At 49.9% G+C, this 57,671-nt stretch carries 50 protein-coding genes and 1 pseudogene (2 of these 51 running past the window's edge); 25 read left to right on the forward strand and 26 right to left on the reverse strand.

What is annotated here, in order from left to right:
* From elbB to mnmL, 3 genes are all read right to left on the reverse strand, one after another.
* Window positions 1-376 carry the 5' portion of an isoprenoid biosynthesis glyoxalase ElbB gene (elbB, locus tag GBAG_RS18130; protein ID WP_034498874.1) on the reverse strand. The gene continues 278 nt to the left of window position 1, outside the view, so only the first 376 of its 654 coding nucleotides appear in the window; it begins with the start codon at window positions 374-376; its stop codon lies off the left edge, out of view.
* Between the two features lie 235 nt (window positions 377-611).
* Window positions 612-2,960, reverse strand: coding sequence for an aerobic respiration two-component sensor histidine kinase ArcB (gene arcB, locus GBAG_RS18135; RefSeq protein ID WP_034498875.1), 2,349 nt, complete (start codon window positions 2,958-2,960; stop codon window positions 612-614).
* Window positions 2,961-3,021: 61 nt separating this feature from the next.
* Complete coding sequence (gene mnmL / locus GBAG_RS18140; RefSeq protein WP_034498876.1) at window positions 3,022-3,954, reverse strand: tRNA modification radical SAM protein MnmL/YtqA; 933 nt, start codon at window positions 3,952-3,954, stop codon at window positions 3,022-3,024.
* A 680-nt stretch (window positions 3,955-4,634) separates the two neighbouring features.
* Between mnmL and gltB the strand changes: the two genes are divergently transcribed.
* Window positions 4,635-9,092 carry a glutamate synthase large subunit gene (gene gltB / locus GBAG_RS18145; protein ID WP_072011213.1) on the forward strand — a complete coding sequence of 1,486 codons (4,458 nt, stop codon included), beginning with the start codon at window positions 4,635-4,637 and terminating at the stop codon, window positions 9,090-9,092.
* A 9-nt stretch (window positions 9,093-9,101) separates the two neighbouring features.
* Window positions 9,102-10,520, forward strand: a complete 1,419-nt coding sequence (locus tag GBAG_RS18150; RefSeq protein WP_034498877.1) for a glutamate synthase small subunit — start codon at window positions 9,102-9,104, stop codon at window positions 10,518-10,520.
* A gap of 59 nt (window positions 10,521-10,579) precedes the next feature.
* Here GBAG_RS18150 and GBAG_RS18155 read toward each other — a convergent pair whose 3' ends face one another.
* The 8 genes from GBAG_RS18155 to zapE all read right to left on the reverse strand — a co-directional run bounded on the left by GBAG_RS18155 (window position 10,580) and on the right by zapE (window position 17,880).
* Window positions 10,580-12,073: an MFS transporter gene (locus GBAG_RS18155; RefSeq protein ID WP_034498878.1), complete on the reverse strand. Its 1,494-nt coding sequence runs from the start codon at window positions 12,071-12,073 to the stop codon at window positions 10,580-10,582.
* 90 nt (window positions 12,074-12,163) lie between these two features.
* Window positions 12,164-13,063, reverse strand: a complete 900-nt coding sequence (gene nanA, locus GBAG_RS18160; protein ID WP_034498879.1) for an N-acetylneuraminate lyase — start codon at window positions 13,061-13,063, stop codon at window positions 12,164-12,166.
* A 180-nt stretch (window positions 13,064-13,243) separates the two neighbouring features.
* On the reverse strand, window positions 13,244-14,026 hold the full coding sequence (locus GBAG_RS18165; RefSeq protein WP_034498880.1) for a transcriptional regulator NanR: 783 nt from the start codon (window positions 14,024-14,026) through the stop codon (window positions 13,244-13,246).
* Window positions 14,027-14,211: 185 nt separating this feature from the next.
* Complete coding sequence (gene sspB, locus GBAG_RS18170; RefSeq protein WP_034498881.1) at window positions 14,212-14,709, reverse strand: ClpXP protease specificity-enhancing factor; 498 nt, start codon at window positions 14,707-14,709, stop codon at window positions 14,212-14,214.
* A 3-nt stretch (window positions 14,710-14,712) separates the two neighbouring features.
* Window positions 14,713-15,354 (reverse strand): stringent starvation protein SspA, encoded by a 642-nt coding sequence (sspA, locus tag GBAG_RS18175; RefSeq protein ID WP_034498882.1) that lies wholly within the window; start codon window positions 15,352-15,354, stop codon window positions 14,713-14,715.
* A 323-nt stretch (window positions 15,355-15,677) separates the two neighbouring features.
* The gene (rpsI, locus tag GBAG_RS18180) at window positions 15,678-16,070 is read right to left on the reverse strand and encodes a 30S ribosomal protein S9 (RefSeq protein ID WP_034459799.1); all 393 of its coding nucleotides are present in this window, start codon (window positions 16,068-16,070) and stop codon (window positions 15,678-15,680) included.
* A gap of 14 nt (window positions 16,071-16,084) precedes the next feature.
* Window positions 16,085-16,513, reverse strand: coding sequence for a 50S ribosomal protein L13 (gene rplM / locus GBAG_RS18185; RefSeq protein WP_034459800.1), 429 nt, complete (start codon window positions 16,511-16,513; stop codon window positions 16,085-16,087).
* A 248-nt stretch (window positions 16,514-16,761) separates the two neighbouring features.
* On the reverse strand, window positions 16,762-17,880 hold the full coding sequence (gene zapE / locus GBAG_RS18190; protein ID WP_034498883.1) for a cell division protein ZapE: 1,119 nt from the start codon (window positions 17,878-17,880) through the stop codon (window positions 16,762-16,764).
* A 179-nt stretch (window positions 17,881-18,059) separates the two neighbouring features.
* On the opposite strand from zapE, the gene zapG reads away from it, so the two are divergent.
* The 3 genes from zapG (at window position 18,060) to degS (ending at window position 21,169) form a co-directional block, all read left to right on the forward strand.
* On the forward strand, window positions 18,060-18,461 hold the full coding sequence (gene zapG / locus GBAG_RS18195) for a Z-ring associated protein ZapG (RefSeq protein ID WP_034498884.1): 402 nt from the start codon (window positions 18,060-18,062) through the stop codon (window positions 18,459-18,461).
* Between the two features lie 183 nt (window positions 18,462-18,644).
* Window positions 18,645-20,015, forward strand: a complete 1,371-nt coding sequence (degQ, locus tag GBAG_RS18200) for a serine endoprotease DegQ (protein WP_034498885.1) — start codon at window positions 18,645-18,647, stop codon at window positions 20,013-20,015.
* A gap of 86 nt (window positions 20,016-20,101) precedes the next feature.
* Window positions 20,102-21,169 (forward strand): outer membrane-stress sensor serine endopeptidase DegS, encoded by a 1,068-nt coding sequence (gene degS, locus GBAG_RS18205; RefSeq protein WP_034498886.1) that lies wholly within the window; start codon window positions 20,102-20,104, stop codon window positions 21,167-21,169.
* Between the two features lie 69 nt (window positions 21,170-21,238).
* Here the strand turns inward: degS and mdh are convergent, their stop codons facing one another.
* A complete protein-coding gene (gene mdh / locus GBAG_RS18210; protein WP_034498887.1) occupies window positions 21,239-22,177 on the reverse strand; it encodes a malate dehydrogenase in 939 nt (312 codons plus the stop codon).
* A gap of 433 nt (window positions 22,178-22,610) precedes the next feature.
* On the opposite strand from mdh, the gene argR reads away from it, so the two are divergent.
* From argR to yhcN (GBAG_RS18225), 3 genes are all read left to right on the forward strand, one after another.
* Window positions 22,611-23,081, forward strand: a complete 471-nt coding sequence (gene argR, locus GBAG_RS18215; protein ID WP_034498888.1) for a transcriptional regulator ArgR — start codon at window positions 22,611-22,613, stop codon at window positions 23,079-23,081.
* Between the two features lie 384 nt (window positions 23,082-23,465).
* Window positions 23,466-23,729: a peroxide/acid stress response protein YhcN gene (gene yhcN, locus GBAG_RS18220; RefSeq protein WP_034498968.1), complete on the forward strand. Its 264-nt coding sequence runs from the start codon at window positions 23,466-23,468 to the stop codon at window positions 23,727-23,729.
* A gap of 130 nt (window positions 23,730-23,859) precedes the next feature.
* The gene (gene yhcN / locus GBAG_RS18225) at window positions 23,860-24,126 is read left to right on the forward strand and encodes a peroxide/acid stress response protein YhcN (protein WP_034498889.1); all 267 of its coding nucleotides are present in this window, start codon (window positions 23,860-23,862) and stop codon (window positions 24,124-24,126) included.
* Window positions 24,127-24,194: 68 nt separating this feature from the next.
* Here yhcN (GBAG_RS18225) and GBAG_RS18230 read toward each other — a convergent pair whose 3' ends face one another.
* The 5 genes and pseudogenes from GBAG_RS18230 to aaeX all read right to left on the reverse strand — a co-directional run bounded on the left by GBAG_RS18230 (window position 24,195) and on the right by aaeX (window position 29,146).
* Window positions 24,195-24,467, reverse strand: a complete 273-nt coding sequence (locus tag GBAG_RS18230) for a barstar family protein (protein WP_034498890.1) — start codon at window positions 24,465-24,467, stop codon at window positions 24,195-24,197.
* Between the two features lie 33 nt (window positions 24,468-24,500).
* Window positions 24,501-25,954 (reverse strand): annotated as a pseudogene (locus tag GBAG_RS18235) (NAD-dependent succinate-semialdehyde dehydrogenase).
* A gap of 74 nt (window positions 25,955-26,028) precedes the next feature.
* A complete protein-coding gene (gene aaeB / locus GBAG_RS18240) occupies window positions 26,029-27,990 on the reverse strand; it encodes a p-hydroxybenzoic acid efflux pump subunit AaeB (protein WP_034498891.1) in 1,962 nt (653 codons plus the stop codon).
* 12 nt (window positions 27,991-28,002) lie between these two features.
* Window positions 28,003-28,914, reverse strand: coding sequence for a p-hydroxybenzoic acid efflux pump subunit AaeA (aaeA, locus tag GBAG_RS18245; protein ID WP_410374053.1), 912 nt, complete (start codon window positions 28,912-28,914; stop codon window positions 28,003-28,005).
* Between the two features lie 28 nt (window positions 28,915-28,942).
* Complete coding sequence (gene aaeX / locus GBAG_RS18250; RefSeq protein ID WP_034498893.1) at window positions 28,943-29,146, reverse strand: p-hydroxybenzoic acid efflux pump operon protein AaeX; 204 nt, start codon at window positions 29,144-29,146, stop codon at window positions 28,943-28,945.
* Window positions 29,147-29,305: 159 nt separating this feature from the next.
* Between aaeX and aaeR the strand changes: the two genes are divergently transcribed.
* Window positions 29,306-30,247, forward strand: a complete 942-nt coding sequence (gene aaeR, locus GBAG_RS18255) for an HTH-type transcriptional activator AaeR (protein ID WP_034498894.1) — start codon at window positions 29,306-29,308, stop codon at window positions 30,245-30,247.
* Window positions 30,248-30,315: 68 nt separating this feature from the next.
* Here aaeR and tldD read toward each other — a convergent pair whose 3' ends face one another.
* From tldD to csrD, 8 genes are all read right to left on the reverse strand, one after another.
* Window positions 30,316-31,761 carry a metalloprotease TldD gene (tldD, locus tag GBAG_RS18260; RefSeq protein ID WP_034498895.1) on the reverse strand — a complete coding sequence of 482 codons (1,446 nt, stop codon included), beginning with the start codon at window positions 31,759-31,761 and terminating at the stop codon, window positions 30,316-30,318.
* Window positions 31,762-31,835: 74 nt separating this feature from the next.
* Window positions 31,836-35,636, reverse strand: a complete 3,801-nt coding sequence (gene yhdP / locus GBAG_RS18265) for an AsmA2 domain-containing protein YhdP (RefSeq protein WP_034498896.1) — start codon at window positions 35,634-35,636, stop codon at window positions 31,836-31,838.
* Between the two features lie 59 nt (window positions 35,637-35,695).
* Entirely contained in the window at window positions 35,696-37,165 is a 1,470-nt protein-coding gene (rng, locus tag GBAG_RS18270) for a ribonuclease G (RefSeq protein ID WP_034498898.1), read from the reverse strand.
* The gene (locus GBAG_RS18275; protein ID WP_034498901.1) at window positions 37,155-37,748 is read right to left on the reverse strand and encodes a Maf family protein; all 594 of its coding nucleotides are present in this window, start codon (window positions 37,746-37,748) and stop codon (window positions 37,155-37,157) included. The genes rng and GBAG_RS18275 overlap by 11 nt, the downstream gene beginning before the upstream one ends.
* A gap of 8 nt (window positions 37,749-37,756) precedes the next feature.
* Window positions 37,757-38,245, reverse strand: a complete 489-nt coding sequence (mreD, locus tag GBAG_RS18280; protein ID WP_034498903.1) for a rod shape-determining protein MreD — start codon at window positions 38,243-38,245, stop codon at window positions 37,757-37,759.
* Window positions 38,245-39,270 (reverse strand): rod shape-determining protein MreC, encoded by a 1,026-nt coding sequence (mreC, locus tag GBAG_RS18285; RefSeq protein ID WP_034498904.1) that lies wholly within the window; start codon window positions 39,268-39,270, stop codon window positions 38,245-38,247. Before mreC ends, mreD begins: the two co-directional genes overlap by 1 nt.
* A gap of 67 nt (window positions 39,271-39,337) precedes the next feature.
* The gene (mreB, locus tag GBAG_RS18290; protein ID WP_034498906.1) at window positions 39,338-40,381 is read right to left on the reverse strand and encodes a rod shape-determining protein MreB; all 1,044 of its coding nucleotides are present in this window, start codon (window positions 40,379-40,381) and stop codon (window positions 39,338-39,340) included.
* Between the two features lie 308 nt (window positions 40,382-40,689).
* Window positions 40,690-42,630 (reverse strand): RNase E specificity factor CsrD, encoded by a 1,941-nt coding sequence (gene csrD, locus GBAG_RS18295; protein WP_034498908.1) that lies wholly within the window; start codon window positions 42,628-42,630, stop codon window positions 40,690-40,692.
* A 298-nt stretch (window positions 42,631-42,928) separates the two neighbouring features.
* Here csrD and msrP point away from each other — a divergent pair, with 298 nt between their 5' ends.
* From msrP to fis, 11 genes are all read left to right on the forward strand, one after another.
* Entirely contained in the window at window positions 42,929-43,933 is a 1,005-nt protein-coding gene (gene msrP, locus GBAG_RS18300) for a protein-methionine-sulfoxide reductase catalytic subunit MsrP (protein WP_034498910.1), read from the forward strand.
* A 1-nt stretch (window position 43,934) separates the two neighbouring features.
* Window positions 43,935-44,534 carry a protein-methionine-sulfoxide reductase heme-binding subunit MsrQ gene (gene msrQ / locus GBAG_RS18305; RefSeq protein WP_034498912.1) on the forward strand — a complete coding sequence of 200 codons (600 nt, stop codon included), beginning with the start codon at window positions 43,935-43,937 and terminating at the stop codon, window positions 44,532-44,534.
* Between the two features lie 232 nt (window positions 44,535-44,766).
* Window positions 44,767-45,219, forward strand: coding sequence for a type II 3-dehydroquinate dehydratase (aroQ, locus tag GBAG_RS18310; RefSeq protein ID WP_034498914.1), 453 nt, complete (start codon window positions 44,767-44,769; stop codon window positions 45,217-45,219).
* A gap of 21 nt (window positions 45,220-45,240) precedes the next feature.
* Window positions 45,241-45,714 carry an acetyl-CoA carboxylase biotin carboxyl carrier protein gene (accB, locus tag GBAG_RS18315; protein WP_034498916.1) on the forward strand — a complete coding sequence of 158 codons (474 nt, stop codon included), beginning with the start codon at window positions 45,241-45,243 and terminating at the stop codon, window positions 45,712-45,714.
* 10 nt (window positions 45,715-45,724) lie between these two features.
* Window positions 45,725-47,071 (forward strand): acetyl-CoA carboxylase biotin carboxylase subunit, encoded by a 1,347-nt coding sequence (accC, locus tag GBAG_RS18320; RefSeq protein ID WP_034498918.1) that lies wholly within the window; start codon window positions 45,725-45,727, stop codon window positions 47,069-47,071.
* 116 nt (window positions 47,072-47,187) lie between these two features.
* The gene (locus GBAG_RS18325) at window positions 47,188-47,430 is read left to right on the forward strand and encodes a YhdT family protein (protein WP_034498920.1); all 243 of its coding nucleotides are present in this window, start codon (window positions 47,188-47,190) and stop codon (window positions 47,428-47,430) included.
* Window positions 47,420-48,874: a sodium/pantothenate symporter gene (gene panF, locus GBAG_RS18330; RefSeq protein WP_034498922.1), complete on the forward strand. Its 1,455-nt coding sequence runs from the start codon at window positions 47,420-47,422 to the stop codon at window positions 48,872-48,874. The genes GBAG_RS18325 and panF overlap by 11 nt, the downstream gene beginning before the upstream one ends.
* An 11-nt stretch (window positions 48,875-48,885) precedes the next feature.
* A complete protein-coding gene (prmA, locus tag GBAG_RS18335) occupies window positions 48,886-49,767 on the forward strand; it encodes a 50S ribosomal protein L11 methyltransferase (protein WP_034498923.1) in 882 nt (293 codons plus the stop codon).
* Window positions 49,768-49,935: 168 nt separating this feature from the next.
* Window positions 49,936-50,676, forward strand: coding sequence for a carbonic anhydrase (locus GBAG_RS18340; protein WP_034498924.1), 741 nt, complete (start codon window positions 49,936-49,938; stop codon window positions 50,674-50,676).
* Window positions 50,677-51,050: 374 nt separating this feature from the next.
* Window positions 51,051-52,016 (forward strand): tRNA dihydrouridine synthase DusB, encoded by a 966-nt coding sequence (gene dusB, locus GBAG_RS18345; protein ID WP_034498926.1) that lies wholly within the window; start codon window positions 51,051-51,053, stop codon window positions 52,014-52,016.
* Window positions 52,017-52,041: 25 nt separating this feature from the next.
* Window positions 52,042-52,338 (forward strand): DNA-binding transcriptional regulator Fis, encoded by a 297-nt coding sequence (fis, locus tag GBAG_RS18350; protein ID WP_003855228.1) that lies wholly within the window; start codon window positions 52,042-52,044, stop codon window positions 52,336-52,338.
* 89 nt (window positions 52,339-52,427) lie between these two features.
* Here the strand turns inward: fis and GBAG_RS18355 are convergent, their stop codons facing one another.
* Window positions 52,428-52,751 carry a DUF1889 family protein gene (locus tag GBAG_RS18355; RefSeq protein WP_072011214.1) on the reverse strand — a complete coding sequence of 108 codons (324 nt, stop codon included), beginning with the start codon at window positions 52,749-52,751 and terminating at the stop codon, window positions 52,428-52,430.
* Window positions 52,752-53,232: 481 nt separating this feature from the next.
* Here GBAG_RS18355 and GBAG_RS18360 point away from each other — a divergent pair, with 481 nt between their 5' ends.
* The 5 genes from GBAG_RS18360 to GBAG_RS18380 all read left to right on the forward strand — a co-directional run.
* Window positions 53,233-53,454: a hypothetical protein gene (locus GBAG_RS18360; RefSeq protein ID WP_034498932.1), complete on the forward strand. Its 222-nt coding sequence runs from the start codon at window positions 53,233-53,235 to the stop codon at window positions 53,452-53,454.
* Window positions 53,455-53,958: 504 nt separating this feature from the next.
* Complete coding sequence (locus GBAG_RS18365; RefSeq protein WP_034498933.1) at window positions 53,959-54,984, forward strand: amino acid ABC transporter substrate-binding protein; 1,026 nt, start codon at window positions 53,959-53,961, stop codon at window positions 54,982-54,984.
* A gap of 69 nt (window positions 54,985-55,053) precedes the next feature.
* Window positions 55,054-56,235, forward strand: coding sequence for an amino acid ABC transporter permease (locus GBAG_RS18370; RefSeq protein ID WP_034498935.1), 1,182 nt, complete (start codon window positions 55,054-55,056; stop codon window positions 56,233-56,235).
* 9 nt (window positions 56,236-56,244) lie between these two features.
* Window positions 56,245-57,345, forward strand: a complete 1,101-nt coding sequence (locus GBAG_RS18375) for an amino acid ABC transporter permease (protein WP_034498937.1) — start codon at window positions 56,245-56,247, stop codon at window positions 57,343-57,345.
* Window positions 57,346-57,355: 10 nt separating this feature from the next.
* On the forward strand, window positions 57,356-57,671 hold the 5' portion of the coding sequence (locus GBAG_RS18380) for an amino acid ABC transporter ATP-binding protein (protein ID WP_034498941.1). The gene runs 443 nt beyond the window's last position; 316 of the gene's 759 nt are visible here — the first part of the coding sequence; it begins with the start codon at window positions 57,356-57,358; its stop codon lies beyond the right edge, outside the window.

The following is a 57,671-nucleotide window of genomic DNA, read 5'->3' on the forward strand; positions in this document are numbered from 1 at the left end:
CATGGCAATCGCGAGCCAGACGACGTAAATCAATATCCACCACGCACTCGCTGCCGAGACTTGCAAAATTGCACAGGTTTTTCGCTGCCCCAAAACCACCAGGAACGATCAGCGCATCCAATTCGCTGGCATCGGCCTGAACCAATGGCGTCACCACTCCACGGGTGATTCGAGCCGCCTCAACAAGCACATTTCGATGCTCTAAAGACTCATTATTAGCGAGGTGATTAATAACATCTGCTTGAGGTTTGTCGGGTGCAAAGCAAACAGCTTCAGCGCCAGAGCGAGCGATTGCTAACAGGGTAATAACAGCTTCCTGAATTTCGCTTCCGTCGTAGACCCCGCAACCACTGAGCACCACACCAATCTTCTTCATTCAGCTATTCCTTTTCATCACGCGACTTCCATCATTAGTTATGACGATTTGATCGCTATGCTTCACACATTTTACTGTTTCATGTAACAAACTATTTAAGATTTGCTATCTTAATGCCTGAGCAGCACACGAGATTATCGGCTGCGCCATTTGGATAAAGACTTATAACTCAACGGCGCAGCCTACTTTTTCCCTGGTGTTGGCGCAGAATTCGCGCACCCCGGTTTATCCGGGGTCATTTTTTGGGAGCGTTTGCAACCCAAGCTTTCAGAACGTCAACATCGTGCTGCCATTCTTGTTTCAACTCTTCAATCCATTCACCCACGTTTTCCGACCAGGCAGGTAAATCCGGTGACTGAATTTGCTGGGCAACTTGCTGCAAATGGCGCAACCCTACAGAACCCGCAGCGCCTTTAATCTTATGCCCCTCTTCCACAACCCCTTTCTGGTCGCGAGCCGTCATGTTGGAGTCCAGCACACTCAGGTAGCCCGGCATCATTTTTTCAAACATCGCCAGCCCATCAGTAATCAGTTTTGGCCCGACAAGCTCCATATACTGCTCAAGCATCGGGATATCGAGCAATGCTTGCTGTTTTTCGCTATTAACTTGAGGCACTTGAGACTCCTTCTTAGACTCTGACTGTTGGTTGTCCCAGAATTTTTGGATCATCGCCATTAACGCCGGAACCGAGAGGGGTTTGCTCAGCACATCGTCCATGCCGGCATCCAGATACTCTTTTTTATCTTTCAATACGTTAGCAGTCAATGCCACCAGCGGTGGTAAATCTTCACGCGCATAACGCGTGGTCAGTTGCCGGGAAATATCCAGCCCAGTCATATCAGGTAACTGAATGTCTAAAAGCACCAGGTCATACTCACCTGGGGTGAATTTTTCCAGCGCCTCTTTACCTGTCATCGCAACATCTACGCTGTTGCCAAGTTTCTCGAGCACCGAACGCGCAACAATCACGTTGAGTTCAATATCTTCCACCAGCAGAACGTGCAATGCAGGCAGAGGCATTTCGTCATCGTCGAGCGTGTCTTCGATTTCATCCGCCACGCGAGGAGCCTGGATGGTCAAAGTAAATAGCGAGCCTTCACCCGGCTTACTGCTGACGGTAATATCACCGCCCATACTCTTCGCCAGGCGGCGCGACACCGCCAAACCAATCCCGGTACCCGTTGCCGGTTTACCACCGTGGCTATCTTTCACCTGATAGTACATGGCGAAGATTTTGTCCTGCTCATCCTGCGGGATGCCAATGCCAGAATCCTGGACTTCAAAGCGTAAGGTATTTTCTTCTTCATAACGCACGCGCACCGAAACCAGGCCGCCTTTTGGCGTAAATTTCACGGCGTTGCTGATGAGATTCCAGAGGATCTGGCGCAGGCGCGTACCGTCCGTCACCACTTTATGTGGCAGCGGCAATGTCGGGTTCATTTCCAGCTTCAGTCCTTTTTGCTGCGCCTGCAAACCAGAAAGGTTTTCCAGGTCAGCAAGGAAACTGGTGAAATCGATTGGCTGGTTATCAAGCTGAACCTTGCGGCGTTCAAGCTTATCCATATCAATGATATCGTTGAAAATATTACCCAGAGTTATCGCTGAAATATGAATCGTTTTGAGGTAATTGGTCTGTTCCGGGTTAAGCTCAGTATCAAGCAATATGCGGCTTAAGCCGACGATACCGTTTAGCGGTGTACGCAGTTCATGGCTGATCGTCGAAATGAATGTGGTTTTATCACGGCTGGCGCGTTCAAGCGCATCCTGGTAACGCTTACGCTCGGTAATGTCGCGGCCAAAGCCCATTAAACCATGGCGTTTGCCGACCCGGTCGTAGTAGGGAACTTTACGGATTTCAAAACACGCCTTACGGCCATCCGGATAATCCAGCCATTGTTCGTAGGTTAGCGACACATTATGACGGAACACTTTCTCGTCGGTTTCGATAACCTTCTGCGCCGCTTCTGGCGAATAGACATCTTCCGGTTTCAGGCTTATCAGCTGCTTCTCACTCTTACCGGTCAACAGTTCCATCGCACGGTTACAGCCTGAGAACTCTTTGTCTTCGTTACGATAGAAAACCAAATCTGGAGAGGCATCGAGGAATGAACGTAAAAATGAAGATTGTTGCTCAAGCTGGATTTGCGTCTCTTCGCGTTCCTGCATCTCAACTTTGAGCTGCTCAAGCATCGTCTGACGTTCGTCTTCCGCTTTCACACGGTCAGCAATTTCCTGGTTCAATTGCGCGATATTGTCTTTGAGCTGCACATTGAGTTTCAGATCTCGCTCGCGCATCTCTTCGAGTTTTTGCACCAGTTTTGACAGCCGCTGCCTCGACTCTTCAAGTTGTTCAACGACCACAGAAAGGAAATAGACGGCCCATGGCGTAATTAACAGGCCAAAAAAGATGGAGCGCACAACATCAATGCTTTCAACCTGGCCGCGCAACAGCATCGTCACGGCCATTTGCACCACAATAGCCAGCACCACCAGGGCGGAGGCCAGCAACAAAGAGAAGCGCACTAATCCGAGCTTCACCATCAAATCAACGTAATATTGTGCCAGTAACCGGATTTGCTTCATGGAACGTTTCCCTCGCCTTCAATCTGCTAAATATACCGCAAAAAGATCTCACGCTCAGGATTTACAACAGAATTGTCGGGTTCCACGGGGTACCGAGTGCCGAGCCTTGCGTACCGTGCTCATTCAGATAGCTGTCAATCGCCCCCATTCCGCTCCAGCGGTTCTCACACCACAGCGGTGCCAGCAACGTGGGTCGGCGGGCATTAGCCGAAATACGATGGAAGACGACATCAAGCGGAGTATGGCGAATCATCTCACCGGCAGTTGTCGCATACTCTTCTAATTCAATCGCCTGTAAGCGCCCTACCTGCCAGCTTTTAGCCATCGTGCTGCCACTCACTATGTGCAGAGGGTGGAGCTTGATGCCATCAACGCCGGTTTCGACCACTTTCTCCAGCGTCTCCATGCAGTGCTCCTGCCCTTCACCCGGCAGGCCGACAATCAGATGGCTACAGACTTTCAGGCCACGTGCACGAGCACGGCGAGTGGTTTCCTGGTAACAGGCAAAATCATGCCCGCGATTGATACGATGCAGCGTTTTATCATGTGCCGTTTGCAGTCCCAGTTCTAACCAAACCTCATAGCCTTTTTCATGATATTCACTGAGCAAATCCAGCACGCTATCCGGTACGCAATCCGGGCGCGTCCCGACGCATAACCCCACAATGCTCGCCTGGCTGACAGCCTGTTGATACATCGAGCGCAGCACCTGCACTTCGGCCCATGTGCTGGTGTATGCCTGGAAATAGGCAAGGTAGTGTTGAGCGCGATTGACGAGTTGCGACTGGCGCTCGAGTTGGTCGGCGATAGAGTGGTTTTGTTGGGCTTCATCGGCAAATGACGCAACATTGCAGAACGTACAACCGCCACGACCAATTGTGCCATCACGATTTGGGCAGCTAAAACCGCCGTGCAGCGTGAGTTTATGGACTTTATGACCATACCGACGCTGAAGATCGCCACCAAACATATTGACTAATTTTTGTAACTGCATAATCTGATGGGCCGCCCTGTAAAAGGGACGTAGCCTGCCATTATCTGCCCAATTTAGCGATGACCTGGATCAATCGCTCTGGCGCAGCTTTATCCATTGAATATAAATTCACAATTAGTGCAATTTTACGCATCTAAAAGATGATTACTTTTCCTTATGTTGACCCGCTATTTTTAAAGAATATGTGCCCTTGTGAAAAACAGTGTCATACAACACGCGAAACCGCGTTGTTAGCATAAGATCCTGCCAATAACATCATTGCCAGCATGGTCTGGAATTTTGCAGCCTCTCATACAGTGAGAGAGATCACATAACCCAAGCGATTCCCTTGCCGTTTAAATACGATAAAAATGATAATAAAATGTTTAATTTCATAACGTTAAATGTCATTTAGCACATATTTGTATAAATAAGAATGCCATTTGACCTGTGTGCGCTTTCCCGATAACTTGGAAATCCGCTGGAAGCTTTCTGGATGGGTTCTGTGCCCATCATATTTATGCAGTAATTAAGATTCCCTCTAAAGCAAGTCCTCAATACTTGTGCAACCGGATGCGTTAGACATAAAGAGGGCGACACGCGAGGTAAGCGTAGATGCGCAAACCCCGTCGCCATGCCCTTGCTGCGTCTGGACGCAAACGGTATCGGGAATCACGTAGAGCCTGGGGAGGTTCACTGATATGTTGTACGATAAATCCCTTGAGAAGGATAACTGTGGTTTCGGCCTGATCGCCCACATAGAAGGCGAACCTAGCCACAAGGTAGTGCGTACTGCTATTCACGCACTGGCCCGAATGCAACACCGTGGAGCAATCCTCGCCGATGGTAAAACCGGTGATGGTTGTGGCCTGCTGTTGCAAAAGCCTGACCGTTTCTTCCGAATCGTTGCGGAAGAGCGTGGCTGGCGTTTGGCAAAAAATTATGCCGTCGGCATGATTTTCTTAAATAAAGACGACGCTCTGGCGAGCGCAAGCCGCCGCATCGTTGAAGAAGAGTTGCAAAACGAAACCCTGTCGATTGTTGGCTGGCGCGAAGTGCCAACCAATGAAGACGTACTCGGTGAAATCGCCCTCTCCTCAAAGCCTCGCATCGAACAAATTTTTGTTAATGCCCCGGCTGGCTGGCGTCCACGTGATATGGAACGTCGCCTGTTCATTGCTCGCCGTCGCATTGAGAAACGTATTCAGGACAAAGACTTCTACGTATGTAGTCTTTCAAACCTGGTCAATATCTATAAAGGTCTGTGTATGCCGGCAGATTTGCCGCGCTTTTACCTGGACCTGGCGGACTTACGTCTGGAATCAGCAATTTGCCTGTTCCACCAGCGTTTCTCCACCAACACCGTGCCACGCTGGCCGCTGGCTCAACCGTTCCGCTATCTGGCACACAACGGTGAAATTAACACCATCACCGGTAACCGCCAGTGGGCGCGTGCGCGTACCTATAAATTCCAGACTCCACTGATCCCGGATTTGCATGACGCAGCGCCATTCGTGAACGAAACGGGTTCCGACTCAAGCTCCATGGACAACATGCTGGAACTGCTGCTAGCAGGCGGTATGGATATCGTTCGTGCGATGCGTTTGCTGGTGCCGCCAGCCTGGCAGAACAACCCGAACATGGACCCAGAACTGCGTGCGTTCTTTGACTTTAACTCCATGCACATGGAGCCATGGGATGGTCCGGCCGGTATCGTTATGTCCGATGGGCGCTACGCCGCCTGTAACCTGGACCGTAACGGCCTGCGTCCGGCGCGCTACGTCATCACTAAAGACAAGCTGATTACTTGTGCTTCTGAAGTTGGGATCTGGGATTACCAGCCTGATGAAGTGGTGGAAAAAGGCCGCGTCGGCCCTGGCGAGTTGATGGTTATCGACACGCGTATTGGTCGCATCCTGCATTCAGCTGAAACCGATGCCGATTTAAAAAGCCGCCACCCGTATAAAGAGTGGATGGAGAACAACGTTCGCCGCCTGGTGCCGTTTGAAGATTTGCCAGACGAAGAAGTTGGCTCGCGCGAAATGGATGACGATACACTCGCAAGCTACCAAAAACAGTTTAACTACAGCAGCGAAGAGCTGGATTCTGTCATTCGCGTGTTGGGTGAAAATGGCCAGGAAGCGGTCGGTTCAATGGGTGATGATACCCCATTTGCCGTGCTCTCCAGCCAGCCACGTATTATTTACGACTACTTCCGCCAGCAGTTTGCGCAGGTGACAAACCCGCCAATCGATCCGCTGCGTGAAGCACACGTAATGTCTCTGGCGACAAGCATTGGCCGTGAAATGAACGTCTTCTGTGAAGCAGAAGGCCAGGCCCACCGCCTGAGCTTCAAATCGCCAATTCTGCTGTGGTCTGATTTCCAACAGCTGACCTCCCTTGAAGAACAGCACTATCGCGCAGACACGCTGGACATCACTTACGATGCTTCTGCTCAATCACTGCACGAAACAGTTTCCGCACTGTGCGATGAAGCTGAGCGTATGGTACGCAACGGCACGGTTCTGTTGGTGCTGTCTGACCGTAATATCGCGAAAGATCGCCTGCCGGTTCCAGCGCCAATGGCGGTAGGTGCGATTCAGACTCGCCTGGTCGAGAAGAATCTGCGTTGCGATGCCAACATCATCGTTGAAACCGCAAGTGCACGTGACCCGCACCACTTCGCTGTTCTGCTTGGCTTTGGCGCGACGGCAATCTACCCGTACCTCGCCTACGAAACGCTGGCGAAACTGGTTGATAACGGCGCGATTGAAAAATCTTACCGCGCAGTGATGCAGAACTACCGCAACGGCATCAACAAAGGGCTGTACAAGATCATGTCCAAAATGGGCATCTCGACTATCGCCTCTTATCGTTGCTCGAAGCTGTTTGAAGCGGTTGGCCTGCATAAAGAAGTTTCTGAGCTGTGCTTCCAGGGCGTTGTTAGCCGTATTGGTGGTGCAGGCTTCAACGACTTCCAACAAGATTTGCTGAACCTGTCTAAACGCGCATGGCTCGCACGCAAGCCGTTGGATCAGGGTGGTCAGCTGAAATACGTTCACGGTGGCGAATATCACGCTTACAACCCTGACGTGGTTCAGACGCTGCAAAAAGCAGTGAACAGCGGCGAGTACAAAGATTATCAGGAGTACGCGAAGCTGGTGAACGAGCGCCCGGTGGCAACACTGCGCGATATGCTCGCACTCGATCCGCAAGGTGAAACAGTCAGAATCGAAGACGTGGAGCCAGCCACTGAGCTGTACAAGCGCTTTGACACTGCGGCGATGTCTATCGGCGCATTAAGCCCGGAAGCACACGAATCCCTGGCAGAAGCAATGAACAGCATTGGCGGGAATTCTAACTCCGGCGAAGGCGGTGAAGATCCTGCGCGTTACGGCACCAATAAGGTGTCCCGTATCAAACAGGTCGCGTCTGGTCGTTTCGGCGTCACCCCGGCTTACCTGGTGAATGCTGATGTCATCCAGATTAAAGTCGCGCAAGGTGCAAAACCAGGCGAAGGCGGCCAGCTACCGGGTGATAAAGTCACGCCGTATATCGCGAAACTGCGTTATTCCGTGCCTGGCGTTACGCTGATTTCACCACCGCCGCATCACGATATTTACTCTATCGAGGATTTGGCGCAGCTGATTTTCGACCTTAAGCAGGTCAACCCGAAAGCGATGATTTCCGTCAAACTGGTTTCCGAACCAGGCGTTGGCACCATCGCGACCGGCGTGGCTAAAGCTTATGCCGACCTGATTACTATCGCCGGGTACGACGGTGGTACAGGTGCAAGCCCGCTGTCATCCGTGAAATATGCCGGCTGCCCGTGGGAACTGGGTCTGGTGGAAACACAGCAGGCACTGGTGGCGAATGGCCTGCGTCACAAGATTCGTCTGCAAGTTGATGGCGGTCTGAAAACGGGCTTAGACATCATCAAAGCCGCGATTCTTGGTGCAGAAAGCTTCGGTTTTGGTACCGGACCAATGGTCGCATTAGGTTGTAAATATCTGCGTATTTGCCACCTGAACAACTGCGCAACCGGTGTTGCAACTCAGGATGAAAAACTGCGTAAGAACCACTATCACGGCCTGCCGTTCAAAGTGACTAACTACTTTGAATTCATTGCTCGTGAAACCCGTGAGTTGATGGCGCAGTTAGGCGTGAAGCGCCTGGTCGACCTGATTGGCCGTACCGATCTGCTCAAAGAGTTGGATGGTTTCACTGCGAAACAGCAAAACCTTGATCTGTCGAACCTGTTAAAAACAGCCGAACCTATGCCGGGCAAAGCGGTGTTCTGCACCGAGAATAACCCGCCATTTGATAAAGGCGACCTGAACGCGCAACTGCTCGCTCAAGCGAAACAGTATGTCGACGACAAACAGAGCAAAACGTTCTGGTTTGATATCCGCAACACTGACCGTTCAGTGGGTGCCACGCTGTCAGGTTATATCGCGACGCATAATGGCGATCAGGGTCTGGCAGCCGATCCGATTAAAGCGCATTTCAGCGGCACCGCCGGGCAAAGCTTCGGTGTGTGGAACGCAGGTGGTGTTGAATTGCATCTGACTGGCGATGCTAACGACTATGTTGGCAAAGGTATGGCAGGCGGTCTGATTTCCTTGCGTCCTCCGGTTGGCTCGGCCTTCCGTAGCCATGAAGCGACCATCATCGGTAACACCTGTTTGTACGGTGCAACCGGCGGCAAACTTTATGCTGCTGGCCGCGCGGGTGAGCGTTTCGCCGTGCGTAACTCCGGAGCCATTACCGTGGTTGAAGGCATTGGCGATAACGGTTGTGAATACATGACTGGCGGTATTGTCTGCATCATCGGCAAAACAGGCGTGAACTTCGGTGCAGGTATGACCGGTGGTTTCGCTTATGTGCTCGATGAGGACGGCGATTTCCGTAAGCGTGTTAACCCTGAGCTGGTTGAGCTTATCAATGTTGAAGAACTGGCCATCCACGAAGAACATCTGCGCGGTATGATTACCGAGCATGTGCAACTGACGGGTTCCCAGCGCGGTGAAGAAATTCTGGCAAACTGGCCGGCATTTGCCTCTAAATTCACGTTGGTTAAACCGAAGTCCAGTGATGTCAAAGCATTGTTGGGTCACCGTAGTCGTTCCGCAGCTGAGCTGCGGGTGCAGGCGCAGTAAGGGGATAAGATGAGTCAAAACGTTTATCAATTTATCGACTTACAGCGAGTTGATCCGCCAAAGAAGCCGCTTAAGATCCGTAAAATTGAATTTGTAGAAATTTACGAGCCGTTCTCAGAAGGCCAGGCTAAAGCGCAGGCAGATCGCTGTCTGTCCTGCGGCAACCCGTACTGCGAATGGAAATGCCCGGTACATAACTACATTCCCAACTGGCTGAAACTGGCCAATGAAGGGCGCATTATCGAAGCGGCTGAACTGTCTCACCAGACAAACAGCCTGCCGGAAGTATGTGGTCGCGTTTGCCCGCAAGACCGTCTGTGCGAAGGTTCTTGTACGCTCAATGATGAGTTTGGAGCCGTGACCATCGGTAACATCGAGCGCTATATCAACGATAAAGCGATTGAGATGGGCTGGAAACCAGATCTGACCGGCGTGAAACAAACCGGTAAACGTGTCGCTATCATCGGTGCTGGTCCTGCTGGCCTGGCATGTGCCGACGTGTTAGCGCGTAATGGTGTGAAAGCGGTAGTTTATGACCGCCACCCGGAAATTGGTGGCCTGCTGACCTTCGGTATTCCAGCATTCAAACTGGAAAAAGAAGTGATGACTAAACGCCGTGAGATCTTCAGCGGCATGGGTATCGAATTCAAACTGAATACTGAAGTTGGCCGCGATGTTCACATTGACGACCTGCTGAAAGAGTTTGATTCAGTATTCCTGGGCGTGGGGACTTACCAGTCAATGCGCGGTGGTTTAGAAAATGAAGATGCGACAGGCGTATTTGATGCCCTGCCGTTCCTCATCGCTAACACCAAGAAAATTATGGGCTTCGGTGATTCACCAGAAGAGCCATATGTGGATATGTCAGGCAAACGTGTTGTGGTACTTGGCGGTGGTGATACCGCGATGGACTGCGTGCGTAGTTCGGTTCGCCAGGGCGCAACGCATGTTATCTGTGCTTATCGCCGTGATGAAGAGAACATGCCAGGTTCTAAACGCGAAGTGAAAAATGCGCGTGAAGAGGGTGTTGAGTTCCAGTTCAACGTGCAGCCGCTTGGTGTGGAAGTGAATGCCAATGGGCGCGTATCAGGCGTGAAAGTTGCGCGTACTGAGCTGGGCGCGCCGGATGCCAATGGCCGCCGTCGTCCGGAAATCGTTGCCGGTTCTGAGCATGTTGTCCCTGCCGATGCCGTCATTATGGCGTTTGGTTTCCGTCCTCACGCCATGCAGTGGTTAGAAAAACACAGCGTTGAGTTGGATAGCCAGGGACGTATTCTGGCACCGGAAGGCAGCGATAATCCATTCCAGACCAGCAACCCGAAAATCTTTGCCGGTGGTGACGCCGTTCGTGGTTCTGACCTGGTGGTTACAGCTATCGCCGAAGGCCGTAAAGCCGCTGATGGGATCCTGAACTTCCTCGAAGTCTAACGAAGTGAAATGCAAAAAAGCCCGGCGATAGTAAAGTCACCGGGCTTTTTTATGCTCTGTTATTTGACCGCTTTTTGCATGACCCGACTTTTAGCCGCGCCCATCTTTACGGCCCCACTAAATGGTTTACCATCAATGGCATCGTGCGTTCGCACCGCATTTGGATGAATCCAGCGCTGAACGCGCGATGGCATATCCAGACCAATCAACAAAATAACCACAAATGTCAGGCTAAACGAAAGCGATGCCAGTGCAGTCCCTAAATCAAGACGTTGCGCAATAGTGGCCCCAATAATCGGAGCGAGTGCCCCGCCTAATGCACCAACGTTATAGGTAAAACCAAGTCCCGCAGCACGCTGTTCAGTATCAAAGTAACCGCCAATCAACTTAGGCAAAATCCCTGAAATTCCCTGGCCTAACATCTGTTGGAAGAACAGCAGTAAACCCAGAACCCAGATATTTCCGCCGCCGATGGCGAAGACAGGAATGATCAGTAGTTGAGACACCAGCAGGCTACAGACATAGGCTTTACGTGTGCCTAACCAATCCCCCAGGAATCCTCCCACGCAACAGCCGACAGCGGCACCAAATCCGCTAAAGAACAGAACATGCGCCACGGTTGTTGGGTTGTAGGCCAGTTCCGTTTTCAGATAGGTGGGTAGCAACGCCTGAATCGGCCAGGAGTAGAGGAAGGCAAAGAAAACGACGACCATTAAGGTCACACCGGTCGGCCAGCGTTTGCCGCTGCTTTGCACCATGAAGCTAATGAATATGGCGGCGCAGATTAAACCCAATACTGCGACAAGTACCGCATTGCCCAGATTACCGGCAAAGCAGAAATACAGCGCTGTTGCGACGACAATCGTCAGGCCAATGTTAATAAACCGATGTTCGCCACGGTACAAAATGTCCACCATGGTTTTGGTCGGTTTTGTATCAGCAAACTTCTCTTTCCAGTCCTCAGCCTCAGGGATGTTTTTACGCAGCCATAACGCGAAAATAATGGGCAAAATACCGATGAAAAACAGCGCGCGCCAACCCCATGCTGGAACCACAACGCTATAGACCTGAGCGGCAATCACTGCGCCGACAGAAAAGCCAGATATCAAAAAGCCACTCGCTTTATTACGCAGATGTTTCGGCCAGCTTTCAATCACATAGGTCGCGCTGGAACCGTATTCACCCGCCATCCCCATGCCAATCAGTAGCCGGGCCAGGAACATAGTGGTAAAACCAGGTGCAAAACCACACGCTAACGTCCCGAAAGAAAACAACACGATACTGGTTATCATGGCGAGTTTGCGGCCATAACGATCGCCCATCGCGCCTAATACCAGCCCACCAAACCAGCGCGAAATAAACGCCGCTGAGATAAGACTCGCCGCCTGAACAGTCGTCAGGCCAAATTCACTTTGAATTTCAGTCAGTACTAACGCTATCAAGACAAAATCAAAACCATCCAATAAGTAGCCAATCCATGCTGCTGAAAATGCTTTCCATTGCGGCTTAGTTAAATGGCGGTACCACGGGATCTGTTGGGCAGTGTTATTCATAAAGCACTCCCGGTGCGAGTTCGCAAAAACCCGCCCTCTGGTTAGGTCTGATTAGGTATGGTCTACGGCACCACGGTTTGCATATGCCATTCAGAGCGCGGCGCGTTCTTTCTGAAGCTGCGCCGCGAGTGCTTTAAGTTCAGGCAGATATTGCTCCTCAACCGATGCAAAAGGTTTGCGACAAAGCGGCACTGCCAGCACATCCATATAATGCAGAATTGTTTTCAGCCCGCGGAAAACACCGACTTTAATCAGCAAATCAATGACCTTGTTGCATTCACTTTGAAGCTGTCTGGCTCGTTGAACATCTCCTTCCTGTACGGCATTTTTAATTGCCATATATCGCCAGCCCATTACGTTGTAAGTGCTGCCAATACCGCCGTCAGCCCCTGCCAACAGACCAGAAGCGAAGATCTCGTCATAACCGTTATAGAGCACAAGATCCGGATGAGCACGACGGATCTGCTCCATCTGATAGAGATCACCCGAGGTTTGCTTTAACGCCCCGACGCCCGGCAAGCTGATTAAGGTATCAATCTGTTCAAGCGAGAGCTTCACACCGCTAAGAGCCGGAATGTTGTAAACCACCATCGGCAACCCACCAGACGAATCAATAACTGCGCGATAGTGGTCACAGTGTTCGTTGAAGCTGAACGGATAGTAAAACGGCGTGACCGCTGAAACGGCATCGAATCCATAACGGTGTGCTGCACTCGCCAGAGTCTGACTCTCATGGGTGCTGATACCACCCACATGTGCAATTAATGTCACCTTGCCTTTCGCTTCTTCGGCGACAATTTCCAGCACTTGCTCACGTTCTTGCGTGGTCTGCAAAAATGCTTCGCCAGTGGAACCACCGACATAAAGGCCATCAATGCCCTGCTCAATATTGAAACGAACCAGACGGCGCAAACTGTCGGTGTCGATCTGTTGTTGCGGGTTAAACGGAGTAAGCAATGCGGGCATCACACCGCGAAGATTCTGTGCCATAAACGCCTCTTTGTTGTCTGATATTCAAATGATAAGGGATACCTTTATACCTGTTATACCAGATCAAAAAGTAAACACCACATATCGAAGAGGTCAGGATGAGATCTGGCTCATATGAAATAATGATGGGTGATCAGAAATTACTTACGTAGAAGTGGGGAGGATCTCAAATTAGCGCAGCTATTTTTTTGCGGTGCGTTTACGGGGCGTGGGGTAATAGGAGGCGAAAACGCTTTTCAGATGAGCCTTTAATGCGCTGTCAGCAGCATCGGGATCGCGTGCAAGGATCGCATTATAAATTTCAATATGCTGCTGATAACTCACATTATTGTGGGCATGCAAAATATCCTGAGCAACCGTTGGCCGCGCGGCAATCAACCAGTCGAGCAAGGCAACGTGCACGGCCATGAAGATCGGATTATCAGGGATCTCTGCCAGTTCACGGTGGAATTCGATGTCGGATCGAATAAAGAGTTCGTTATCATCCAGAGCCTGATTATTCAGCTCAAGCGCTTTTGCAAGGCGGGCTATTTGTTCATCTGTCGCGAATTCAGCGGCATAGCGGACCAGGCTGGATTCAAAGAACATACGTAGCTGTTCGAAATGAGCAATGCCACCTGGCCGCGAAAGGAAATCTTTTGCCACGCCAGATAACTCACCAATAATGGTATCTGCTGAAGGGCGAGATACGCGAGCGCGCTCGCCATTACTGATTTGCACCAAACCTTTTCGTTTTAGTGCTGCCAGGGCTTCACGCACTGAAGGGCGTCCAACATTAAAAAATGCCATCAGCTCACGTTCAGACGGTAATTGCTCACCCTCTGCAAACTCACGTCTGCGAATCATCTGCTCAAGTTCTTCTTCCACCATTTCCGAGAGTTTTTTACGCGCAAGAGGACGACGGCGCATCGTATGCCCGATGGTTTCTGTCATCTCAGATGGTTGCTCGTCAAATGTGCTCATAGCGTCGGGATTTGGCCGTTTTAGGGAAGAAGCATGGCAAATAGTATTGTCGAATCATAACACAGCAAATCTTGGCTTACGTAAAGATGCAGTTGCCAGGTTTATTTAAGGCAATAAAAAGCCAGTCCTGAGACTGGCTTCGATTTGCATTTTTACTGGCAAGCTACGCGGATAATATCTTTGAATTACTTCACTACGCGCAACGCCGGACGACCACCACGCGGAGGTGGCTCGTTATCCGGGTCGTTGTCATCTTCATCGTGATCGGGGCGTGAGCCATCAATCACTTGCATGACCATTTCTGAATCAGACGACAACTGCTCGTTATCATTATGACTTTCAACATCTTCGTCATAACTGGCTTCTGGTTCGAACATTGTACCAGCGCCGTTTTCACGAGCATAAATAGCCAGAACCGCGGCCATAGGAACAAATACCTGGCGTGGCACACCACCGAAGCGCGCGTTAAAACGCACATCACCGTTGGCCAATTCCAGGTTTCCTACTGCACGTGGTGCAATATTCAGGACAATTTGCCCGTCGCGAGCATATTCCATAGGAACATGTACGCCAGGCAATGTCACATCCACCACCAGATGCGGTGTGAGCTGGTTATCCAGCAGCCACTCGTAAAAAGCACGAAGTAGATACGGACGACGTGGTGACAATTGTGACATATCCATCAATTAGCCCCGGGTTTGCAGACGCATTTCGCGCTCAGGCTCGGTCAGAGAAGCGAGGAATGAATCACGCTCAAATACGCGAGTCATATAACCTTTCATCTCTTTAGAACCTGCGCCTGTCAGCTCAATACCCATCTGCGGCAAACGCCACAGCAGTGGTGCCAGGTAGCAATCTACCAGACTGAACTCATCACTCAGGAAGAAAGGTTTCTGAGTAAATACAGGTGCGATTGCCAGCAATTCTTCACGTAATTGCTTGCGTGCAGCATCAGCTTCTTGAGCAGAACCGTTCATCACGATGTGCATCAGGGAATACCAGTCTTTCTGGATACGATGCATGTACAGGCGACTTTCACCACGTGCAACCGGGTAAACCGGCATTAATGGTGGGTGCGGGAAACGCTCATCAAGATATTCCATGATGATGCGGGATTCCCACAGAGTAAGTTCGCGGTCAACCAGGGTCGGTACGCTGTGATTTGGGTTGAGGTCAATCAGATCCTGAGGCAGGTTATCCGTTTCCACATGCTCAATTTCAACGCTAACACCTTTTTCAGCCAGGACGATACGTACCTGGTGGCTATAGATGTCAGTAGGACCGGAAAACAGCGTCATCACCGAACGTTTGTTGGCAGCGACAGCCATGAAAACCTCCAAGTTTATTCAGAAAATTACTGCTAATGGCCGCAGTAAGCGGCAACTAACCTGACCGTTTGATACCCAGATACGCCGGAAAACCACCAGTCGCCAGAAAACAAGGCGAAAACAACCGGATGCCGACCTTTGGGCAGAAAATTGGTTGATAGTTTACCAGATTTTACGGGTTTTGTGGGGAATGGATCTGGAATTCGTCTGAAACACATTCAACATCAAATAGTTAGCAACGCTAAATATAATTTTCAGGCATAAAAAAACCCGGTACAAGACCGGGCTTTTCGCGAATTGTATTCTGCAAAAGCAGAGGACAATTAACGTTTGGAGAACTGAGGACGACGACGTGCTTTACGCAGACCGACTTTCTTACGTTCAACTTCACGAGCATCACGAGTAACGAAACCAGCTTTACGCAGTTCGCCACGCAGAGACTCGTCGTACTCCATCAGAGCGCGGGTGATACCGTGACGGATCGCACCAGCCTGACCAGAAGTACCACCACCTTTAACAGTGATGTACAGATCGAATTTCTCAACCATATCAACCAATTCCAGCGGCTGACGAACTACCATGCGGGCAGTTTCACGACCGAAGTACTGTTCCAGAGAACGTTGGTTGATGATGATTTTGCCGCTGCCCGGTTTGATAAACACGCGAGCTGCGGAACTTTTGCGGCGACCAGTGCCGTAGTATTGATTTTCAGCCATTGCCATAATCCCGATTAAATGTCCAGAACTTGCGGTTGCTGTGCCGCGTGGTTGTGCTCGGTGCCCGCGTAAACTTTCAGTTTACGGAACATAGCACGGCCCAGCGGGCCCTTTGGCAGCATGCCTTTAACCGCGATTTCAATCACACGCTCAGGACGGCGGGCAATCATCTCTTCAAAGGTCGCTTGTTTGATACCACCGATGTGGCCGGTGTGATGGTAATACACTTTGTCAGTACGCTTGTTGCCGGTTACAGCAACTTTTTCTGCGTTCAGAACGATGATGTAATCACCAGTATCAACGTGCGGAGTGTATTCCGCTTTGTGCTTACCGCGCAGACGGCGAGCCAATTCAGTAGCCAGGCGACCTAAGGTCTTACCGTCAGCGTCAACAACGAACCAGTCGCGCTGTACGGTTTCTGGTTTAGCTGTAAAAGTTTTCATTAAAAGCTTACCCAATATATAGTTACACGTAGGTGTTCACCCAAACGTTTAAAATCAGTTCAAGGTTCACACGACAAAGTCCGGCAAACCTACCCCTTCGAATAGCCAATGCCAGCACGACCAAGTTTTGGGAAAAAAACTTTGGTTGTAACGTGGGGTCGCAAGATTATAGGGAAGTCGCCCCTAAAGGTCGAACCTTTTTGTAGTTTTTGTCACACTTTATGGTCACTCTGCGTTCAAACTGCGGTTCACGGCATGTGCGACAAGCGTAAATACTCTTCACTTTGCATTTCTTGCAGACGCGACAGACAGCGCTGGAATTCAAAGCGCAATCTCTCCCCCTGGTAAATCTCGAACAGCGGAACCTGCGCTGAAACCACCAATTTGACGTGACGTTCGTAAAACTCGTCCACCAACGCAATGAACCGCCGCGCTTCATTTTCGTTACGGGTGTTCATCACGGGCACATTAAATAGCATCACAGTGTGGAAGAGACGTGAGAGCGCGATGTAGTCATGCTGACTCCGGGCGTCAACGCATAGCGTATTGAAATCTACCGCCAGTGTCTGATTCGCCAAACCTAACGTGGCTAACGGACGGTGGTTGATTTCGAGCACCGGTTCCCCTTCCCTCGCCGTACCTGCTAACGCGGCATAGAGTTTTTCCATCTGCTGCGCGGTTTCGTCGTTCAACGGGGAAAGCCAGAGATGGGCCTGAGTCAGCGTTCGCAGTCGGTAATCAATACCGGCATCGACATTCATCACTTCACAGTGCCGTTTAATCGCATCAATCGCAGGGATGAAGCGCGGGCGCTGCAAGCCGTTACGGTACAATTCATCAGGTGGAATATTAGATGTAGCCACCAGCGTGATCCCACGCGCGAACAAAGCTTGCATCAGCGTGCCAAGCAGCATGGCATCTGTAATGTCAGAGACAAAAAATTCATCGAAGCATAGAACGTCTGTTTCTGCTTTAAAGCGGTCAGCAATCACTTCCAGGGGATCGGTTTGCCCCTGAAGCGCCGCCAACTCTTCATGGACACGCAGCATAAAACGGTGGAAATGCAGCCGTAACTTGCGTTCGCCAGGTAGACTCTGAAAAAACATATCCATGAGCCAGGTTTTCCCACGCCCTACTCCGCCCCACATATACAGCCCGCGAACCGATTCCTGACTCACCGCGACATTACGTTTGCCAAAGAGTTTGCCAAAGAAACCACCATTCACAGGCTCAGTCGGCTTTTGCTCGCTCAAAGCCTGCCAGATAGCGTCCAACCGGGTTACGGCCTCACGCTGAACATCATCAGGTTGGTAGCTGCCCTCATTCAGGGCTTGTTGGTAGCGCGATGCTGGGGAGAGATTTTGCATGGTATTATGGTATTTCCTTAAAAATCGGATTGCCGTTTACTTAATGCTCAAAAAGGGACGGTTGTCGAAAAAAGGCCGTTCTACCCTAAGCGATGCTGCGTCAGGATTCCACTTCTCTTAGGTTAACGGTTATAGTGGCTACATTACCCTACGGAAACACAAGACAACGGGAGAAGTTCATGACCTGGGAATATGCGCTAATTGGGTTAGTTGTTGGCATCATCGTTGGTGCAGTTGCTATGCGTTTTGGCAACCGCAAGCTGCGTCAGCAGCAGGCAATGCAGTACGAGATTGAGAAAAACAAAGCAGAACTTGAAGAGTATCGCGAAGAGTTAGTCAGCCACTTTGCCCGCAGCGCCGAGTTGCTGGACAACATGGCACATGATTATCGCCAGCTTTATCAACACATGGCAAAAAGCTCCAGCAGCCTGCTGCCTGAAATGTCAGCCGAAGAGAATCCATTCCGCAATCGCCTTGCTGAGTCTGAAGCCAGCAACGATCAGGCACCGGTGCAGATGCCGCGTGACTACTCTGATGGCGCATCCGGTTTGCTGCGTACCGAACGCGCAAAACGCGATTAATCACAAATCCAGAATATTTTCTTGGGGTACCGCTTTCGTACCCCAATCTCTCTCCAGCACAGCTATCATTTACTTGTGTTACTTCACTCTATAACAGCATTGTTACCCGGCTGATATTTCAATAACATCGGAGTGTTATCGGGTTTTCCTTTTCCAGGTTCAGGTCACGAGAGCAAGCCATCAATGAAGAAACAAACACTGTTGTTGAGTGCCTTAGCGTTAAGCGTCGGACTGACGTTCGGTGTGACATCTCAGGTGAATGCGGCGTTGCCAGCACAAATTCCGGGTCAACCGGCTTTGCCAAGCCTTGCACCAATGCTGGAAAAAGTTTTACCTGCCGTGGTGAGTGTTCAGGTAGAAGGGACAGCGGCAGCGCCTGCCCAGAAAGTCCCGGAAGAGTTTAAGAAATTCTTTGGCGATGATATGCCTCCTTCGGAAGCCCAGCCTTTTGAGGGTTTGGGTTCAGGCGTGATTATTAATGCCGAAAAAGGTTATGTGCTGACTAACAATCACGTCATCAATCATGCCGAAAAAATCAGCGTGCAGCTCAATGATGGGCGTGAATTTGATGCCAAACTGATTGGTGGCGATGACCAAAGTGATATCGCGCTGATTCAAATTCAGAACGCAAGTGGCCTGACTCAAATCGCCGTTGCCGACTCCGATAAGCTGCGCGTCGGTGATTTTGCCGTTGCGGTCGGCAACCCATTCGGTCTGGGGCAAACGGCAACATCAGGGATTGTTTCGGCTTTAGGTCGTAGCGGTCTGAACCTGGAAGGGCTGGAAAACTTTATCCAGACCGATGCCTCTATTAACCGTGGTAATTCCGGCGGCGCATTGCTGAATTTGAACGGCGAACTTATTGGTATTAACACCGCTATCCTCGCACCAAGCGGTGGCAGCGTCGGTATCGGCTTTGCTATCCCAAGCAATATGGCGCAGACCCTGGCCAAACAGTTGATGCAATTTGGCGAGATCAAGCGTGGCTTGCTTGGTATTAAAGGCACCGAGATGAGTGCTGATATTGCCAAAGCATTCAACCTGACCACCCAACGTGGCGCATTTGTCAGCGAAGTCTTACCGCAATCGGGTTCGGCAAAAGCGGGTGTGAAAGCGGGTGATGTGATTACCAGCCTGAATGGTAAAACCATCAGCAGTTTTGCCGAATTGCGCGCAAAAATTGCCACTACTGAGCCTGGAACCGTAGTGAAACTAGGCTTGCTGCGCGACGGCAAACCGCTGGAAGTGAGCGTTACGCTTGATAAGAGCACCGCCTCATCTGCGAACGCCGAGCTAATTATGCCAGCCTTGCAGGGCGCGACATTAAGCGATGGTCAGCTCAAAGATGGTACTAAAGGCGTCAAACTCGACAGCGTTGAGAAAGGCACGCCAGCGGCACAAGCGGGCCTGCACAAAGACGATTTCATCATTGGTGTAAACCGCGAACGAGTTTCAAGCATTGCGGAGATGCGTAAGGTTCTGGAAACTAAACCCGACGTTATTGCTTTGCATGTGGCTCGCGGCGAAGAAAGTATCTATCTCTTAGTACGCTAATCTGCTCAGTAATCGGACATCTCTATACGATGTCCGATTAACTCATGCTATTCTGCTCCCGGCTTATTATTAACTAATACAAATCCATGTTTCTGAAGATATTACGCTCGGTGGTGATTGGCCTGATTGTGGCTGGCATATTGTTGGTATCGTTACCTTCACTGCGCCAAAAAATCATCCCCTTAGCACCCTCGAAGTTTGACAGTGCCGATGAAACTCCGCTGAGCTACAACACTGCGGTGCGACGCGCTGCGCCTGCTGTGGTCAACGTTTACAACCGCAGTGTCGGCAACAACTCACAAAATCAGTTAGAAATTAAAACCCTCGGCTCTGGCGTCATCATGGATGAACGCGGCTACATCATTACTAACAAACACGTCATTAATGATGCCGAGCAAATCATCGTTGCTCTGCAAGATGGCCGAGTGTTTGAAGCTTTATTGGTTGGCTCAGATAGCCTGACTGATTTAGCGGTGCTGAAAATTAACGCCACCAATCTCCCTGTCATCCCTATCAATAATAAGCGCATGCCGCATATTGGCGATGTTGTGATGGCGATTGGTAACCCGTATAACCTCGGGCAAACCATTACGCAGGGGATTATTAGTGCAACCGGCCGTATTGGCCTTAGCCCTTCTGGCCGCCAGTCTTTCCTGCAAACGGACGCTTCAATTAACCATGGTAACTCCGGTGGTGCGCTGGTCAATTCCCTCGGCGAGCTGATGGGCATCAATACATTATCGTTTGATAAAAGTAACGATGGCGAAACCCCTGAAGGTATCGGCTTTGCGATCCCGACTCAGCTTTCGACAAAAATCATGGATAAGCTGATCCGCGATGGACGCGTAATTCGTGGCTATATTGGTATTGGCGGTCGTGAGATTACGCCATTGCATGGCCCGGCAACGGGTATCGATCAAATTCAAGGGATCATCGTTAATGAAGTTACCCCTGATGGCCCGGCAGCAAAAGCAGGTCTTTTGGTTAATGACGTGATTATCTCCGTGAACCATAAACCGGCCATATCCGCATTGGGGACAATGGACCAGGTAGCGGAGATTCGCCCAGGCTCAGTCATTCCTGTTGAAGTGATGCGTGAAGATAAAAAGCTGACGTTGCAGGTAACGATTCAGGAATATCCCGCCACTAACTAATAAGCAGTGAACTCCAGGCAATAAAAAACCGGAAGCAATGTTCCGGTTTTTTTCGCTTAAGCGCAGGGTTTATTTGTTAACAAACTCTTCGCCAAGGGTAATGTCTTTCTGCAGAGTATCCAGCATGCCTTCCAGCGCCTGGTGCTCAAACGCACTCAGTTTGCCGTAAGACTTGTGCTCCGCGATTCCGTTTTTGCCCAGCAGCAATGGCTGAGAGAAGAAACGAGCGTGCTCGCCGTTACCTTCTACATACGCACATTCAACCACGTTGCTTTCGCCTTGCAGCGCACGCACCAAAGACAGACCAAAACGTGCAGCAGCCTGACCCATTGACAGAGTTGCAGACCCGCCACCCGCTTTCGCTTCCACAACTTCAGTACCCGCATTCTGGATACGTTTAGTCAGGTCAGCAACTTCTTGCTCGGTGAAGCTTACGCCTGGGATCTGAGACAGCAATGGCAGAATAGTCACGCCAGAGTGGCCACCGATGACAGGGACTTCGATCTCGGTCGGCTGTTTGCCTTTCAGTTCCGCAACAAAGGTGTTGGAGCGGATGATGTCTAGCGTAGTCACGCCAAACAGTTTGTTCTTATCGTACACACCTGCTTTTTTCAGCACTTCAGCTGCGATAGCAACAGTGGTATTCACCGGGTTCGTGATGATACCGATACAGGCTTTCGGGCAAGTTTTAGCAATCTGTTGAACCAGATTTTTAACGATTCCCGCGTTGACGTTAAACAAGTCAGAGCGATCCATACCTGGCTTACGAGCGACACCGGCGGAGATAAGCACGACATCAGCACCCACCAGCGCTGGTGTAGCATCTTCACCGCAGAAACCTTTAATTTTCACATCAGTAGGGATATGACTCAGATCGACTGCAACACCTGGGGTTACCGGTGCAATATCATACAGAGAGAGTTCTGAACCTGAAGGCAGTTGGGTCTTGAGTAGAAGGGCAAGCGCCTGGCCGATTCCGCCTGCTGCGCCGAGGACTGCAACTTTCATCCTAAACTCCTTATTATGGTTAGCAAATAGGTGCCGTAACTCCATGCGGTGGCGACCATAATCCAGAGAAGGGGTAATTACAATCTTCCCGCTTAAGGTTTGCGAAGTTACGCATTCCTGAAGCGTTACTGCTGCATTTACTCACCGGGTGGAAACGACGCCTGAGCGCCCGGTCACAACCTGATGTTGTCACATCAACGGCGGTTACATTACCCCTCCCTACGCAGCAAAACAACATCATTTTGATAACATTTGATTTACTTACCTACATATTTTCGAGTCGTGACGAAGGCATGTTCCTCGATAACAAAATTTGATAAAATCCGCCTCTTTCATAACATTATTTCAGGCTGACAACCTGCCATTAATTTGCATAATAATTCATTTAAATGCATAATAATGTTATCTTTGTTGACCTTTAAATGGGTAACCTATGCGTATTTCCTCAAAACAAGAAGAATTAGTCAAAGCATTCAAAGCACTATTAAAAGAAGAGAAATTCAGTTCTCAGGGCGAGATCGTCCATGCATTGCAAAACGATGGTTTTGAAAATATTAATCAGTCCAAAGTTTCTCGCATGCTGACAAAGTTCGGCGCCGTGCGTACCCGCAACGCAAAAATGGAAATGGTGTATTGCTTACCGGCAGAGCTTGGCGTGCCAACCACTTCCAGCCCGCTAAAAAATCTGGTGTTGGATATTGATTACAACGATGCCGTTGTGGTCATTCATACCAGTCCTGGTGCTGCGCAGCTTATTGCGCGCCTGCTGGATTCTTTAGGTAAAGCGGAAGGCATTCTGGGAACCATTGCCGGGGATGACACTATCTTCACCACTCCCGCGAAAAACTTTACCGTGAAAGAATTGTATGAAGCGATTCTGGTGCTGTTTGAACAAGAACTGTAAGCGTTAATACTCCATTCCCGTTGTGAATGAACAACGGGAACAACACTTCCGTAACAATCCCCCTGCTCACATCCATTGTCAGTAAATCCCGGTTTTACCTTCTTTCTAAGCCTAAATCTCGCTTGCATCAGCCAGTTATGTGATAAACCGCACAAAAAATCAAAATCTGGCATCTCATTGTTTTTACTTATATTTAACACAAAAATAGCAATATACATCCATTTTTAATAACTTTACGTAATAACCAAAGCCTCTATTATTGTAAAGTTTCATAGAGAATAATTAGCAGGGTATTAATTTTGTGAGTTATTAGTGTATACTTGATTTTGTGATGAGGGTCACGAAATGAAGACCCAAATAAAAGAATACGACGAGGTAAAAACCATGAACATGAAATCAACAGTAGTAGCCGCTAGCCTGCTTTCAATGCTGTCATTTGGTGCATTCGCAGCCACTTCTATCAACGCTGAACAAGCGCAGAACCTTCAGTCAATGGGTTCCGTTTCTGTAAGCCAGGTAGGTAGCGCACCAATGGATATGCACCAGATGTTGAATAAAAAAGCTGAAGAGCAAGGTGCTTCTTCTTACCGTATCACCGAAGCACGTTCTGGCGATGCATGGCACGCAACTGCTGAGCTGTACAAATAACAGTCGTTAGCCATAAGAAGTTAGCCATAAATAATAGTGATATACCGTTTAAACAAAATGACGACCCCAAGAACAATAAATGCAGTTAAGCCCTTCCGGTCGTTGAAAAACTTATTCAGGAGTAGACATCATGAAAACCAAATTAACCATCGCAGCACTTAGCCTTTTCTCCGTGATCTCTTTCGGCGCTAATGCAGCCGCGCATCAGGTCACTAACGAACAAGCTCAAAACATGCAGTCCATGGGCAGTATTTCAGTAAGCCAGGTGGGTAGCGCGCCAATGGATATGCGTCATGAATTATCACAGAAAGCAACTCAGGAAGGTGCCTCAGCTTATCGCATTACCGAAGCACGTTCGGGCGATACCTGGCACGCCACCGCTGAACTGTATAAATAAACCCTCGTCGTCAAATCTGGCGACTTTGCCCCCGCTCGCGGGGGCTTTTTTATGGGTTTAAATCAGCGTTAGCCACGCACGTTAAACCGCAATTGCCCTTCCAGCTCCTCTTCCGCTTCGTCAAAAAGCAAAATCAAAGCGCCATACCGCCGCCTTTGCATTTCTGGTAGATGAACAAATTCAATCTCTACCGGGAGCGGCAAAATATCCCCAACGACGACATCCCACAAACTATCGAGATCGTGAACCTGTTTTTTCTCAAGTTGAAAAACCTGGATAAAGTGGCGATAGAATCCCGGCTGATCTTCTATCTGACTAAAATCAAAGGTGTATTTTTTCATAGATTGCCACCTAACCCATTAGCATTGTGGTGACTATAGCCCGCCAATATGCAAGGTTTTGACTTCCAGAAACTCATCCAGACCTAACACGGAACCTTCCCGACCCAGTCCGGATTCTTTCACACCACCAAACGGCCCCAGCTCGGTCGAAACGGCGCATTCGTTGATACCAATCATCCCGCTTTCAATCGCTTGCGAGACGCGGAATACGCGGGCCAGATTCTGAGTATAGAAGTAGGCCGCTAAACCAAATAGTGTGTTATTCGCTCGCTCAATCACTTCCTCTTCCGTTTTGAAACTGAAGCAGGCGGCCAACGGGCCAAAGGTTTCTTCCTGCGCGAGTTTCATATCATCGGTGGCATCCACTATCACCGTTGGTTGCCAGAAGTTGCCACCCAATTCATGACTCTTCCCGCCTACCAGCACTTTTCCGCCCTTCGCCTGCGCATCTTCAACATGTTCACGGACTTTATCGACCGCAGATTTTTCAATTAATGGCCCTACAACAACGCCTTCTTCAAGACCATTACCCACTTTCAGGGCTTTAACGGCATCCGCGAGTGTGTTGACGAACTGGTCGTAGACCTTTTCCTGAATAAAGAAACGGTTAACGCTAACGCAGACCTGGCCTGCATTACGGAATTTATTCGCGACAGCCCCCTTCACGGCTTCGTCAATATCAGCATCTTCAAAGACGATATACGGCGCATTGCCGCCAAGTTCCATCGACACCTTTTTCATTGTTTCAGCCGCATTACGCACCAGGGTTTTACCCACTGCAGTGGAACCGGTGAATGATATTTTGCGAACGTCGCGGCTGGCCATAATTGCATCGCTAATTTCTTGCGTATTCCCCGCCACGGCGTTGAGTACACCATCCGGGACACCGGCTTTCTTCGCCAGAGCCAGCAATGCAAATGCAGACAGCGGAGTGTTATTAGCAGGTTTAATCACGCCGGTACAACCCGCTGCAAGCGCCGGGCCGAGCTTGCGAGTCAGCATTGCCATCGGGAAGTTCCACGGCGTGATAGCCGCAACTACGCCGATAGGCTCCCGGGTGGCTAAAATTCGTGAACCGGGTTCGCCGGAGGAATAATTTCACCATTTGCACGCTTGGCTTGCTCGGCAAACCACTGGATAAAGCTTGCGGCATACTCGACTTCGCCTTCCGCCTCTTTCAACGGTTTGCCTTGTTCTGTGGTCATTAAGCGCCCGAGCCAGGCTTTGTTCTCAATAATTAACTGGAACCACTTATAGAGAATCGTGGAACGTTCTTTGGCGGTTTTTGCACGCCATGCAGGGAAAGCTTTAGCCGCAGCGGCAATCGCTTCTTCCGCCTCTTTTTTACCGGCTTTTGCCACTTTCGCGACAACTTCGCCGGTAGCCGGGTTGAGAACGTCAAAGGTTGCGCTGAGTTTGCGCCATTCACCATTGACCAGATAACCGGTGTTAAATAATTCACTGTCCTGGAGTGCCTGATTTGTCATAGTTTTCTCCTGTTATGAATTGGGCATCTGGTAAGTATAGATACAAAAAAGCCGACGCATGGCGTCGGCTCGGGTCAGGCAGTGATGAATGCGTGCTGGTATTTATGCAGCACCTCGGCTAATCGCCGTACCGGCTCGGTGACCTGTAATGGCGCCTCCCAGATACGCAATTTTTCCTGGTAGATGTCCAGTTCCTCCAGCAATTGCTTGAAGTAACGCTGCTTTTTGTCATCGCTGGAGGCCGAAGTCACTTTGTCTGCTGTCTTGCGCAGTTGGCGATGGAATGCCGAAAGATCGTCGTTCACCGGTATCGGTGCATCACGCAGACGCTGGTGCGCAATGATTAATGTCAGCGCCAGGCGATAACGCGGGATATCACCCGGGAACATATTCAGCAGTAAGAAAAGCTGCTGATACAGCGCGGGCAGATGGTTTTCTTTGCGGCGAGCCTTGTTGGTTGTTAATGCGGAAACTGCCGCAGAGACAATCTGGTTCAACAGCGTGCGACCCGTTCGGGCTTTCGAATTATCACGGATGATGAGTATCACCATCAATGCCACGAAACAGCCAATAATTTGCCCCAACGCGCCATCCAAAAATGTATTGAAGTGAAACGTCATGGGGTTATCTAACACGATAACGTTAATTGTCCCGGCCAGCGCCCCCATCGAACCCAACCGCCGTTTCTGTACTTCGATACCAATAAAGAACGCCAGTAACGCAAGGCTAATAGAAAGCAGCACCATACTTTGCTGTGTCGCGGGAATGATGACCAGAAAATAGAGTCCCCCCAGCGGCAACGCCACCAGCATTCCGTAGAGAAAATCTAACGCCACCATGCGAGGGTTCGGCAAACGCATAGCGAGCGATGTGACCACCGCGATCATGACCATGGCACCGCTACCGGATGTCCAACCGGTAGCAAGCCAGAACAAGCAGCCCAACAGGCAAGAAATGGCGGTACGCCAGAAGTTGATCATCGCGTGGTGGCCTTCAGCTGATTGCACTTTTACCACCACTTCCTGGGTTAAAATCTCTTCTTCAATCGCATTGATACGAGTATTGCTGATAACACCCCGTTTCAGCACTAAATAGCGCGTCGCCTCGTTAACCCAACTACGGATGGTGACAGGGGTATATTTCTCACCAGCGAAAGATACGACTTTGCGGATAACTTTCAACTGCTGATGCACATCCGCAGCTGTTTCTACCGGCGTTTCAAATAACTCGCGAAATTCAGGGGTGACAAATTCAGGGCGCGTATTTTGAATCAGGAAGGTTTCACACGCCTGAGTAATCAAGGCCAGAGAAACCGCATTCAGTGCTTTCAGGCGGCGGTTCGCACGTCCCCAACGAGCAGATTCAATCTTCAGGTTATCGCGCATTCCCTCAATCACAGTGGTGCGCTGAACCAGGCTTGCCCAGGCCTTATCGACCTGTTCTTTATCGCCATGCGCAATACACAACTGCATCAGGCGGTAATGATCCACTAGCAAGCTATCAAGTTGACGATCGATTTCTTTTTTAATCGAACGCGGGGAGAAAATTAAGTCGGCAATAATGGCGCAAACAATACCAATGACAATTTCACTGCATCGCTCAACGGCAAACTGCGGTGCCACCAGAGGATTGGCTTGAATGGTGACAATAATAATCAGCGTGGTGTAGCCCGCAAGACCCCAGGCATAAGAGTTTTCGACTTTAACTAGCGACGAAATCCAGGTGCAAAATCCGGCCCAGATACAGCACACCAGCAACATAACGACCGGGGCACGAATCAGTGTGGTGATGATGAATAACGCGGCGAAACAACCAATAAATGTGCCTACAATACGCAGCATTCCGCGATAGCGAATCGCTCCAGAATAGGGTTCACCGCCCGCCGCAAAAGCAGGCCCCGCGGCGACCAACACGGACGTCAGCACCGCCCAGCGCGGGGTTTCCAGTTCAAAATGAAACCCTACCCATAGCGCCAGCACGATGGCAAAAGCCAATTTGAAGGCGAAGCGCAAATGTAACCGCGAAATATAATACATATCGACCTACGCTTAACCGAACTCACGCAAACGATGCATGAGTTTAATGAATACCGATTCGTGGTCAGTATTTCTGTCTTTATCCCCTGTTACCACGACGGTTGCCGTTGTCCCGGCGGGATAGAGATTTGCCTGTTGCTCATCAAGGTGAATGCGTACCGGCACACGTTGCGCCAGGCGCACCCATTCGAGATTGGAATCAACAGTCGCCATACCTTTACTGTCTCTGGTGCTACTGGCATTCGTCACCCCGGCCGAAAGGCTATCGACCGTTCCACGTAATATACGATTACTGCCAAGCGGTGTAATTTGCACCCGGTATCCTGGGCGAATACCGTCAAGCTTGGTTTCTTCCATGTAGGCAAGAATGTAGAAAGAGCCACGTTTGACCAGCGCCACAGCGGTTGAGCCACGGGTAATAAACTCACCGGTATACACATTCAGGTTAGTTACCCAACCTTCTGCTGGTGCGCGAATGATGGTACGTTGCAAGTCCAGTTCGGCTAAATCACGGGTTGCTTCAGCTTTGGCTAACTGATGCAAAACCGTCTGAAGCACATTGTTGGACTGTTCGATTTCTTCACGCGACATTGCCTGCGTGCCTAATGAATTACGACGCCCGGCTTCACGGCGTTTCTCGCCAGCTAAAACCTGGTAGTAGGAAACATCGGCTTGGGCTTGTTCTAAAGCTTTCTGATAACGAGGCTGATCGATAGTGAAGAGAATCTGATCTTTCTTCACCAATTGGTTGTCGTGGACCTTCACATCGGTAATTAAGCCGGAGACATCGGGTGCAATCGCGACAACGTCTGCGGTAAAGCGGGCGTCACGCGTCCACGGTGATTCGGTATAAAACACCCAGGCGCGGTAGATAGCGATGAAAGCCAGCAGCACCAGAATTAGTGTGATGGCAGTGCGGATCATTTTTGTTGTAAGTGCTTTCACATCAACCTCAAACAAACAGGCGCGAGATCAGATAAAACAGGCAGCAATAAAGCGCTGTGTTAAATAATGCCGGGTGCCAGACAAAATCATAAATTCCCGTCGGAGTCAGCAGACGGCGAACCAACCAGAACAACGCCAGCGATAAAATCAGCTCGAAGAATATCGGCGGAAAAGAAAGACCGAATATCACGATAACGGGAAATAGACTCATGTTAACCTTGCAGAAAATACAGAAGACACAAACCCTGGGACAGCCAGGAATGCTGAGCAAACGAATGATACGGGTCGTGTTGTTAATAATATATTACCGCAATAGTTAGCCCGTTATCTATAATCTGTGATCTAAATCACTTTTCACTCAGAGTGAACAATGGAAAGACTTAAGCGCATGTCGGTTTTCGCCAAAGTTGTCGAACTTGGCTCTTTTACCGCCGCGGCCAGACAGCTTGAAATGAGCGTGTCGTCCATCAGCCAAACGGTTTCAAAACTCGAAGACGAGTTGCAAGTTAAGTTGCTAAACCGCAGCACACGCAGCATTGGGCTAACCGAGGCCGGTAAAATATACTTTCTTGGCTGCCGTAAAATGCTGCATGAAGCGCAAGCAGTACATGAGCAGCTTTATGCTTTCAACAACACGCCCATCGGAACGCTACGTATCGGCAGTTCTTCAACTATGGCACAAAATGTCCTCGCGTCCATGACCGCAGACATGCTCAAAGAATACCCGGAATTGACGGTAAACCTGGTGACGGGAATCCCAGCGCCGGACCTGATTGCCGATGGCCTGGACGTGGTTATTCGTGTCGGTGCTTTGCAGGATTCAAGCCTGTTCTCCACACGCCTCGGATCGATGCCGATGGTAATTTGTGCCGCTAAAAGTTATCTGCAACAAAACGGCACGCCAGAAAAGCCCGCCGATCTTGCCAGTCATTCCTGGCTTGAATACAGCATTCGCCCGCACAATGAATTCGAGTTGATCGCGCCCGAAGGGCTTACCACGAAGATGATCCCGCAAGGGCGATTCGTCACCAACGATCCCATGACGTTAAGCCGTTGGTTAAAAATAGGTGCCGGGATCGCTTACGTTCCGCTGATGTGGGTGATCGATGAGATCAATGAAGGGACGCTTGAGATCTTAATGCCGAGCTATCAATCCGATCCTCGTCCGGTGTACGCACTGTATACCGAAAAAGATAAGCTGCCTCTGAAAGTACAAGTTTGTATTAACTACCTGACCGAGTATTTCGTGAAGGTTTCGCATCTTTATCAAGGGGTACGCGACAACAAAGGACGCGGTAAAGACGTGGGGTAAAATGGGCAGTATTGAAAATAAAACTGCCGGGATTAACCCGGCAGTTTATGACTATCGAAAGTAGAGTATTACGCTGTGCCGCCAACCGTCAGGTTATCGACTTTAAGCGTTGGCTGGCCGACACCGACAGGCAAACTCTGCCCTTCTTTGCCGCACACACCGACGCCGTTATCCAGTGCCAGGTCATTACCGACCATCGAAATCTGCTGCATGGTTTCGATGCCGGAGCCAATCAGCGTTGCACCTTTAACTGGCGTTGTGACTTTGCCATTTTCGATGAGATACGCTTCGGATGTTGAGAACACAAATTTACCGGATGTGATATCAACCTGCCCGCCACCAAAGTTCGGGGCATAAATACCGTATTCCACGGATTCAATGATCTCTTGCGGCGTCGACTTACCTGCCAGCATGTAGGTGTTAGTCATGCGCGGCATTGGCAAGTGCGCATAAGATTCGCGACGGCCATTCCCCGTTGGCGCAACACCCATCAGGCGAGCATTGAGTTTGTCCTGCATGTAGCCTTTCAGCACGCCGTTTTCAATCAACACATTGTATTGACCCGGAACGCCTTCGTCGTCAATGGCGACTGAACCCCGGCGGTTTGCCATGGTGCCATCATCAACAACGGTACACAGTTCAGAAGCAACCAACTGGCCCATCTGACCGCTGAATACGGAAGTCCCACGACGGTTAAAATCACCTTCTAAACCGTGGCCTACCGCCTCATGCAGCAGAACGCCTGGCCAGCCTGCGCCAAGCACCACCGGGAACATGCCCGCTGGAGCTGCGACGGCAGAAAGAGTCACCAGCGCCATGCGCACAGCTTCTTTCGCCCAGGCATCAGCGCGAACTTCGCCATCAATGGTTTCAAGGAAAAATTCATAACCGAAACGACCGCCGCCGCCGCTAGAACCGCGCTCGCGTTTGCCGTTATCTTCAACCTGAACACTGACAGAAAGTCGTACCAAAGGGCGAACATCTGCCGCCAGAGTGCCGTCAGTTGCCGCCACCAGAATCAATTCATAGACGCCAGTCAGGCTGGCCGTGACTTCCTGAACGCGTTTATCTGCCGCACGAGCCACGCTATCAACACGTTTCAGGATGTCGAGCTTCTCTTCACGCGTCATGCTTTGCAGCGGATCTGCACTGGTATAAAGCGCGCTATGTTGCACCGCACCTAAAGTCTGGACACGACCATTCCCTTTTTCCTGCACAATGCTTCGCGCAGCATGGGCACTTTGTTCCAGCGCTAAAAGACTGACCTGGTCGGCATAAGCAAAACCGGTTTTCTCGCCGCTAACGGCACGCACGCCAACACCTTGATCGATGTTATAAGAGCCATCTTTAATGATGCGGTCTTCCAGCACCCAGGATTCGTGATAACTGGACTGGAAATAGAGATCGCCATAGTCGAGACGACGCTCGGACAATTGTCCCAAAATGGAAAAAAGATCTTGATGGGTTAAGCCATTCGCAGACAGCAACTGCTCACTTACCAGGTTCAGACTCATCGTTTCGCTACTCTTATTTGTCTATCAATTGGAGATATCTATTGAGCTTGCGGCAATTAATGTTCCGCGTCAAATCACTTAGCGTCATTAACCCTTGGCTGGCGAAGCACTTCATTGATTTGCGGTTGGTCTACTGGACCGGTGATGTGGTAGCGCAGCACGGAGATTTTGCTCCACAGCGGCCCCAACACTTTACTGGCAGCAAACACAGCAGCCCCGATAATTGGGTTAACCACAAAGGCAGTCGCAACGCCGACAGTCGCGGAAATTTCAGGTGCCACAACCGCTTCGACATCAAGACGTCGTCGAACCAAATCCACGGAACCTTTCAAGCCGATATCCGCTTCCAGGCCATCCACCAGCGTATCGTCGCTGTGTAACTGACCGTCTTTAATCCACGCCGTGCTGCGAATCGAGTCGAAGTAGAAGCCATCTCCGAAAGTATCGCTGAAGTCAAAACGCAGCTTGCGCATCAACGCATCGACACTGACCAGACGCAATAATTGCCCGGCATGCCCCGTGCCGAGATCTGCAATCTGACCCTTGCCTAATTTGGCGTGCAGGATACCGTTTAATGTCGCCACATCTGGCTGCCAGGGTTTATCGCGCCAGTGCAAATCATAATCGACGTCGAACGACGAACCTTGAATCGGTGTTTTAACGCCGAAGAAGTTAGTCGCTGCATCCAGTTTGCCGCCATGAAGTTTACCTTTTATAGAGGTACGTTCTTCAGCCGGGCTATTAACCCATTGCCCGGAGCCGGTTAGCCTCGCAAATCCCGTATCCACTAAACCATTATCTAATTCCAGGGTGTTTCCTTTGAACGCAAAGTCAGCTTCCATGCGTCCAAATTTTTGCCCCATTAACCAGCATTCAGCGCAACGCAGTTGCACATCAGGCCAGGACCGGAAATCAATTGAACCACGTTCATCAAGGAGTGGATGGCTGGCTGATTTGGTGGAGCCGCTATTCCAGTCAGGGTTGAAATAGAGATACTTGATAGCTGCGCGCCACGGTGCATTATCTTGCATCGTCAGAGAGCCATTCACTTCGCGGCCTTGCGCTTCAACACGCGTGCCGCCCGGTATTGCATGGGAAACCAGACTCAGGTTGTTCCACTGCTGGCCGCCAAGCGTCAAAGACGGGGTTCGCAAGGTGACATTCGTCGGGAATGAGGCTGAATTACCGACGCTATCAGCGGCTCCCTGGCTAAACAGCGCCAGCCACTGCGCACCGTTCATTGCAGGGAGATCGAGTTCCAACCCCGAGTTCTCAGGCAAAGGCGGAGTGGTCTGGCTATTTGAAGCCCAAATAGCCCGATCAAGCGTGAGCTTTTTATTGAGTAACCAACGGCTGGAAAAATGATTTTTTGCACCAGCACTACCAGTCAGATTAAAGCTATTCAGGTCACCTTTTACCGCGACTTTCAACGGCTGGGGCTGACCCGCTGCTTTATCGACAGGTGCAGGTAAGTGACTACTTACATTTTTCAGATCCGCATCGACATTGACCTGATAAGTTGCCTGACCACGGTAAGGGAGTTTTATCGCAACATCACCTTTCCATGGAATGTTACCGCTCAACTCTTTATTGATAGGCTCAGGCAAAATGCCCATTTTTGTTGGCTGCCAGTCGCCCAGCAAATTAACCCCAATCTGGTAATCCTTGTCACCAGTTTTGGTATTAAAATCAATGGTTATAGGCTGATTAAACCACGTTGCTTTCAGCGGTTCACTGTTCAGGTCGCCATTCACAAAGCTGAACTTGCCCGTCAGATTACTCAGGGTGCTGGATAGCGGTTTTATCAACAAAGTATTGTTGTTGAGCTGAACATCGCCTTTTGCCGTTGTCATGGTGCCATCAAGCGGAATATCCAGATGTAAGCGAGCATTCACATCGCCTCCAATCTGGAGCTCATCAAGAGCGGCTGATAACGAATCTTTAAGAGGCGTGTCTTTGAAGTACGGGCCAACCGCACTCCCTGGGCCGCTGATATCAGAATCAATCAACAGCTTTTCTTTAGAGTAATCCGGGATAATCGCCGTAAGGTTACGCCCGGTCACGCCGCCCAGTTTCACTTCATCAGATTTCATCCACAGACCGTCGTTAATGAAATCGAGAGTAATATTCAGGTTTTCTAATGCAGGCCAGTCCGGCTGGAAGGCAAACTTTGCATTACGCAGTGGAACGTAGACTTCAAACTGGCCTTCGTTGTGCAGGTAAGGGAAAAGATGCGGGTTGCCGCCGTAGACCAGCGTCGCATTATCCGCCTCGCCCCCCTGAATCGCGCCGCTGAGGTAATCCACCAGCTCTTTGCCCATCAGGTTTTCAGGGAAATAACGCCAGGCATCTGCGCCATTATGCGTGCTAATTCCAGCCAGAATGCCTAACCAAGGATCGCCATCCTTCGGCTGGTAATAACGGAAATCACCCGCAGCCCAAACCGAGCGTGCTTTAACATCAAGGTTTTTACCATCAAGCTGAAAACCTTCGGCATTTTTCTGCCATTCAAGGGTTGCGACACCGCGTTCAATTTCCAGCGGTGCACGGAACACACCTTCATAAGGCATTTTGGCATCCAGAACCTGCGCATTCAGTTGCCCATGACCAACACTTCCTGTAATCGAGCCAGAGAAATGCTCAACGCCCGGTAACATCTTCCATTGATTCCAACTGACCTCTTTCCAGCGCCCTTGCATACGCGTGTTTTCGGTTTGCTGGAGAGGAATATCAACCGCCAGCACGTCTATATGTCCGCGCGGTTTCAGAGTGGTCCAAATCTCGCCCAGGTCTGGTGAAATTTTCTCAGCGATAGGCAGCAAGCCGGTGAAACTTTCCAGCTCCATGTTTGTTGCACGAATGCGCAATTCGTCACTGCGAGTGCTTTCTTTCCCGCCGACATTTTGTGGAGCAATCCACGCCAGGGCGAGCGAGCCTTTTGGCCAGGTTTTGCCATCAAGCGTGATATTGGTGGAAGGAACAGCAAGGTTCCAGCCCGCGTCAGAACGATTAACGTGGGCCATTAAATTATCAACAGACAACTGATGCGAAGTGCTTTTCCCCGCCCAACTTGCGCCGCCTTGTTTCAGCCAGACGTTGCCCCCGGAAATGTCTCCATCTTTGATATCCATCCAGGCTTCAAGAGTGAATTCAGCGGTTTGCAAATCGACATTATCTTTCATCCAGCGGCCAAGCCACGGTTTCACATCGACGTTATCAGCCTGCAACCAGACCTTGCCAATATTCAGCAAACCGTTTTCGTCACGCAAATCCATGCGCACTTTTGCCAGGCCATGTTGACCGGTAAAGCTCGACAAGCTCACAAGCCCTTCTGCGCGGTGGCGATTTTTTGTGTTGAGCCAGGTGAGTTGTGGAATTGCGAGTTCGGCGCGTTGGCCGGAAAGGGTCAAGAAACTCAGCGAGCTGTCACGCAGATCAAAGTGATCGAACTGGCGTAAAAAGAGATCGCTGATTTGGCCTGGTTCGAATTTACTGTCGCTTTTGTTTTGGCTCAGCGGCGTGTTGGTGCGCAGCTGCAATTGATAAAAAGTGAGATCGCGAAATTGCCAACGCGCATGCAGCAGGCTTTGCCAGAGATCGAGCGCTAACGTGACGCGTTTTACGCTCATTTCGCCGCCGTCTTTCAGGCCCGCTTTGATATCGCGCACATCGAGCGTCGGGCCGTAATTCTCCCAGCTTGCTTTTATCTGGCTGGCATCGACAGGCGTGCCTGTCATGGCTTCGATTTTATCGAGTAGCGCTGGCCGCCAGGCATCGAGATGCGGCAAAACCAGCCGCAGACCACTCACCAGCAGTGCGACGATAACGATAAGCGTAGCGCCAGTGAATAGCAAAATGCCGGGCAGTCGCCTCACGTATATCTCCTTATCTACCGCCGGGGCGGAACTCAAAACTGCACTATCCGTGCAGCGAGTTACATCATAACAACGTCGAACTGCTCCTGATTATAGAGCGGCTCGATCTGCACTTTGACTTGTTTACCGACAAAAATTTCCACTTCTGCCAGCGAATGGGACTCTTCGCTTTTCAGCGCTTCCCCTACGGCAGGTGATGCATAAACCAGGAAACGATCGGAATCATAAGCATGATGCACACGCACGATTTCACGCATAATTTCATAGCAGACTGTCTCGACCGTTTTCACGGTGCCGCGCCCATGACAGGTTGGACAGTCATTGCAAAGCACATGTTCAACGCTTTCACGAGTACGTTTGCGCGTCATTTCAACCAGACCAAGCTGTGAGAAACCATTGATACTGGTTTTGACCCGGTCTTTACTCAGCGCCTGTTCGAGCGAATGCAGCACACGTCGGCGATGGTCTTCATTACTCATATCAATGAAATCAATAATGATAATGCCGCCCAGATTACGCAAACGTAACTGGCGGGCAATCGCCTGAGTCGCTTCGATGTTGGTGTTGAAAATAGTATCGTCAAGATTGCGATGGCCGACAAAAGCACCGGTGTTGATATCAACGGTGGTCATCGCTTCCGTTTGATCAATCACTAAATAGCCGCCAGATTTCAGCTCGACCTTACGTTCCAGCGCGCGCTGAATTTCGTTCTCAACGTCAAACAAGTCAAAAATAGGCTGACGACCGCTGTAGTGTTCAATTTTTTCGTGCATTTCCGGCATGTATTCTGCGGTGAATTCCAGCAGCATGTCGTAAGTCAGACGGGAATCGACGCGAATACGGTCGAGTGCCGCATCGGCAAAATCACGCAGCACACGCTGTGCCAGCGCCAATTCACCGTAAAGCTGGCAGCGGGTTTTGTTACGCTTTTTGCGCTCGCTGACTTTCGTCCAGACACGCTTTAAATATGCCGCATCTGACGCTAAATCGTCTTCACAGACGCCTTCAGCCGCGGTACGAATAATGAACCCGCCTTGTTCGTCACAATAGGCATTAACGACGCGCTTCAGGCGCTCACGTTCGGCTTCGCTTTCAATACGCTGAGAAACACCCACGTGCGAAGCGCCCGGCATAAAGACCAAATAGCGGGAAGGCAGCGTGATGTCAGTTGTCAGACGTGCACCTTTGGTGCCCAGCGGGTCTTTCACCACTTGCACCATTAAATCCTGGCCCTGACGAACTAATTCTGAGATGTCACGTACTGTGAAGTTTTTTCGCTCTTCACCTGCCACACATTCGGTATGCGGCATGATGTCAGAAGCGTGGAGAAACGCTGCCTTATCAAGGCCAATATCTACAAATGCCGCCTGCATACCCGGAAGCACCCGGCTAACACGACCTTTGTAGATATTCCCTACGATCCCGCGACGTGCTTCGCGTTCAATATGAATCTCTTGCAGTATTCCACCATCAATGTAAGCCACCCGAGTTTCCGATGGGGTCACGTTGACTAATAATTCAGCCGTCATGTTTTCCTCGTCCATCACGCAATGCGTGAAAATTACTCAGCAATTCATAGGTTTCAACTAGCGGTAAACCGACTACTGCATGATAGCTGCCATTAATCTTCCTGACAAAACAGCCACCAAGCCCTTGAATACCGTATGCACCTGCTTTATCCATAGGTTCACCGCTGGCAACGTAACCGGCGATATCTTGTTCTGATAATGCACGAAATGTCACTTCAGTCGTCACCAGACAATCCAGCAACGATTCACTATCTGCCAGCGCTACCGCCGTCATGACTTGATGCTGGTTGCCGGACAACATTCGCAGCATTGCAACTGCATGTTGTTCATCTTTAGGCTTTTCCAGCACGTTGCCGTTGTAGATAACAATAGTATCTGCACCCAAAACAGGTAAATCGCGGGGTACAAGCGCCACGCCCGCACGCGCTTTATCACGCGCCAGGCGTACAACATATTGTTGCGCGCTTTCATGATTAAGTCGTTGTTCTTCAACATCGGTAATAATGCGCTCAAATGAGACGCCCAACTGCGTCAGAAGCTCCTGACGACGTGGGGAACCCGATGCAAGATACAAAGATGTCATGTTAAATCCTATTGCACAGCAAATTGTTGGCGAATTTTACGCATCAGCAAGAAAATCCATGGCCAGAGCACGCCATTCACGACGCTACTCCAGAAGATTTCCGGACGGAAAGAGACGTTGATGACTAAAAACTCAGACCAGAAAACAATGACATCCGTCATCAGCGACAACAGCATAACGACCAGAGCCTGTTGCCAAAGCGCCAGATTACGGAATAGCTGATATTTCAACGCCACCAGATAAGCAACGATGCTCAGAGACAACGCCCGCACGCCAAGGGTGGAACCACTGATCAGATCCAGTATGGCACCCACCACAAAACCTGTGCCCACATTTACGCGGTGCGGCAATGCCAATATCCAGTACAGCAGGATCAGTAAAACCCAGTCCGGACGATAGACTTTCAAATCGTCAGGCCAGGGCATTACTTGTAATAGCAAGGCGATAAGGAAAGAGAGCCAGATTACCCAACGCCCCTGGCTACGATAACTTCCCACTACTCCCCTCCCTGGGTCGCAGGAGCAGGAGAACCGGAGTTCACCGCAGGAGTCTGTACCACTCCCGTTGCCGGAGGTGGTACAGGAGCCGGAGCTGGCGGGCCAACAGAATCAGCCGGAGGTAAAACCTGCGGCATCATTTGCATCAAACGCTCATTGGCAACACGATGCACTTCATCCGGTGGCATCGGGGTTTTCCCTTCGCGATCCGCGCCCCATAACAGCAACAGATAACGCAGACGTTGCAAGCCAGCGGTTGGGCGTGCCTGAATCACGGTGTAAGCACGTTGAGTATCCAGTTTCACCGAAGAAACGACACCCACAGGGTAACCTTCCGGGAAACGACCACCCAAGCCCGACGTCACCAACACATCGCCTACGCGGATGTCAGTGTTAGCCGGCAAATGTTCCAGTTGCAGATCGTCAGTGCAGCCATTACCCGCCGCAATAATACGAATATCATTACGCAGAACCTGAATAGGCAGCGCATGGGTCGCATCGCAGATCAGCAAAACGCGGCTAGTGAGTTTCGCTACCGCGACAACCTGCCCAACAACCCCTTTATCACTAATGACAGGCTGGCCTTCATAAACTCCGTTGACGCTGCCTTTATCAATAACCACCTGGTCACTGTAAGGATCGTTAACGGTTGAAATAACCTGTGTCACCATTTTTTGCTCGTCTTGACGCAACGGTGAGCCAAGCAGTTCGCGCAGGCGTGCGTTTTCCTGACGATATTGACCCATCATCAGTAATTCGCTGTTTTTCAGGATCAACTCCTGACGCAGTGCACGATTTTCGAGTTCTAGCTGGTCGCGTGATGCCAGTGTTTGCGAGACGCTGTCGAGCAATTCACGGGGACCATTTGAGACAAAATAGAAAGGGCTGACGGCAGTATCCATATACGTTCGAATCTGACTGAACGTACCCAGGCGACTATCGGCAATCATTACACCAATCGCCACCAGCACCGCCAAAATCAGGCGAAACTGTAACGAAGGGCCACGGCTAAAAATTGGCTTCATAGGCTATGCGTATTCCAGGGCCAGCAAGAAAGGGCAGTCTTAATGACTGCCCCTTACGTGCGGCTGATTACTCTTCGCTGAACAAGTCGCCGCCGTGCATGTCGATCATCTCCAGTGCCTTGCCGCCGCCACGGGCTACGCAAGTCAATGGATCTTCTGCAACTACTACCGGAATGCCTGTTTCTTCCATCAGCAGACGGTCAAGGTTACGCAGCAATGCGCCGCCACCGGTCAGAACCATACCGCGCTCAGAGATATCGGACGCCAGTTCTGGCGGACACTGCTCCAGTGCAACCATCACCGCACTCACGATCCCCGTCAATGGCTCTTGCAGGGCTTCGAGGATTTCATTGGAATTCAGGGTAAAGCCGCGTGGAACACCCTCAGCCAGGTTACGACCACGAACTTCGATTTCAAGCACTTCATCGCCTGGGTAAGCAGAACCGATTTCGTGTTTGATACGTTCAGCGGTTGCTTCACCAATCAGTGAACCGTAGTTACGGCGCACATAATTAATGATGGCTTCATCAAAGCGGTCACCACCAATACGAACGGAAGAGGAGTAAACCACACCGTTCAGAGAGATAACGGCAACTTCAGTTGTACCACCACCGATATCCACAACCATAGAACCGGTTGCTTCAGAAACTGGCAGGCCAGCACCGATAGCCGCAGCCATTGGCTCTTCAATCAGGAAGACTTCACGAGCACCAGCGCCTTGAGCGGATTCACGGATTGCACGACGCTCAACCTGAGTTGCACCGACTGGCACACACACCAAAACGCGCGGGCTTGGGCGCATAAAGCTATTGCTATGCACTTGTTTAATGAAGTGTTGCAGCATTTTTTCGGTCACGAAGAAATCGGCGATAACGCCATCTTTCATCGGACGGATAGCTGCGATATTGCCAGGGGTACGACCCAGCATCTGTTTAGCATCATGGCCTACGGCCGCAACACTTTTAGGTGAACCGGCACGATCCTGGCGAATGGCCACGACCGATGGCTCATTCAATACGATGCCTTGTCCTTTTACATAAATCAGGGTATTCGCGGTACCCAGGTCAATGGACAGGTCATTGGAAAACATGCCACGAAATTTTTTCAACATACTAAGGGATAATCCTGAAAGCTGGGGCGGAAACAAAATCCGCTTACTTTACCAACCACTCATTGCAGCGACAAGGCGCAAAAATGTTCTGCAATGGTGAAAAATTGTGCAGTTTACTACGACTGTTACACCTTCGACACGTTTATCCCCAAAATGCAGAGGAAATAAACAAACGCTGTAGGTTAAACGAACAGTGCAAGGAAGCAAACTGGGTTCATTTCGTGCTTCAACAATCTGGTCAGCAGGCGTATTCGCCCCCTTGAGATGCAGCGCGCGTTATTCTACGTGAAATATTTATAAACGGCAGGTTAAACCGAATATCTTTGCGAATATTTTTTCACGTTGCTATCGAGGGGTTGTGAGGCGGCAAATAAATCGCCCTGAGCACCCGTCACGCCTTTCTCCACCAGTGTCTGCCATTCACTTCGAGTTCTTACTCCCACCGCAAAAACTTGCGTCTGAGTCCCGTTACATGCTTCAACCAGGCTTTGAACAAACAGCTGATTTTCGGCTCGTTTCTCAATGTTTCGCACAAGCCCTGGGTGCAGTTTTATCAACTCAACATCCAACTCTTTAATATAAGACGTACCGACTACGGTCAAACCGGCCTGAGACACAGCAATTCTGGCTCCCAGCGCTTTGATTAAACGAACCACAGGTTGTAAACGGCTGATGTGTTGACAAACATCTGCCTCTGCAAGTTCAAAAAGAATACGTCGGCGTAAAGATTTTTCTGACTGCATCAGTGCATCACGCAGCCAACGCTGGAAGGGTACGCGAATTAATGATTCGACAGAGACCTGAATTGCCAGCGTTTCCTCTGGCCAGAAACCGACTAACGGTAACAAACGTGCAATGGTTTGTCGGTCATATTGCTCCGATAAACCAAACTGTTTCACCATCGGCAAATATTCCGCCGCCAGCACTTCTTGCTCGCCGTCGAAAATTCGACACATGATTTCACGGTGGTGCACATAGCCATCGCGCTTAACCGACGGCTTTTGATAAAATCGTGGGCCACCACGCTGCAAGACTTGCTCAATGAGCGTACGCCATTTAACGTTGCCGCGCCCTTTTTCAGGCAAAGTATCGTCATACACCGACCAACCGTTGGTTCCCTGCAAGGAAGCGTTTCGCGTCGCCACCTCTGCATTCTCCATCACTTGTTCTTTGGTTTGCCCACTACGCCAGGCGCAAATACCGATGTGCATCATGTCATTACGGTCGAGCATCCGTGTCGGCGGTAACGAATCAACGGCTTTTAATAGCTGACTGGCGATGCTATCGGCTTCTTTTAATGTGCGATGCGGTAACAGAACGGCAAAATCGCTGCGGAAGTAGCGTGCCAGCAAAGCACCCGGATAGCGCATCACAAATGTCGATAGCATATTAATAATGGTAAACAAATATTCTTCTACTGCACTTCGCCCCCACGTTTCATGCAAGGTATCAAAGTCCGGCAAACGAATGATCATCACCACCCCGTGCGCACCAACTTGTTCTTGCTCATCAAGTAAAGTGGCCAGTTGGTTATCAAAAAACAGACGATTGTTCAGGCCAGTTTTCGCATCCTGGGCGGCGAAAGCACGAATTAACGTATCCATTCTGCTCCGTTGATCGCTGGCATTCTGTAGATCGGATAGCAGCAAATCGAGTGCGCTGCTGGCTTGAGGCGGCCATTCCAGCACCGAACCACGCGCCCCAACGCCGCGCTCACCGTTGAGGATACGGCGTGCCCTATCCTCCAGTAACTCTTGCCCGGCGAGTTGCTTTTTCATCCAGCGAATAGCAAAGAACAGCACGATTAGCATGAAGCCGACCGTGATAGAAAGGGGGACTGTCGTGAATAAAGAGTTGTAGTAATTCGCCACCGGATCGCGATATGTCAGGCTCAGAAACGTCCCTGGATGCTTCATTAGCTCAACGGTCACGGTGCGAAAACTGTAGCTGTTTCCCAACAAGCTATAGGTTTGGGCCAGTTGATGTTGATAAACGGTGTTATCGCCTATTTTGAAATCGACCTCGGTGATATCAATGGGGACCATCACTTCGTTGAGGCGTTTGATCAAATCTTGCGGGGAACTTGAAACCAGTTCGTTATCAATAATGGTGGCAACCGCAACCACGCGTTGATGAACTTTAAAGTGCATCGCATTGAAGAAGCTTAATGAACAACCGACGAGCGTCACAAAAATCGCGAGGCCGGTCAGTAGTGTCATAAAAGCAGAAAGTTTCGTCGTTAATCGCATCCTTGTGTTAACTCCGTTTGGTGAAGATATACTGCCAAAACACCCTAAGGCCTCATCTGATGCGGCATTACATAGCAAAAGCGCTGGCCTGGCAAACGCAGTGAACAGATTTTCACCCTTTGTTTCACCCGGCATTCTTTACACACCAGATTTCAAGTATAGCCTTCAGCCATTTTTTTCCCATGAACGTGATTCCAGCGTTGCCTGAGAGCGTCTAATTTTCAATTTTTTGTGACATATTCGCAGGGTTGTTCGTTCTCCGTCATGCTTAACGTATTAAGCAACGCAGGAGTTTAAGATGAAGAAGGTCACGCGCTTTACCGAAGCAGATGTCACAGCCGAATCCGTTTTTATGATGAAACGCCGTCAGGTACTGAAAGCGCTGGGGATCAGTGCCGCCGCTCTCTCCATTCCTCAAACGACACATGCCGATATTCTTTCCTGGTTTAAAGGCAATGACAGGCCACCGGCACCGTCGGGCAAACCGCTGCAATTTAGCCAACCCGAGCAGTGGCAATCAAAACTTGCCATGACACCAGAAGACAAAGTCACCGGATACAATAACTTTTATGAGTTCGGGTTAGATAAAGCCGACCCCGCAGCCAACGCCGGTAGCCTCAAAACCGATCCGTGGAAAATCACTATCAGCGGCGAAGTGGCAAAACCCCAAACTCTCGATCTGGACGATCTGTATAAGAAATTCCCGCTGGAGCAGCGAATCTATCGCATGCGTTGTGTTGAAGCCTGGTCGATGGTGGTGCCGTGGATTGGTTTCCCATTGAGCAAGTTGCTGGCGATGGTTGAACCCACCAGCAAGGCGAAATATGTCGCCTTTGAAACCCTTTATGATCCGGAACAAATGCCGGGGCAAAAAGACCGCTTTATTGGCGGCGGGTTAAAATATCCCTACGTGGAGGGTCTGCGTCTCGATGAAGCCATGAATCCTTTAACGTTGCTCACGGTCGGTGTTTATGGCAAAGCCCTCCCGCCACAAAACGGGGCTCCAATTCGACTCACCGTGCCGTGGAAATATGGTTTCAAAGGGATTAAGTCGATTGTCAGCATTAAATTAGTCAGCGAATTACCGCCCACGACCTGGAATATGGCCGCTCCCAACGAATACGGATTTTATGCCAACGTTAACCCGAACGTAGAGCACCCGCGCTGGTCGCAAGCAAGCGAAAGATTCATTGGTTCTGGTGGTGTGCTCGATGTGAAACGTCAGCCGACGCTGCTGTTTAATGGCTATGCCGATCAGGTCGCTTCGTTGTATCGCGGCTTAAATCTGAAGGAGAACTTCTAACGTGAGACTCACGGCGAAGCAAATTACCTGGCTTAAAGTGGTGCTGCATCTCGCCGCCTTCTTGCCGTTCTTGTGGCTATTTTATGCGGCAAGCCAGGGGCTTTTAAGCGCCGATCCGGCAAAAGATATCCAACATTTTACTGGCAGAATGGCACTAAAATTGTTGCTGGCAACGCTCCTGGTCACACCGCTGGCCCGCTACGGAAAACAACCGCTACTGATTCGCACCCGTCGCCTGTTGGGATTATGGTGCTTTGCCTGGGCGACGCTTCATTTAATCAGTTACGCGATGCTGGAGTTGGGCATTAGCAATTTGTCGCTGCTTGGAAGAGAACTGGTGACGCGCCCGTATTTAACTTTAGGAATAATCAGTTGGTTAGTGCTGTTATCATTGGCGGCAACGTCGACCCAATCATTGCAACGAAAGTTAGGTCCGCGCTGGCAAAAACTGCACAACCTCGTCTATCTTGTCGCTATCCTCGCACCTGTTCATTATCTTTGGTCGGTGAAGGTTATTTCCCCGCAACCACTGCTGTATGCTCTGGGCGCATTCATTCTGCTGGCCTTGCGCTACAAGAAATTCAGACAGTGGCGGCGATAACTCCAGATATGTGCTCATCCGTGCAAAAAAGTGATCAACCCGTCCATGAAAAAGGATATGAGTTGATCATCTTCCCTGATAAGACCAGTATTTAGCTGCCAATTGCTACGAAATCGTTATAATGTGCGACTTTGGTTTTTCTGACAGGCCATTTTCTGGCTCTGAAGGTGACAACCGAGCAACTTAGGTATATTTTGTAAAATACCTACAAATTGCAGGAGATGGCAGCACGATGTCGGCTAATTTTCACATTTTGCTTTTGAACGGTCCGAATCTTAACATGCTGGGTACACGTGAGCCTGAGAAGTACGGCACGCTGACTTTAGCTCAAATTGTTAACTCGCTCGAAGACGAAGCGAAAACGTTAAATGTCTCGTTCAGCCACCTGCAATCTAATGCGGAATATGAGTTGATCGACCGAATTCATCAGGCTAAAGACACTGTCGATTTTATTCTGATTAATCCGGCCGCGTTTACGCATACGAGCGTTGCGCTGCGTGATGCCTTGCTGGCCGTGGATATCCCGTTTATCGAGATCCACCTCAGTAATGTTCATGCACGCGAGCCGTTCCGCCATCATTCGTATCTTTCTGATAAAGCGGTTGGTGTCATCTGCGGATTAGGCGCTGACGGCTATTCATATGCACTACAGACGGCGGTAAAACGCTTGTCAAAATCCATCTAAACAAGAGTACGGAACCCACTCATGGATATTCGTAAGATTAAAAAACTGATCGAGCTGGTTGAAGAATCAGGCATCTCCGAACTGGAAATTTCTGAAGGCGAAGAGTCTGTTCGCATCAGTCGCGCACCGGCAAACGCTGGTTTCCCGATGATGCAACAGGCTTATGCAGCTCCAATGTACCAGCCGCAGCCAACTCTGGCTGGCGCTGTTGCTCCTGCCGCAACACCGGTAATGGAAGCGCCAGCGGCTGCTGAAGTCAGTGGTCACATCGTGCGTTCCCCAATGGTCGGTACTTTCTACCGCACCCCAAGCCCGGATGCTAAATCATTTGTTGAAGTTGGCCAGAAAGTTAACGTTGGCGACACGCTTTGCATCGTTGAAGCGATGAAAATGATGAACCAGATCGAAGCTGATAAAGCCGGTGTGGTGAAAGCCATCCTGGTTGAAAATGGTCAACCGGTTGAATTTGACGAGCCGCTGGTCGTCATCGAGTAACGAGGCGAACATGCTGGATAAAATTGTCATCGCAAACCGTGGCGAGATTGCCCTGCGTATTCTTCGTGCCTGCAAAGAGCTGGGCATCAAGACTGTCGCTGTGCATTCCACTGCGGATCGCGATTTAAAACACGTTTTGCTGGCGGATGAAACCGTTTGTATCGGTCCTGCTCCGTCCGTAAAAAGCTATCTGAATATCCCGGCAATCATCTCTGCGGCAGAAATTACTGGCGCGGTGGCGATTCACCCGGGTTACGGCTTCCTGTCTGAAAACGCCAACTTTGCTGAACAAGTTGAGCGTTCAGGCTTTATCTTCATTGGCCCGCGTGCTGATACTATCCGCCTGATGGGCGATAAAGTTTCTGCAATCAATGCAATGAAGAAAGCTGGCGTACCTTGCGTACCAGGATCTGACGGCCCACTGGACGGCGATATGGATAAAAACCGTGCCCATGCGAAACGCATCGGCTACCCGGTTATTATCAAAGCGTCTGGCGGCGGCGGCGGTCGTGGTATGCGCGTTGTACGTGGCGATGCAGACCTGGAACAATCCATTAATATGACCCGTGCGGAAGCAAAAGCTGCTTTCAACAACGATATGGTCTATATGGAGAAGTACCTCGAAAACCCACGCCACATCGAGATTCAAGTTCTCGCTGATGGTCAGGGTAACGCGATTTATCTGGCTGAACGTGACTGCTCTATGCAGCGTCGTCACCAGAAAGTTGTTGAAGAAGCGCCAGCACCAGGCATCACGCCTGAGCTGCGTAAATTCATCGGTGAGCGCTGCTCTAAAGCGTGTATCGATATCAACTATCGCGGCGCGGGTACTTTCGAGTTCCTGTTCGAAAACGGTGAGTTCTACTTTATCGAGATGAACACCCGTATTCAGGTTGAGCACCCGGTAACAGAAATGATCACCGGCGTTGACTTGATTAAAGAACAGCTTCGCATTGCAGCTGGGCAGCCATTGTCTATCAAGCAAGAAGATGTTCAGGTTCGTGGCCATGCGGTTGAATGCCGTATCAACGCCGAAGACCCGAATACCTTCCTGCCAAGCCCTGGTAAAATTACTCGTTGCCACGTGCCGGGTGGTTTTGGTGTACGTTGGGAATCGCATATCTATTCCGGCTACACCGTTCCTCCATACTACGATTCAATGATCGCGAAGCTCATCTGTTACGGTGAAACTCGTGAAGTGGCGATTGCGCGTATGAAGAACGCCCTGGCGGAACTGATCATAGATGGCATTAAAACCAACGTTGATTTGCAGACCCGCATCATGAACGATGAAAACTTCCAGCACGGTGGGACGAACATCCACTATCTGGAGAAAAAACTGGGTCTTCAGGACTAAGTTTTCTTAAGTAGTTACATCGTTAAAAGGCCGGTTATCCGGCCTTTTTCTTTTTTGATCCTCAATTTGACGCTATGCGTTACAATCGCCGCTTTCCGCCAACTCAAGGGACAATAATGGACGCGCGTTTTGTTCAGGCCCATAAAGAAGCCCGCTGGGCGCTTTGGCTCACCCTTCTCTACCTTGCAGCATGGTTAGTGGCTGCTTACTTACCTGATAACGAAATCGGCCCAACCGGTCTCCCGCACTGGTTTGAAATGGCATGCTTGCTGGTACCGCTGCTGTTTATTTTGCTGTGCTGGGCGATGGTGAAGTTTATCTTCCGTGATATTCCATTGGAGGATGATCATGCAGCTTGAAGTCATTTTGCCGCTAGTGGCGTATTTACTGGTGGTTTTTGGCATTTCTCTGTACGCCATGAAACGCCGCACTACGGGTAATTTCCTCAACGAATATTTCCTCGGCAGCCGTTCGATGGGTGGGTTCGTATTAGCGATGACGCTCACCGCAACCTATATCAGCGCCAGCTCCTTTATTGGCGGGCCAGGAGCGGCTTATAAGTACGGTCTTGGTTGGGTACTACTTGCGATGATTCAGCTCCCGGCGGTGTGGTTATCATTGGGGATTCTGGGTAAAAAGTTTGCCATTCTTGCGCGTCGCTATAATGCCGTAACCCTGAACGACATGCTGTACGCTCGCTACCAAAGCCGTCTGTTGGTATGGCTGGCAAGTATTAGCCTGCTGGTGGCCTTTGTCGGAGCCATGACCGTTCAATTCATCGGCGGTGCGCGTTTACTGGAAACCGCTGCGGGGATTCCTTACGAAACGGGATTGCTGATTTTTGGCATCAGTATCGCCCTTTACACCGCTTTTGGTGGCTTCCGCGCCAGCGTTCTCAACGATGCGATGCAAGGCATGGTGATGCTGATTGGAACGATTTTGCTGTTGGTTGGCATCGTTCACGCGGCAGGTGGCTTGCATAACGCGGTTGATACGCTCCAGCGTATCGATCCGAAACTTGTTTCACCGCAGGGGGCTGATGACATCCTGTCTCCAACTTTTATGACATCGTTCTGGGTACTGGTTTGTTTCGGGGTGATAGGCTTGCCGCACACGGCAGTACGTTGCATCTCTTATAAAGACAGCAAAGCCGTACACCGCGGCATTATTCTCGGCACGATTGTTGTGGCGATTTTGATGTTTGGTATGCATTTGGCGGGTGCGTTAGGCCGTGCAGTGATACCGGATTTGAAAGTACCGGATTTAGTTATCCCAACGTTAATGGTCACAGTTCTACCGCCGTTTGCGGCGGGGATTTTCCTCGCGGCACCGATGGCGGCAATCATGTCGACAATTAATGCCCAATTGCTGCAATCATCCGCTACGATCGTCAAAGATCTTTATCTCAATATGCGCCCGGAGCAAATCCACAACGAGACGCGCCTGAAAAGAATGTCTTCGGTGATCACGCTGATCCTCGGTGTGCTGTTGTTGCTTGCGGCGTGGCGTCCGCCAGAGATGATCATCTGGCTGAATTTACTGGCGTTTGGTGGGCTCGAAGCTGTGTTCCTGTGGCCGCTGGTTTTGGGCCTCTATTGGGAGCGTGCTAATGCAGCCGGCGCACTGAGCGCGATGATTATTGGCGGTGGGCTTTATGCCGTGCTGGCGAGTTTCAAAATCCAGCTATTTGGCTTCCACCCAATTGTGCCATCCTTATTACTAAGTTTGCTGGCGTTCCTGGTAGGCAACCGTTTCGGTCAGCCACTGCCCGCCCCAGCACTCGTTCCAACTACTGATAAATAAAGAGTTTCGCTATGCCATGGATTCAACTGAAAATTAATACCACCGGCGCAACCGCTGAAGAGCTCGGCGATGCACTGATCGAAAGCGGCGCAGTATCCGTGACCTTTCAGGATACCCATGACACACCAGTATTCGAGCCATTACCTGGCGAAACCCGTTTATGGGGCGATACCGATGTGATCGGTTTGTACGACGCTGAAGCTGACATGAACGAAGTGGTCGCCATTCTCGAAAGCTGCCCACTGCTGAGCGTTGGTTTCCACCATAAAATCGAGCAAATCGAAGACAAAGACTGGGAACGTGAATGGATGGATAACTTCCACCCAATGCGTTTTGGCCAGCGCCTGTGGATTTGCCCAAGCTGGCGTGATGTGCCCGATGCCAACGCTGTAAATGTCATGCTCGACCCAGGTCTGGCGTTCGGTACAGGCACGCACCCAACAACGTCGTTGTGCCTTGAGTGGCTTGATAGCTTAGATTTAGCAGGCAAAACCGTGATTGATTTCGGTTGTGGCTCCGGCATTCTTGCCATCGCAGCACTGAAATTGGGTGCAGCGCATGCGATTGGTATCGACATCGATCCACAAGCGATTCAAGCCAGCCGTGACAATGCGGAACGCAACGGTGTTTCTGAGCGTCTGGAACTGTATCTGCCGAAGGACCAACCAGAAGCCATGAGCGCCGACGTAGTGGTCGCTAACATCCTGGCAGGGCCATTACGTGAGTTAGCACCATTAATCAGCGTGCTCCCGGTTCAGGGCGGTTTCCTTGGGCTTTCTGGAGTTCTGGCAAGCCAGGCTGAAAGTGTCTGCGAAGCGTATCAGGATAAATTCACTCTCGACCCTGTTGCTGAAAAAGAAGAATGGTGCCGAATTACCGGCTTCAAACGCTAAGTCCTCTTAAAAGTGGCCAATTGGCCACTTTTGCTGCTGACTTATTCCTAAATGTAACGCCCCCGCCATTTTTGCCCCTGCCTTCTGAAAGCCGAGTTTTATAATGCGCCGTTTCAAATGTGTCAGTTAAACGACGTTATTTAGTAAAATTTATCAGGGAATGAATTAATGAAAACCACTTTGCGCACTCTGGCAGTTCTCACAATGGGAATGCTGCCCGCTTTAGCAATGGCCTCTCACTGGAGTTATGAAGGTGAAGGTTCGCCAGAGCACTGGAGCGAAATCAGCCCAGAGAACCAAATGTGCAAGCAGGGTATGAATCAATCACCAATTGATATCGACAATACGCTTAAAGCGCACGTTAACCCGCTTAAAACCCGCTACGTTGACTCTCCGGCCACCATCATTAACAACGGTCATACGGTGCAGGCAGGTTTTACAGCCAATGCGAAAGATAGCGTGATGATTGATGGCGTCTCTTTCCAGCTCCAGCAGCTCCATTTCCATGCGCCAAGCGAGAACACGCTTCATGGCAAACATTACGATATGGAAATGCATCTGGTGCACAAGAATGCCGACGGGGAACTCGCTGTGGTTGCAGTCATGTTCGAAACCGGAGCGGCAAACAGCGAATTGAGTAAGCTTTGGCAGGCGATGCCAGCGAAGGCAGAAGAGTCTAGCCAACTCACCCAGAAAATCGATATCAACAAACTGTTACCCTCTGACTTGAGCCACTATCGTTTCAGTGGATCGCTGACAACGCCGCCGTGTTCAGAAGGTGTCCGTTGGCTGGTGATGAAACACCCTGTGACGCTGTCTGAGCAACAACTGAAACAATTCACCTCAGTGATGCATCATGATAATAACCGCCCTGTACAGCCTTTACATGGCCGCGTAGTTGTTGAATAGATAGTCTATTAACGGGGTTTTTTACCCCGTTTTCATTTACTTTTCTCCCGCCTGACGTTAGCGTTTTCGTGCAAAAAAACGAGATTTCACTCACATAAAAATGCATAAATTGGTGAACAAAGCAGCAGTTTATAGGGTGATAGCGGTCAAAATTGGTGAAGATTGCCTCCCGGTTTCACAAAAATCAAAAAGAGCATAAATAAACCAAATCAAATTAACTTACTGATAATTATAATTAATTTGTTTTGTCTGTTATTCCATATGCGGATTCATTGATCTACGACAGCTGATTGTTCAAAGTTTGGCCTTTCATCTCAGGCTAAAAATGCGTAATATACGCCGCCTTGCAGGCAAGTATGGTCATTTCTTAACTCATGCGCATTGGACACCACCAGCTCAGGAATCGACTGATTGCAGCACCGATGGCTGGCATTACCGACAGACCATTCAGGACGCTGTGTTACGAGATGGGGGCGGGGCTTACTGTTTCGGAGATGATGTCATCTAACCCAGAAGTTTGGGCGAGCGACAAATCACGTTTACGGATGGTGCACGTGAATGAACCAGGTATTCGCACCGTGCAAATTGCCGGTAGTGATCCTGATGAGATGGCAGAGGCCGCACGCATTAACGTGGCTAATGGCGCCCAGATTATTGATATCAATATGGGATGCCCAGCGAAAAAAGTGAATCGCAAGCTCGCGGGTTCCGCTCTGCTGCAATACCCAAGTCTGGTGAAGTCTATCCTGACGACGGTAATTAACGCAGTTGATGTACCTGTGACGTTGAAGATTCGCACAGGCTGGGATACGGCGCACCGTAACTGTGAAGAGATTGCCCAACTGGCTGAAGACTGTGGCATTCAGGCTCTGACAATTCATGGACGCACCCGCGCCTGTTTATTTCAGGGAGATGCTGAATACGACAGCATTCGGGCAGTTAAGCAGAAAGTTTCCATTCCGGTAATCGCGAATGGTGACATTACTGACCCGCTTAAAGCCAGAGCTGTGCTCGACTACACAGGGGCTGATGCTCTTATGATAGGACGTGCAGCTCAGGGAAGACCCTGGATCTTTCGGGAAATCCAGTATTATCTGGACACTGGAGAGCTGCTTCCTCCCCTGCCTCTGGCAGAGGTGAAGCGCTTACTTTGCGGGCATATTCGCGAACTTCATGACTTTTATGGTCATGCAAAGGGATACCGGATTGCTCGCAAACACGTTTCCTGGTACCTACAGGAACACGCTCCAAATGACCAGTTTCGGCGCACATTCAACGCCATTGAGGATGCAAGCGAACAGCTTGAGGCGTTGGAGGCATACTTCGAAAATCTTGCGTAATTAGAAATAAAGAGCTGACAGAACTATGTTCGAACAACGCGTAAATTCTGACGTACTAACCGTTTCAACCGTTAACTCACAGGATCAGGTTACCCAAAAACCTCTGCGTGACTCCGTGAAACAGGCACTGAAGAACTATTTTGCTCAACTGAATGGTCAAGATGTTAGTGATCTGTATGAGCTGGTATTGGCTGAAGTAGAGCAGCCATTGTTGGACATGGTGATGCAATACACCCGTGGCAACCAAACCCGCGCTGCCCTGATGATGGGCATCAACCGTGGCACGCTGCGTAAGAAATTGAAAAAATACGGCATGAACTGATATTAATCAGTTAAGTTGTTGTTTAAAAAGGCGCTACTCGGCATGGGGAAGCGCCTTTTTTAATTTTGGTGATGCGCGTGTGTAGAAACTCACACTAGCGCTCTGAGTTCTTCCCGCATATAGGAAGAAAAGTATTCAGGGTTTTTAATAACAATACGATTTTCGGACTCAACTTTTTCAGCCCAACCGGCCACCTTTTTCGTGAACTCAGTATTCCATCCCTCCTGATCACCGCGAGCCGTCACATCGGCAGCACTAACCGGTACGCCCAACTCTTTCAGATACTTAAAAATTCCTTTAGTTGTACTTTCGTCCATAGAATCTGGCGTTGATGCGGATGTATTCATACCGCCAATGTAGTCCAATGCTTTTTCAATGACAGTTGGCATATTCTTGTCCTTAAAATTGTCCATGTTTTAAACGAGTCGGTGCATGCACCGACTCCCTCAGTTAACCATATGATTTAAAAGGTTACCATTATGGGTGAGCACCCTTTTAAATAGTTGTGACACACTGAACGCTTCCTGAGGAAATGGTCACTTTTAAATCTGAAAAGTGGTTGCTGCTGGTGCAAGAACGAGCATGGCTGGAAGCGTTGCCTGTTGAATTATAGGCACGCCTTGAGAAGCACTGTGTGAACCACGATAACTTTACTTTGCTATGCCGGATTAAAATCCGAAAATGCTCAAATTCATTTTCTCTCCACATTTATTTGCTTTTGCCCCCTTCTCTCCACTTTGTTTACACAGCACATGAATTGCAATTATTCCCTTCTCTCGCAAGGGTGATGACGGTGATAAAATCACCATATTCACGCCGGTTCAGGTTTGTAGATTTCCCGTAGCCCACAGCGCGAGTTATCCCTCACCGGGGTTTGCTTCAATGAGGTTCCAAATGAAAAAGCTAATTGCTGCTGCGTTGCTTTCAACACTTCTGGCAGGTTGTGCAACCGAGTCACCTTGCGTGCCTGTTTATGATGATCAGGGTCGCCTGGTGCACACCAATACCTGCATGAAAGGGACGACTCAGGATAACTGGGAAACCGCAGGCGCAATCGCCGGTGGTGCCGCTGCGATTGCAGGCTTAACGCTTGGTATCGTTGCATTAACTAAATAAGCATTCCGTTCGAATTACAAAAAGCGCGCCCAATCAGGGCGCGCTTTTTTATTGAGAAAATCCCTCTGCATCTTTTAAGTGCAAGCAAAGATACCCCCTTCCTTTTTAGGTCGCCCCTGCAGCCCTTTTAGCGTGAAACGAATCACTCAGTTTCGTGCTTTTTTGTTTTGTTGCATCAAGAGCCGTGATGCTTCTCACACCCCAGCATTAATAGCACCCAAGCTAATATTAACGTCAGAAACTACTTCTTTTCATATGATCTAAAACTGAAACTTTTTTGTGCTGAAATGTGGCGTAGGTTTCATTTTTGCACCGTTTCAGGGCGCTACGAGCGATTTTTCCTGTCTACACTCAGCTAACTGCGACGCGTGGTACACGCATACCGCGACTCGCAATCTTGGCACTCCCTTTGCTTTAACAAGACTGGCAGATGCCACAGACAGGAAAACGGCGCCACGCAAGCGCCAATACTTATAACGATAATTTCGCCACACAGGATGCATTATGAAAAAGACGCTACTCTCCACTCTGGTCGCAGCCGGTGCATTATTCGCAATCGTCGGCCATGCTCACGCAGGGACCACGTTTGAAGCGGTAAAAAAGAAAGGTTTTGTGCAATGCGGGATTAGCGATGGCCTGCCAGGTTTTTCCTATGCTGATGCCAACGGGAAGTTTACCGGCATTGATGTAGACGTTTGTCGCGGTGTTGCTGCTGCGGTATTTGGGGATGCCTCGAAAGTTAAATACACCCCGCTGACAGCAAAAGAGCGTTTCACCGCCCTCCAGTCTGGCGAAGTGGACATTCTGTCGCGTAATACCACCTGGACGTCCTCTCGTGATGCTGGCATGGGCATGATGTTTACTGGCGTCACTTATTACGATGGTATCGGCTTCCTGACGCACAACAAAGCAGGTCTGAAGAGTGCGAAAGAGCTGGATGGCGCAACAGTTTGTATTCAGGCTGGGACAGACACTGAGTTGAACGTGGCTGACTACTTCAAAGCCAACAACATGAAGTACACCCCAGTGACCTTCGACCGTTCTGATGAATCAGCCAAAGCGCTAGAATCAGGCCGTTGCGATACGCTGGCTTCTGATCAGTCTCAGCTTTACGCCCTCCGTATCAAATTGAGTACGCCAGGCGAGTGGCTCGTTCTTCCTGAAGTCATCTCCAAAGAACCTCTTGGCCCGGTAGTTCGTCGCGGTGATGAAGATTGGTTCTCCATCGTACGCTGGACGCTGTTCGCTATGCTGAATGCCGAAGAAATGGGCGTTGACTCGAAAAACGTCGACCAGATGGCCGCTAACCCGACAACACCCGATATGGCGCATCTGTTAGGCAAAGAAGGCGATTTCGGTAAAGACCTCAAGCTCGATAACAAATGGGCTTATAACATCGTTAAGCAAGTGGGTAACTACGCTGAAATCTTTGAGCATAACGTGGGTTCTGATAGCCCACTAAAGATTAAGCGCGGGCAAAATAATCTGTGGAATAAAGGTGGCATTCAGTACGCACCACCGGTTCGCTAAGCGAGACGTCAAAATGGGCACTGCCGCGGTAGTGCCCAGGGTTTGAGTTCATGTTATTGAGGTTCGCTTATGTCCCATCGCCGCCCACTCCTAAAAGGAGATATCTCCTTTTCAAATCCTGCGGTTCGTGCGTGGCTGTATCAGATTATTGCGGTCATCATAGTCGCTGGCATTGCCATTTACCTGATACACAACACCGTCACCAACCTTAGCAATCGTGGCATTACCTCCGGTTTTGCATTCCTGGATCGCAGCGCAGGCTTCGGTATTGTCCAGCATCTCATTGATTATGAGCAGGGTGATACTTATGGCCGGGTGTTTGTGGTCGGCCTGCTGAATACCCTTTTGGTTTCTGCGTTATGCATCGTGTTTGCTTCATTTATCGGCTTCTTCCTCGGTTTAGCCCGTCTTTCCGATAACTGGCTTCTACGCAAACTTTCTACTTTTTATATCGAGACGTTCCGCAATATCCCTCCTTTATTGCAGATTTTCTTCTGGTATTTTGCAGTACTGCGCAACTTACCCGGCCCCCGTCAGGCGGTTAATGCCTTTGATCTTCTCTTTCTGAGCAACCGTGGGCTTTACATCCCTTCTCCGCAAATAGGTGAAGGAATACTGGCCTTTATTGCTGCTATTGCGGCTGCATTGATCATTTCTGCGGGCCTGTTTCGCTACAACAAAATGCACCAGATAAAAACTGGGCAATTGCGCCGTACATGGCCCTTTGCTTTGTGTTTATTGATATTGCTGCCGATTGCTGCTCAATGGGTTTTCGGCGCGGCACTGCACTGGGATGTCCCAGCTTTACGTGGGTTCAACTTCCGCGGAGGTATGGTGCTTATTCCTGAGCTTGCGGCATTAACTCTCGCATTGTCGGTTTATACCTCCGCTTTTATTGCCGAAATTATTCGTGCCGGAATCCAGTCAGTTCCTTATGGCCAGCACGAAGCGGCGCGCTCATTAGGCATACCTAACCCGGTCACATTGCGCCAGGTCATCATTCCTCAGGCAATGCGCGTCATCATTCCACCGCTTACCAGTCAGTATCTCAATATCGTGAAAAACTCCTCTCTGGCGGCCGCTATTGGCTATCCGGATATGGTTTCTTTATTTGCCGGAACGGTGCTGAATCAGACGGGTCAAGCCATTGAAACTATTGCCATAACGATGTCGGTATATCTGATTATCAGCCTGACAATATCACTCTTGATGAATATCTATAATCGGCGAATAGCCCTGATTGAGCGCTAAGGAACCACGATGACAAAAGTATTGATGTCACATCACACGCGCCCAAAAGCTGTTCGGTCCGGAGCTGTGCAGTGGGCACGCAAGAATCTCTTTTCAAGCTGGTCTAATAGCTTACTGACTATTTTCTGTTTGTGGATGATGTGGGAGCTGATCCCGCCATTGCTAAACTGGACGATTTTCCAGGCGAACTGGATAGGTGATAGCCGTGCTGATTGCACCAAAGAAGGTGCTTGTTGGGTGTTTATCCATGCACGTTTTGGGCAATTTATGTACGGACTTTATCCTCATGATCAACGCTGGCGTATCAACCTGGCGCTTTTGATTGGCCTGGCTTCCATCATTCCTATGTTCTGGAATGCGATGCCGCGCCGGGGGCGTTATATCGCGGTGTGGGCTGTCGTCTATCCATTAGTTGTTTGGGGTTTATTGTACGGTGGGTTTTTAGGGTTGGATCGTGTCGAAACACGTCAGTGGGGAGGGTTAACTTTAACGTTAATCATTGCATCCGTTGGGATCGCCGGAGCATTGCCGCTGGGGATCTTATTGGCATTAGGCCGCCGTTCAACAATGCCTGTCGTCAGAATTTTGTCGGTGGTGTTTATTGAATTCTGGCGCGGTGTGCCGCTAATCACCGTATTGTTTATGTCATCCGTCATGCTGCCGTTATTTCTATCCGAAGGGACAAGCATTGATAAATTGATCCGCGCATTGGTTGGCGTGATTTTGTTCCAGTCGGCCTATGTGGCAGAAGTCGTACGTGGCGGCTTACAGGCGCTACCAAAAGGGCAGTATGAAGCGGCGGAATCTCTGGCGCTAGGATACTGGAAAACACAGGGGCTGGTTATCTTACCTCAAGCCCTAAAAATGGTCATTCCAGGCCTGGTTAATACCATTATCGCCCTATTCAAAGACACCAGTCTGGTGATCATTATTGGCTTGTTTGATCTCTTCAGTAGCGTGCAACAAGCCACGGTTGATCCCGCCTGGCTAGGCATGTCGACCGAAGGATATGTTTTTGCCGCGCTTATCTACTGGATTTTCTGCTTCAGTATGTCGCGCTACAGCCAGCATCTTGAAAAACGTTTTAACACCGGAAGAGCACCGCACTGAGGATGAATAAATGAGCCAAATGACTATGCAACCCGCTGATGCGATGATCATGCTGGAGAATGTTAATAAGTGGTACGGGCAATTTCACGTACTGAAAGATATTAATCTGAAGGTCAAACAAGGTGAACGTATTGTTCTATGCGGCCCTTCCGGTTCAGGTAAATCAACAACAATTCGTTGTATAAACCACCTGGAAGAGCATCAACAAGGGCGTATTGTCGTTGATGGAACCGAGCTGAATGATGATTTGCGCAATATTGAGAAAGTGCGGACTGAGGTTGGCATGGTATTTCAGCACTTTAACCTTTTCCCACATCTGACCGTAC

Origin of the sequence: Buttiauxella agrestis ATCC 33320 (assembly GCF_000735355.1) — a bacterium.
In the GTDB taxonomy this organism is placed as follows: Bacteria; Pseudomonadota; Gammaproteobacteria; order Enterobacterales; family Enterobacteriaceae; genus Buttiauxella; species Buttiauxella agrestis.

Excerpts from the sequence above, each read along its gene's own strand:
- msrP (WP_034498910.1), top strand. The coding sequence starts at position 42,929 with ATGAAGAAGGTCACGCGCTTTACCGAAGCAGATGTCACAGCCGAATCC.
- yhcN (WP_034498889.1), top strand. The coding sequence starts at position 23,860 with ATGAAAACCAAATTAACCATCGCAGCACTTAGCCTTTTCTCCGTGATC.
- GBAG_RS18325 (WP_034498920.1), top strand. The coding sequence starts at position 47,188 with ATGGACGCGCGTTTTGTTCAGGCCCATAAAGAAGCCCGCTGGGCGCTT.
- mreC (WP_034498904.1), bottom strand. The coding sequence starts at position 39,270 with ATGAAGCCAATTTTTAGCCGTGGCCCTTCGTTACAGTTTCGCCTGATT.
- aaeB (WP_034498891.1), bottom strand. The coding sequence starts at position 27,990 with ATGTATTATATTTCGCGGTTACATTTGCGCTTCGCCTTCAAATTGGCT.
- degS (WP_034498886.1), top strand. The coding sequence starts at position 20,102 with ATGTTTCTGAAGATATTACGCTCGGTGGTGATTGGCCTGATTGTGGCT.
- GBAG_RS18275 (WP_034498901.1), bottom strand. The coding sequence starts at position 37,748 with ATGACATCTTTGTATCTTGCATCGGGTTCCCCACGTCGTCAGGAGCTT.
- GBAG_RS18340 (WP_034498924.1), top strand. The coding sequence starts at position 49,936 with ATGAAAACCACTTTGCGCACTCTGGCAGTTCTCACAATGGGAATGCTG.
- mreB (WP_034498906.1), bottom strand. The coding sequence starts at position 40,381 with ATGTTGAAAAAATTTCGTGGCATGTTTTCCAATGACCTGTCCATTGAC.
- gltB (WP_072011213.1), top strand. The coding sequence starts at position 4,635 with ATGTTGTACGATAAATCCCTTGAGAAGGATAACTGTGGTTTCGGCCTG.
- panF (WP_034498922.1), top strand. The coding sequence starts at position 47,420 with ATGCAGCTTGAAGTCATTTTGCCGCTAGTGGCGTATTTACTGGTGGTT.
- GBAG_RS18150 (WP_034498877.1), top strand. The coding sequence starts at position 9,102 with ATGAGTCAAAACGTTTATCAATTTATCGACTTACAGCGAGTTGATCCG.
- sspB (WP_034498881.1), bottom strand. The coding sequence starts at position 14,709 with ATGGATATGTCACAATTGTCACCACGTCGTCCGTATCTACTTCGTGCT.
- yhcN (WP_034498968.1), top strand. The coding sequence starts at position 23,466 with ATGAACATGAAATCAACAGTAGTAGCCGCTAGCCTGCTTTCAATGCTG.
- aaeA (WP_410374053.1), bottom strand. The coding sequence starts at position 28,914 with ATGATCCGCACTGCCATCACACTAATTCTGGTGCTGCTGGCTTTCATC.
- fis (WP_003855228.1), top strand. The coding sequence starts at position 52,042 with ATGTTCGAACAACGCGTAAATTCTGACGTACTAACCGTTTCAACCGTT.
- tldD (WP_034498895.1), bottom strand. The coding sequence starts at position 31,761 with ATGAGTCTGAACCTGGTAAGTGAGCAGTTGCTGTCTGCGAATGGCTTA.
- aaeR (WP_034498894.1), top strand. The coding sequence starts at position 29,306 with ATGGAAAGACTTAAGCGCATGTCGGTTTTCGCCAAAGTTGTCGAACTT.
- rplM (WP_034459800.1), bottom strand. The coding sequence starts at position 16,513 with ATGAAAACTTTTACAGCTAAACCAGAAACCGTACAGCGCGACTGGTTC.
- dusB (WP_034498926.1), top strand. The coding sequence starts at position 51,051 with ATGCGCATTGGACACCACCAGCTCAGGAATCGACTGATTGCAGCACCG.
- prmA (WP_034498923.1), top strand. The coding sequence starts at position 48,886 with ATGCCATGGATTCAACTGAAAATTAATACCACCGGCGCAACCGCTGAA.
- GBAG_RS18230 (WP_034498890.1), bottom strand. The coding sequence starts at position 24,467 with ATGAAAAAATACACCTTTGATTTTAGTCAGATAGAAGATCAGCCGGGA.
- GBAG_RS18165 (WP_034498880.1), bottom strand. The coding sequence starts at position 14,026 with ATGAGCACATTTGACGAGCAACCATCTGAGATGACAGAAACCATCGGG.
- arcB (WP_034498875.1), bottom strand. The coding sequence starts at position 2,960 with ATGAAGCAAATCCGGTTACTGGCACAATATTACGTTGATTTGATGGTG.
- GBAG_RS18365 (WP_034498933.1), top strand. The coding sequence starts at position 53,959 with ATGAAAAAGACGCTACTCTCCACTCTGGTCGCAGCCGGTGCATTATTC.
- rng (WP_034498898.1), bottom strand. The coding sequence starts at position 37,165 with ATGACGGCTGAATTATTAGTCAACGTGACCCCATCGGAAACTCGGGTG.
- zapE (WP_034498883.1), bottom strand. The coding sequence starts at position 17,880 with ATGCAAAATCTCTCCCCAGCATCGCGCTACCAACAAGCCCTGAATGAG.
- GBAG_RS18360 (WP_034498932.1), top strand. The coding sequence starts at position 53,233 with ATGAAAAAGCTAATTGCTGCTGCGTTGCTTTCAACACTTCTGGCAGGT.
- argR (WP_034498888.1), top strand. The coding sequence starts at position 22,611 with ATGCGTATTTCCTCAAAACAAGAAGAATTAGTCAAAGCATTCAAAGCA.
- csrD (WP_034498908.1), bottom strand. The coding sequence starts at position 42,630 with ATGCGATTAACGACGAAACTTTCTGCTTTTATGACACTACTGACCGGC.
- sspA (WP_034498882.1), bottom strand. The coding sequence starts at position 15,354 with ATGGCTGTCGCTGCCAACAAACGTTCGGTGATGACGCTGTTTTCCGGT.
- accB (WP_034498916.1), top strand. The coding sequence starts at position 45,241 with ATGGATATTCGTAAGATTAAAAAACTGATCGAGCTGGTTGAAGAATCA.
- GBAG_RS18155 (WP_034498878.1), bottom strand. The coding sequence starts at position 12,073 with ATGAATAACACTGCCCAACAGATCCCGTGGTACCGCCATTTAACTAAG.
- GBAG_RS18370 (WP_034498935.1), top strand. The coding sequence starts at position 55,054 with ATGTCCCATCGCCGCCCACTCCTAAAAGGAGATATCTCCTTTTCAAAT.
- rpsI (WP_034459799.1), bottom strand. The coding sequence starts at position 16,070 with ATGGCTGAAAATCAATACTACGGCACTGGTCGCCGCAAAAGTTCCGCA.
- mnmL (WP_034498876.1), bottom strand. The coding sequence starts at position 3,954 with ATGCAGTTACAAAAATTAGTCAATATGTTTGGTGGCGATCTTCAGCGT.
- GBAG_RS18375 (WP_034498937.1), top strand. The coding sequence starts at position 56,245 with ATGACAAAAGTATTGATGTCACATCACACGCGCCCAAAAGCTGTTCGG.
- aroQ (WP_034498914.1), top strand. The coding sequence starts at position 44,767 with ATGTCGGCTAATTTTCACATTTTGCTTTTGAACGGTCCGAATCTTAAC.
- aaeX (WP_034498893.1), bottom strand. The coding sequence starts at position 29,146 with ATGAGTCTATTTCCCGTTATCGTGATATTCGGTCTTTCTTTTCCGCCG.
- zapG (WP_034498884.1), top strand. The coding sequence starts at position 18,060 with ATGACCTGGGAATATGCGCTAATTGGGTTAGTTGTTGGCATCATCGTT.
- degQ (WP_034498885.1), top strand. The coding sequence starts at position 18,645 with ATGAAGAAACAAACACTGTTGTTGAGTGCCTTAGCGTTAAGCGTCGGA.
- mdh (WP_034498887.1), bottom strand. The coding sequence starts at position 22,177 with ATGAAAGTTGCAGTCCTCGGCGCAGCAGGCGGAATCGGCCAGGCGCTT.
- accC (WP_034498918.1), top strand. The coding sequence starts at position 45,725 with ATGCTGGATAAAATTGTCATCGCAAACCGTGGCGAGATTGCCCTGCGT.
- nanA (WP_034498879.1), bottom strand. The coding sequence starts at position 13,063 with ATGGCACAGAATCTTCGCGGTGTGATGCCCGCATTGCTTACTCCGTTT.
- GBAG_RS18355 (WP_072011214.1), bottom strand. The coding sequence starts at position 52,751 with ATGGACAATTTTAAGGACAAGAATATGCCAACTGTCATTGAAAAAGCA.